Origin of the sequence: Curtobacterium sp. NPDC087082, from assembly GCF_044745045.1 — a bacterium.
Classification (GTDB): domain Bacteria; phylum Actinomycetota; class Actinomycetes; order Actinomycetales; family Microbacteriaceae; genus Curtobacterium.
Map to the genome: position 1 here is coordinate 332,884 of NZ_JBIUZN010000001.1, position 54,671 is coordinate 387,554.

The window sequence follows — 54,671 nt, forward strand, 5'->3', positions numbered from 1 at the left end:
GGGCGCGGGGGCCCGCGGGGCCCCCCCCCCCCGGGGGGGGCCCCCCCGCCGGGCGCCCGGCGGGGGGGGGGGGGGCCCCCGGGGGGGGGGGCCGGCGGGGGGGGGGGGGGGGGCCCCCCCCCGCGCCTCCCGACCCGGCGTGACGGCGACGTCAGTCGCCCTTCACGTTGACGACCTGCCGCAGCGTGTGCCGGATCGACACGAGCTCCGAGGCGTCGGCCATGACCTGGTCGATCGGCTTGTACGCCGCCGGGATCTCGTCGAGGAACGCGTCCGTGTCGCGGTACTCGATGCCGACCATCGCCTCGCGCAGCTGGTCGTGCGTGAACGTCCGCCGGGCGGCGCTCCGCGAGAACAGCCGACCGGCACCGTGCGGCGACGACTCGAGCGACGGCTTGTTGCCGAGGCCCTCGACGACGTACGACGCGGTGCCCATCGACCCCGGGATCAGACCGGGCTGCCCCGCCCTCGCCTGGATCGCACCCTTCCGGGACACCCACACCGACTTCCCCCAGTGCGTCTCGCGCTGTGTGAAGTTGTGGTGGCAGTTGATCCGCTCCCGCTCGTCGACCGGCGTGCCGACGACCTCGGACAGCTGCCGCACGACGCGGTCCATCATCTCCTCGCGGTTGAGGAGCGCGAAGTGCTGCGCCCACCGCAGCTCGGCGATGTACCGGTCGAACTCCGGGGTCCCCTCGACCAGGTACGCCAGGTCGGGGTCGGGCAGCTCGATCCACCAGCGCTGCATGGCCTTCTTGGCGACCGCGATGTGCCGCTGGGCGATCTTGTTGCCGACGCCCCGCGACCCGGAGTGCAGGAACAGCCAGACGCGGTCCGCCTCGTCGAGCGACACCTCGATGAAGTGGTTGCCGGACCCGAGCGTGCCGAGCTGGTTGCGCCAGCCGCCGTGCACTCCTGCGGGGTCGAACCCGGCGCCCTCGGCCATCGTCTCGAGCTCCGCGATCCGAGGCTCGGCCGTGGCGACGATCTTCCGGTTCGACGCACCGGCCGACAGCGGGATCGCCCGCTCGATCTGCTCGCGCAGCTCCTGCAGGTCGTCGGGCAGGTCGGCCTCGGTGAACTGGGTCCGGACCGCGATCATGCCGCAGCCGATGTCCACGCCGACGGCTGCCGGCATGACCGCGCCGAGGGTCGGGATGACCGACCCGACGGTGGCGCCGAGGCCCAGGTGGGCGTCCGGCATGAGGGCCAGGTGCGGGAACACGAACGGCATGCGAGCGGTCGTGCGGGCCTGCTGCTCGGTGTTGTCCTCGAGCATCGAGGCCCAGCTCAGCAGCCGGTCGGTGATCTTCTCCATTGCTTCGTCTCGCTTTCGTGCCGGTCTTCGGTGACGGTCCGGGGCGAGGTCCTGCTGCCGTCCGGCACCACGAGGCGTGGCGTTCGGAGGGCAGCGTCGTGGAGAGGACGCCCCGGGCCGGGTGGGCACGGGGCGTCGGGTGACGTCGCGTGCCTACGCGGGATAGCGGTCGGACTGCTGCGGGTTGCGCTGTTCGGGCAGCACGAGGAGCGTGTCGAGCTGGAGCTCGACTCGCTGTTCGTGGTGCTGCACGGTGCGCACGCGCGGTCCTTCCGGTGGTGCCCGGGACGGGCGGTCCTGCCGATGGGCAGGAGGACGACAGTAGTGCGACACGCCCGGGGTGCACAAGTCACCCCGGGCGTGTCGCCGGTTCTCCACAGCCTGGAGGAACGGCGGGCGTCCTCCACAGCGGGGTACGCCCGCCTGATGGTCGGGCCCAGAGCGCGGGCAGGCTGGGAGCATGACCGAGCGGACCCGAGACACCCCTGACGTGATCGACGACGAGGAGCGCACCGACGGCTACGCACCGCTCCGGTCCTACGGCGCGATCGGCGACGGTCGGACGGTGGCGCTCGTCGCGCGGGACGGCCGGATCGACTGGCTGCCCATCCCCTCGATGGACTCGCCGCCGGTCTTCGCGAGCATCCTCGACGCCGAGCACGGCGGACACATCGCCCTCCGGCCGGTCGACGCCGACGCCGAGGTCTCGCGCGAGTACCTGCCGGGCACGAACGTGCTCGTCACCACCTGGACCACGGCATCGGGCTCCGTGACCGTGACCGACGCGATGGTGACCGGCGTCGCGGGACGCCTGCCCTGGGCCGAGGTCGCCCGGTGCGTGCAGGGTGTCGACGGCACGGTCGAGATGGAGTGGGCGGTGGTGCCGGGGACCCTGCTCAACACGGCCGAACCGAGACGTCTCGACACCGCGAACGGCGCCGTGATCGGCATCGACGGCATCACGATCGCCATCGTCGAGCAGGGCTTCGAGCCCGTGCACGACGACGGCCCCCGGTTCTCCGGCCGCTTCACCACGGCCGAGGGCTCGAAGCACATCCTGACCATCGTCGGGACCCACGACGAGCCGATCTTCATGCCCCGGCCGGAGAGCGCGCTCCAGGCGATGGACCGGACGATCGACAACTGGGCGACCTGGTCGGAGGAGTTCTCGTACGACGGGCCGTGGGCCGAGCCGGTGCAGCGGAGCGCCCTCGCCCTCAAGCTGCTCATCTTCTCGCCGACCGGCGCGATCGCAGCGGCTCCGACGACGAGCCTGCCCGAGGACCGCACCGGCGGCAAGAACTGGGACTACCGGTTCGCCTGGGTACGCGACCTGTCGTACACGGTGCACGCGCTGACCCGCTTCGGGCTGCGCGAGGAGACACACGCCGCGGTGTCCTGGGTGATGCGCACGATCGCCGAGCACGACGAGGACATGCCGATCTTCTACGAGCTCGACGGCTCGAAGAGCGACGGCGTCGAGGAGCGCGACGTCCCCGGCTGGAACGGCATCGGCCCCGTGACCATCGGGAACCGCGCCGGCGACCAGCTGCAGCTCGGGGTGTGGGGTGACGTCTTCGAGATCCTGCGCCAGTACGTCCGCGCCGGCAACGTCCTCGACCGGAAGACCGCCGCCGTCCTGCAGGAGCTCGCCGACGACGCCTGCCACCGGTGGGAGGAGCCGGACTCGGGCATGTGGGAGCTCCAGGACACGCAGCACTACGTCTCGAGCAAGATCGGCTGCTGGCAGGCGCTCGACGCCGCGGCCGAGCTGCACGAGGCCGGGATGATCGACGGGCCGCGCGACAAGTGGATCGAGAACCGCGAGCTCATCGAGCAGTGGGTCGCCGAGCACGGGTGGGACGAGGAACGCGGGTACTACGTGATGTACCCGGGCTCCGACAAGCTCGACACGTCGATCCTGCTGCACGCGATGAGCGCCTTCGACCGGGGCCCCCGCATGGAGTCGACCATCCGGGCGATCGAGGAGCAGCTGCAGCACGGCCCGCTCGTGTACCGGTACTCGGGCATGGAGTCCGAGGAGTCGCCGTTCGTGGCGTGCTCGTTCTGGCTCGCGGCCGCGATGGCCTGCGTCGGACGGGTCGACGACGCCCGCGACCTCATGGACGAGATGGTGGAGCAGGCGAACGACGTCGGCATGTTCAGCGAGATGATCAGCGAGGACGGCACGTTCATGGGCAACATCCCGCAGGGGCTGTCGCACCTGGCGCTCATCCAGGCAGCGCTCACGATCGAGGAGGTCGCTGGCGAGGAGCGCTCCGGGGAGTGATCATGGAGGGGTCATGAACGACGTCGATGCACGAATGGACCGGTTGCGACGGGCCGCCCGCTACCGGTACCAGCAGCTCGTGGACAGCGAGATCGAACGCGGCTCCCTCGACCCCGACGAGGTGCGCGAGGAGCGTCGGCTCCTGAAGGCGGCCGACGTCGCGGCGCACGCTCGGGCCCAGATCGAGGAGGCCGAGCGTCGGGGTGTCTTCGAGGGCAACCCGTACCACGGCAAGCGGCTCCCGGGGAACGACGGACGCCACGACCCCGACTGGTGGATCAAGGCGAAGATCGAGCGCGAGGAGATCACCGGGATCGCCCCGCCCGCCCTGGCGCTGCGGAAGGAGGACGCCGAGCTCGACGAGCACCTCGACGCCCTCTCCGCCGAGCCCGACGTCCGTGACGTGCTCGACGACTTCAACGCCCGCGTGAAGGAGGCCCGCCGGCAGCTCCTCGGTGGGCCGCCGGTGGTGACCCCGCTCCGTGACGTCGAGACCGAGGTCGCCGGCTGGCGAGCGCGTCGGCAGGAGCGACTGGCGACCGAGGCGCAGGCGGCCGCGGACCGGGCCGCTGCCGAGGCGGACCGACCCCGGCGGTGGTGGCGCCGACGTCGGTGAGGTGATCCGCGCCTCCTGGACCGCCCCCGGACACGGGAACGACCGCAGCACCGCGCTCGTGGCGCGGTGCTGCGGTCGTCCCTGGCGTGGAAGCGTTACTTGATCTTGGCGGTGATGGTGGCGGTGCCGACGAGGAGGCCGGACTTCACGGCGTCGGTCTTGAAGGTGCTGTTGAGCAGCTTCGCGGCGTCACCCGAGACGTGCACCGTGGTGCCGGTCAGGATCGCGTTGTCACCCTCGAGCTGCAGGGGCTTGAGCGTGCCACCGTGCAGCGAGAACAGGTACGCGTTGTTCACCGCGACCTTGCCGTTGACCAGCACGTCACCGTAGAGCTTGGACGAGCCCGGGTTCACGACGAAGTTCTCCAGCGTGACCGTCGTCTCACCGGCGGTGAGGGTCAGACCCGAGTCGTCGTGGTTCAGCAGACCCTGCACGTACGGACGGTAGTCACCGTCCGGCGACCAGTACGTCACCGAACCGGACGTGATCGGGAACGACACGGACCCGTCGGCGAGCTTGGCGTCACCGGAGACACCCGGGGTCAGCTTCAGCGCGGTCAGGGCGTCGGTGAAGCCGGAGTCGAGCTTCACTGCGGTGTCGCCACCGAGGACCTCGGGCACCGACGCGACGGGGCCGGGGATCTTCGACGAGGACGACGACACGGTGTGCACCGACGGGGTCGAGGCCTGCGCCGAGGTGATGCCGAACGCGGCACCACCCAGCACGAGCGCACCCGTCGTGGCGAGCGTGATGGAGGTCTTCAGGGACTTGCGCATGGGTTGGGTCCTTTGCTGTCTCGGGGGCTCCGGCCGGTGGCGACGTGCTCCTGTGCACGCGCCGTGCTGTGTGCTTGCTGTGGCCCGGCCGTTCGTGACCGGAGAGCGCCCTGGGCGTTTGCCCTTGTGACATGCATTCGGCACCCCCTGCCGAACGGTTTGGAAGTTTTTCTGGGATTCCCCCGCGACCGCCTCCGTACCGTGGGGGCATGGCCCCCGCATCCCCCTCGAGCACCGACCGGATCCGCGCGATCGACGCCTGGTGGCGCGCCGCGAACTACCTCACCGTCGGGCAGATCTACCTGCTCGACAACCCGCTGCTCGACCGCTCGATCACGCCGGACGACGTGAAGCCCCGGCTGCTCGGACACTGGGGCACCTCGCCGGCGCTCAACCTCGTCTACGCGCACTGCAACGCGCTCATCGCCGAGACGGACCGGCAGCTCCTGTACATCTGCGGGCCCGGTCACGGCGGTCCCGCGATGAACGCGAACGCGCTGCTCGACGGCACGTGGGGCGAGCTCTACCCGGACATCACGCCGGACCCGGACGGGCTGCGGCAGTTCTTCCGGCAGTTCTCCTTCCCCGGTGGGATCCCCTCGCACGCGGCGCCCGAGACCCCGGGGTCGATCAACGAGGGCGGCGAGCTCGGCTACTCCCTCGCGCACGCGTACGGAGCGGCACTCGACAACCCGGACCTCGTCGTCGCGTGCGTCGTCGGCGACGGCGAGGCCGAGACCGGGCCGCTCGCCGGGTCCTGGCAGGCGCACACGTTCCTCGACCCGGTGTCGGACGGCGCCGTGCTGCCGATCCTCAACCTGAACGGGTGGAAGATCGCGAACCCGACGGTCCTCGCACGCATCCCCCACGACGACCTGCACGCTTACTTCCGCGGGCTCGGGTACGAGCCGATCGTGGTCGACTCCGCCCGCGTCGACGACGACCCGTTCGCCGTGCACGCCCTGTTCGACGGTGCGCTCCGGCGTGCACTCGCGACGATCGACGACATCCAGGCCGCGGCCCGCGCCCAGGCGCAGCGAGCGGCCGCCGGGCAGCCGGCCGGTGCTGCGGACCTCCGACCGCGCTGGCCGATGATCATCCTCCGCACGCCCAAGGGCTGGACCGGCCCGAAGGTCGTCGACGGCCAGCAGGTCGAGGGGACCTTCCGCGCCCACCAGGTCCCCCTGCCCGCCGTCCGCGAGGACGACGACCACCGCCGGCAGCTCGAGGAGTGGATGCGGTCCTACCGCCCCGAGGAGCTGTTCGACGACGACGGCCAGCCGATCGGCATCCTCACCACCATCCGACCCACCGGCGACCTGCGGATGAGTGCGACCCCGCACGCGAACGGCGGCCGGCTCCGCACCGCACTCGACCGCCCCGGGCTCGAGGAGTTCGGCGTCCCCGTCGGCGAGGACGCGAGCGCCACCGGCACGCTCGGCCCCTGGCTCGCTGCACTCATCCAGCGGAACCCCTCGTCCTTCCGGCTCTTCGGCCCGGACGAGACGGTGTCGAACAAGCTCGACGCGGTCTTCGACGTCACGTCGCGCGTCTGGCGTGCCCAGCGTGGCGTCGGGGACGAGCACCTCGGCGCACACGGTCGGGTCACCGAAGTGCTGTCCGAGCACCTGCTCGAGGGGATGCTCGAGGGCTACGTGCTGAGCGGCCGCCACGGTGTCCTCAACACCTACGAGGCGTTCGCGCACATCATCGACTCGATGGTCGGCCAGTACGCGAAGTGGCTCGAGTCCTCGACGGACATCGACTGGCGGGCACCCGTCTCGAACCTGTCGATCCTGCTGTCGTCGCACGTCTGGCGCCAGGACCACAACGGCTTCTCGCACCAGGACCCGGGGTTCCTCGACGTCGTCGCGTCGAAGCAGCAGGACCTCGTCCGGATCAAGCTGCCGGCCGACGCGAACACCCTGCTGGCCGTCGCCGCGCACGCACTGGAGACGACCGACCGCATCGAGGTGATCGTCGCCGGCAAGCACCCCGAGCCGGTCTTCCTGTCGCTGCCCGACGCGGTCGAGCACGTCGCCGCGGGACTCGGGGTCTGGGACTGGGCCGGCACCGAGGAGACCGTCGGTCGCGTCGACGTCGTGCTCGCCTGTGCCGGGGACGTCCCCACCGTCGAGGCCGTGGCCGCCGCGGACATCATCCGCCAGCACGCTCCCGAGGTCGGCGTCCGTGTCGTGAACGTCGTCGACCTGCTGTCCATCGGCGACCCCCGGAAGCACGAGCACCCGGTCCCCGACGAGCGCTACGACGAACTGTTCCTCCCCGGTACCCCGACCGTCTTCGCGTTCCACGGGTACCCGTCCCTCGTGCACCAACTGACCTACCGCCGGAACGGGCACGACGACCTGCACGTGCACGGGTTCCTCGAGCAGGGCACGACCACGACCCCGTTCGACATGCTCATGCGCAACGAGATGGACCGGTTCGCGCTCGCGCACGACGCCCTGACCCGGGTGGACGCGTCGGCGCACGACGCGCTGCGCACGCGGCTGTCCGAGGCCCGCACGGCGGCCCGCGAGTACGCGTACACGAAGGGCGAGGACCACCCGAGCGTCGGTGCGTGGCGGTTCTCGGGGTGGCCGCAGGACGAGGCGGCATCGGAGGGCACGGGTGGCGACCCGGGCGAGGGGGAGACCGAGGGGGCTGCGCCCGGCAACTGACGCGCGTCCGCGCACTCCTCCACATCCAGGAGGCGCGGATCACGTTCCACAGGACCGGTCACGCTCGGCGCGTGGCCGGTCCTGTCGCGTCAGGCGGCGGAATACAGAGTTCTTGGGGCATCGGGACCACTGGTGGCAGCGTTGGTCGTGGGTGGTCGAGCGGGCGTTGTCGGCCGATGAGCGGCGCCGTGACGCGGCCGCTCTGATGACCGATGCCCTGATGACCCGGACCTGGGTCACCGACGACGACAAGTGGGTCGAGCGCGCGCTCGACGACCACGAGACGACCGCCGCGCGACGGCTCCGCGGCAGAGAGGAACGACCCGACGATGATCTCGGATGAGGACGACGCGTCCTTCAAGGCCCGACTCGACCGGATGGAACGCCGGACCCCCAGCCTGCTCGCGCACCCGCACTACGGGCCGCTCGTCCGTGCGGCCGGTGACCTCGAACGACTCGCGGAGATGCGGATCGAGTGGCGCGAACGACAGGAACGGGCACGAGCACGGAAGCTCCGGTGGGAGGCCTCGATCAGCGAGGGCTGACCGAGCACCGCGCTGCCGGTGGCACGCTGGACGGGTGAGCGACCTCGTCATCCCGGCCCCGACCCTCCCGACCGTCCCCACCACCACCGGCGGACGCTTCCCCGTCCGGCGGGTGTTCTGCGTGGGCCGCAACTACGCCGCGCACGCACGCGAGATGGGCCACGACCCGGACCGCGAGCCGCCGTTCTTCTTCACGAAGCCGGCGGGCGCGGTGGTGACCGACGACGCGGACACCCCGTACCCGTCCGTCACGGAGCGCCTCGAGTACGAGGTCGAGCTCGTCGTGGCGATCGGTCGCGGCGGAACGGACATCCCGGTCGACACGGCCCTCGACCACGTCTGGGGCTACGCCGTCGGGATCGACCTCACGCGGCGCGACCTGCAGGCCGAGGCGAAGCGGCTCGGCCGCCCGTGGGACACCGCCAAGGGCTTCGATGCCTCGGCCCCGGTCGGCGCGATCGTCCCCGCCGCCGATGTCGACCCGACCTCGGGCACGATCGAGCTGCGGGTGGGCGGCGAGCTCCGACAGTCCGGGGACCTCGCCGACCAGATCTGGTCGGTCGCCGAGACCATCGCGGAGCTCTCGCGGTTCGTGTCCCTCGCGCCGGGCGACCTCCTGTTCACCGGCACCCCGGACGGTGTCGGGGTCCTCGCCCGCGGGGACCTCCTCGAGGGCACGATCGCCGGCGTGGGCTCGGTCCGGACCGTGATCGTGTGACCCCACGCGTTTCCCCCGTGTGTCGGCGGCCTGGGAGGGCACGCAGCACCACCGAGTAGCAATGTCTCGATGCCGCTGCGGGGTGCGCGGTGTCGCCACACTGGGGACACCCGACCGCGACGGGGCGGGGCGGCGTGTCCGGAGAACGGAGGTGCCGCCGTGCAGGAACACGACCTGCTCGCGACGTCCTGGACATGGGCCGGGACCGAACCGATCGGCGAGCGCATCGACGCCGTCGGTGCTGCCGGCTTCGCCGGACTCTCGCTGTCGCTCGGTGACCTGCACGAGGTGCGGGCGACGATCGGGTTCGCCACCCTCCGCCGCATGCTCGACGGTGCGGGGATCGTCTGGGTCCAGCTGGGACCGCTCGAACGCTGGTGGACCTGCTCGAACCACACCACCGACCAGGACGCCGACCGCGGTGTGGTGCTCGAGGCCGCCGCGACCCTGAGCGCCTGGCAGGTCGTCGCGCGTGCGGACGTCACGCTGCCCGGCGTCTCGCCGTCCGCCATGGTCGACGACTGGAACGAACTGGCCGGGCAGGCCGCGAAGGTCGGTGCGCAGCTCGTCCTCGAGCCCGAGCCGTGGTCGAACCTGCCGACGGTGGAGCGCGCGTCCCGGTTCGTCACCGCCGCCGGTCACCCGAACGGCGGGCTCCTGGTCGACGTGATGCACGCACTGCGCGGCGGGTCCACGCTCGCCTCCATCCGCGAGGGCGTCGCGCCGGCGTCGCTCGCCGCGGTCGAGCTGAGCGACGGCCTGCTCCACACGCCAGCGGGCATGACCCTCGCCGAGGAGGCCCGCGAAGCTCGCCACCTGCCCGGCGCCGGCGCCTGGGACGTCCCGGGGTTCGTCCGCACCGTGCGCGACCTCGGGTTCGACGAGCCGTGGGGCGTCGAGGTGCGGACGGCAGCACACCGGGCGATGCCGATCGGGGACGCCCTCCGGACCGCTGCCGCGGCGACCCGGGCGGTGCTCGACGCCGCCGACGCCTTCGGGACGCCCGCCGTCCCCGCGATGCCGACGACCCCGGCGCCGACCTCGGCGGTGGACTTCGAGCCGCCGGCTGCTCCCCCGCCGAGCGACCGTCGCCGCGATGCCGACTCAGGAGCTCCGGCGTAGCGTCGCCGGCATGACCGACCAGCCAGCACACGACGACGACCTGCTCCGCCGCTCCCAGGAGTCCATCGACGAGGCGAAGGCTGCTGCGGCCGAGGTGGTCGAACCGGACGAGGACGACCTCATCGACGAGGACCTCCCGGTCGCCGACGACGCCGAGCCCGCCGACGGTCCCGCGCCCGCTCCCTGAGTTTCCCCGGCCGGTGGTCTCGGGCGCTCAGTCGATCTCGACGACCCGCACGGTGACGTCCGACGGTCGACGTCCCAGCAACGCCGTCCCCTCGGCGACCACCGCGTCGCGGACGCTCCGGACGAGCCCGAGCGTCGGGACCCGCCGGTCCGTCGTCACGACCACGCGGATCCGGGCGCCCTCGCGTCGGTCCTGCACGAGGACCGCGCCACCGTCTCGGGGCAGGTCGAGCACCGAGTGGACGTCGCGGACGAGCGTGGCGAGGTTCGGCCCCGGTGGCAGCACCGAACGGACCCCGGGGACCCCGAGCACGACCGCGGTCAGTCCGCGCGAGACACTGCGCACGTCGTCGGTCACGGTCGTCCTCCCTCGATGAGGTCCGCCACCCGCACCACGAGCGACCGCACCACGAAGGGTGCGTGCGCCGCGAGCGCGTCCTCGATGATCGACCGGAGTGCCTCGGCGCGGAGGTGCACCGGCCCGTCGGCGCTCGCGGCGATCGACACCTCGACGTCGACCGATCCGCCGGCCGTCCCGACGTCGCCCGTGAACCGGGTCCGTCGGACGACCACGCCGGGTACCTCGTCGCCGAGAGCCCGCACGAGTCCGCGGAGTGCGCCTTCGGTCACGACGAGCGTCGACGCGGGGTCGTCGTCCGGGACGGGGATGTCCCGGCCCGCGTGCGCCGTCGTCCGCACCGACGCGAGCACGCTGGCGATCCAACCGGCGTTGGCCCCGGCGGCCTCCGCGGCCTCGGCGTCGAGCAGGTCTCGCGAGGCCGTCCGCAGCGACTCGAGCCGCACCAACGCGGCGGCCGCCTCGGGGTCGCCGTCGATGTCCGGCCGCGCCGGGGTGCGGTCGGTGTCCAGGTAGTCGGAGAGTTCCTCGAGGGTGAACGCGCCGAACCGTTCGTCGTCGGTCATCGCCACCCCTCCATCTGCTCGAGGACACGACGTCGTGCCCGCGCCAGCACCCCGCGCACGGTCGCCTGCGGCATCCCCGTCGCCTCGGCGATCTCGGCGTACGACGCCCCACCGATCTCCCGCATCACCCAGACGGCACGGTGCGCGTCCGGGAGTGCCTGCACGATACGCGCGAGTTCCTGGACCTGCAGCCGCGTGCTGACGACCTCGTCGACGGGGCGGTCGTCGGCCGAGTCGACCACCGCTTCGAGGTCCAGGTGTGGATGCCGCCGACGGAGGCGGTCGAGCGCCTTGTTCGCCGCGATCCGGAACAGCCAGTTCCGCACACGGTCGGGGTCGTCCACCCGGTCGATGCGCTGCCAGGCCTGGAGCGCCGCCTCCTGCACGGCGTCCTCGGCCTCGCCGTCGCCGTGTCCGAGGATCCGAGCGGCGTAGGCGCGCATGTGCGGGCCGTAGCGGCGGATCAGCACCCCGAACGCGACCGTGTCGCCGTCGGCGCTGCGCGCGACGAGGGAGGCGTCCGACAGGGACGCCAGGGCGTCAGCGTCGCTCAGGGTCGGCTCCTCGTCGATTTTCTTCGGTTCTCGCGTGACGATCGCGGTCGTCGTCACGTCTTACGTACGGGTCTACCAGGAGCGCGGTGCGTGCCTGGTGCGAAGCGCGTCGTGACCGGTCATCCCTGAACGACCGGTCACGGCGCCCCGACGGCGGCCCGTGCGTCCCCTGATCCGGCGCACGGGCCGTCTTCTCCCCCAGCCCGCGGCGTCGGGGTCGATCACCACGCGGAGCGAGCACTGCGTGGACCGTCGTCCCCGACCTACTCGTCGACCTCGTCACCGAGGAAGTCCGCGTACGTCACCTCGGACTCGGTCACCGCGACCCCTGGGTCCACGGGTGTGCGCGCCGATCGGTCCCCTGCGATCGTGACTCGTTCCTCCGCGGTGAACGGGGGCAGGTACTTGCTCGCGCTCATGCTCGCGCCCTTTCGTCCCGGCGAACGTAACAGCCCGTACCGGAATCCCGGGGGATCGACCCCGATTCGTCCCCCGGTCGAGGGTGGAACGGGGGACGGAAGTTCGCCCCGGGCTGACCCCATGCGGATGCATGCTCACGATTCCCGGACGACGTCCCCGGGGTCCTTGTCCACCCGCCACCCGCGCCACGAGGGCTGTCGCAACCGGCCGTCCGACGTCCACTCGGCGAACTCGACCTCCCCAACGCGCTTCGGCGTCACCCAGTGCGCGTCGCGGGCATCGGGCCGTGGGACGTCGACGAACGGCGAGGTCTTCCGCTCGAGCGCGGCGAGCGTCGCACCGATCTCGTCGAGGTCGCGATCGCGGAAGCCGGTGCCGACCTTCCCGATGTACTCGAGCCCGTCCGGCCCGGGGACGCCGAGGAGCAGCGAGCCGACCCCACCCGCACGCCGACCACTCCCCGGCTTCCACCCGCCGACCACGACCTCCTGCGTGGCGTGGTGCTTCAGCTTGAGCCACGCCTCTGATCGCCGACCCTCGGCGTACTTCGACGTCCGCTTCTTCGCGACGACCCCTTCGAGTCCCTGCTCCGCCGAGGCCGCCATCGCCCGGGCGAGGTCGCCCTGGTACGCGGGCGGGACGTCGATCGCACCGCCCGGTTCGACCACCGTCTCGAGCGCCTGGCGACGCGCGTCGTACCCGAGGCGGGTGAGCTCGTGCCCGTCCGCCTCGAGCACGTCGAAGAGCAGCAGTCGGACCGGCGTCTCCCGCCGTGCCGCCTCGACCTCGCGCGACTTCGTCAGTCCCATCCGGTTCTGCAGCAGCTGGAACGAGGGCCGCCCCCGATCGTCGAGGGCCACGATCTCGCCGTCGAACACGCCGTCCACCCCGGCGCGGTCGCCGAGTTCCTGGAGCTCGGGGTACTGCACCGTCAGGTCGTTGTCGTTGCGGCTGCGGAGTGTCACCGAACCGTCCCGGACGGTCGCGAGCGCGCGGATGCCGTCCCACTTCATCTCGAACGCCCAGTCGGACTCGTCCAGCGTCGGCTCGCCCTTCGCGAGGGTCGCCTGCATCGTACGGCGGTCAGCCGGAGCGGTGTCCGACGCGGCCGTCCGGTCGATGCGCGAGGTCGGGTCGCCGCCGGCGGGTGCAGGTCGGGAGGCGCGGCTCGTCCCCGCCCCGTCCCCGCCGTCCGCCAGACGGTCCGGCTGGTCCTTCGTGCGGTGGATGAGCCAGTTCTTCTCGTCGCCGTCGCGCCCACGACCCCGCCCGCGGGTGTGCAGCAGCGCCAGTCGGCGAGCGCCCCCGGTCCGGCCGTGCAGGGTGACGATGACCTCTTCGCCCTCGCGCCACTTCTCGAGCTCGTACGTGCCGTCGTCCCAGATCGTGACCGTCCCGCCGCCGTACTCGTCCTTCGGGATCGTGCCCTCGAACGCGCCGTACTCGAGCGGGTGGTCCTCGGTCTGCACCGCCAGGTGGTTCTTCCCCGGGTCGGTGGGTTCACCCTTCGGCAGCGCCCAGCTGACCAGGACCCCGTCGTGCTCGAGCCGGAAGTCGTAGTGGTCGCGTGTGGCGTGGTGTTCCTGGATGACGAACGTCGGGGTGCCGTCCTTCCGCACCGTCGGCGCGTCCTCGGGCACGGGTTCCGGGGTCTTCGACGCGTCGCGCTTGGCGCGGTACGCCGCGAGCCGGTCGCGCGCGGGCTGCTCCGCGTCGTTCGCCTGCTGGGTCCGGTCGCTGTCCCAGTGACCGTGGTCGTCCCGTCCGACCGCCAACGAGGCGGAGGCGACCGGGTGCAGGTGGTCGCCGCGTTCCTCCAGGCGTTCGAGGACCTCGTCCAGGGTGAGCTGCGCGAGCCCGCGTTCGGTGAGTTCCTTCCAGGTGCGCGGCGCGGCGACCGTCGGCCGGTCACGGCCGCGCAGGGAGTACGGCGCGATCGTCGTCTTGTTGCCGTTGTTCTGCGACCAGTCGACGAACACCTTGCCCGTCCGCTCCGCCCGGCTCATCGAGGAGAGCACGAGGTCCGGTAGGTCCTGCTCGAGCGCCTTCGCGAGTTCGTGCGCCACCTCGGAGACGTGTGCGGTGGAAGCCCCGCCGTCGAGCGCGGCGTAGAGGTGGATGCCCTTCGACCCGGACGTGACCGGGTACGGGTCCAGCCCCATGCCGTGCAGGATCTCGCGCGCTGCGAGGGCGACCTCGACGCACTCGGGCAGCCCGACGCCGTCGCCGGGGTCGAGGTCCAGGACGAGCCGGTCCGGGTTCTGCTGCCCGCCGCGGGGGCCGAACCGCCACTGCGGCACGTGCAGCTCCAGCGCGGCCTGCTGCGCCATCCACACGAGGGTCGGCAGGTCGTCGACGATCGGGTACTCGTTGTCGTGCTCGGCGTGGTGGATGGTGTGGTGCCGGACCCAGTCGGGCGCGGAGTCCGGCAGGTTCTTCTCGAAGAACACCTTGCCGTCGACGCCGTTCGCCCAGCGCTTCCGGGTCACGGGGCGGTCCTTCACGTGCGGGATCATCCACGGCGCGACCCGCTCGTAGTACTCGATCACGCGTCCCTTGGTGGTGCCGGTCTCCGGGTAGAGCACCTTGTCGGTGTTCGTCAGGGCGATGCGGCGGTCCCCCACCAGGACCACGGTCTTGCGCGAGGTCGGACTCACAGCGCCACCCCGGTCGCCCCCGCCACCGTGAGGGTCGTCCCCGACGTGTACGACGACTCGGGGCCGGCCAGGTACACGTACGCGCTGCCGAGCTCGACCGGCTGTGCAGGTCGGCCGAAGGGTGTGTCCTGCCCGTAGGCGGCGATCTCGTCGCCCGGGTAGCTGATCGGTTGCAACGGCGTCCACACCGGGCCCGGGACGACGGTGTTCGCCCGGATCCCCTTCGCCGCGAGCTGTCGCGCCAACCCGTTCGTGTACGTGATGATGGCGGCCTTCGTCGCCGCGTAGTCGATCATCCGGTCCTGCGGTTGGTACGCGGACACCGAGCTCGTCGTGACGATCGCGCTGCCGGGCGCCATGTGCGGCACCGCCGCGCGCACCAGCCAGAACAGCGAGTACAGGTTGACCTTCATCGTGCGGTCGAAGTCCTCGGTCGACTGTGCCGTCACGTCGTCGTGCACCTTCTGGTGGCCGGCGACCAGGACCAGGGCGTCGAGTCCGCCGAGCTCGCTGACCGCGTCGCGCACGAGTGTGTCGCAGAACCCCTCGTCGGTCAGGTCGCCGGGGAGCAGCACGGCCTTCCGCCCGAGGCCGCCCACGATGTCCCGCACGGCTTCGAGGTCGTCGCGTTCCTCGGGCAGGGCGTTCAGGGCGACGTCCGCGCCCTCCTTCGCCATCGCGATCGCCGCTGCCCGTCCGATGCCCGAATCGGCCCCGGTGACGAGCACACGGTAACCGGGCATGCGGCCCGTGCCGAGGTAGCTCGTCTCGCCGTGGTCCGGTGCCGGGTCCATCGCGCTCGCCAGTCCGGATCCCTGCTGCGTCTGGGCCGGGAATGGCGGACGGGGGAACTGGTCGCGCGGGTCCTGCTTGTCGAGCTGGCTCATGCGCCCATGGTGCTCGCGCCGCGGCCACCGCGGTTCAGCGAAGCGGGATCTGTGGAGAACCCGTCCGCTCAGGCGCCCTGTGCCATCGCGCGGACCTCGACCCGCCGGACCTTCCCGGTCGACGCACGCGGGAGGTCCCGCACGACGAAGACCTCCACCGGGCGGCGGAACCGGGCGAGCTCTGCCTCGGCACGCTCGAGGAGTGCCGCGTGCAGCACGGCGGCGCCGGTGTCACAGTCCGGCCGGACGACGACGTAGGCGACCGGGACGCTGCCGAGCACCTCGTGCGGGCGGGGGACGACGACCGCCTCGAGCACCCGCGGGTCCCCGAGCAGGACGTCCTCGACCTCGGCCGGGTAGACCTTCTCACCGCCGCGGTTGATGACGTCGTCCGCACGCCCGACGAGCCAGACCCACCCGTCCTCCGAGACGTGGCCGAGGTCGCCCGTGGAGAGCCAGCCGTCGGCGTCGAACCGCTCGGCCGCGCGTCCGCAGAGGTACGACCGGACGATCCCCTCGCCGCGGACCCACAGCGACCCGACGTCGCCCGCGGGCAGCACGTTGCCGTGTTCGTCCCGCACCTGCACCTCGGAGCCGACCGGGACGCCGACGCTGCCCGGTCGGGCCGGCGCACCGAGCGGGGTGGCCGCGATCTGCGACGCGCCCTCGGTCATCCCCCAGCTGACCACCAGCGGGACGTGGCCGAGTGCTGCACGGACGGGTTCCGGGAGTGGAGCGGACGCACTGCGGACGAACCGGAGGCCCGGCGGGAACACGAGCGGTCCGGTCTTGACGAGGACCGCGAGGATCGCCGGCACGGCGTTGAGCCAGGTCACCCGACGCTCGGCGAGGAGTTCCCAGAACCCGGTGCGGTGGAAGCGACGATCGAGCACGAGGGTCGCCCCGGCGACGAGGGTCGCCAGCAGCCCGACGACCTCGGCGTTCACGTGCGAGAGCGGGAGCGAGTTGAAGCCGCGGTCGGACGGCGTGAGGCCGTTGTGCTGTGCGACCTGCCGTGCGACGAAGAGGAGCTGCGACTCGGGCATCTCGACCCCCTTCGGCGTGCCGGTCGAACCCGAGGTGAAGAGCACCGCCGACCCTTCCCCCGGTGCGTCCGGGTCGCTGCCGGGCACGGGACCACGCACCACGTGCACCGGGCCGAAGTCCCTGCCGACCCGCGCCGCCGGGACCCCGTCGAGTGCGGAACGCTCCTCGCGGTCGGACACGACGAGCGACGCCCCGCCGATGAGCGATCCCAACCGGGCCACCTCGGACGCCGGCTGCCCCGGGTCCACCGGGACGGACCGACGCCCGGTCGCAATCGCCGCGAGGTGGACCACGGCGAACGACAGCGGGTCGCCGAGGTCGACCAGGACGGCGCCCGACGGGGCGATGCCCAGGCCGTCGAAGACCCGCTCCCAGGCGCTCACGGCGCGGGCGAGCGTCTCGTGGTCGAGCACCCGGTCGGACCGTGCGTCCTCGAGGTAGGGGTGGGCCGGGGTCGCGCGGGCACGCTCGGCGAGCAGGGCACGGAGGGTCAGCTCGCGGCTCACCGGGACACCGTCTCGGTCGTCGCGGCCGCTGCGCCGCCGACGACGACGGTACCGTCGACCATACGCACGCGCTTCGGGTGCATGAACCAGGCGACGACGATCGCCGCGGCGAGCAGGCCGATCGAGAGCCCGAACGGCGCGACCCAGCCGGAGGCGTCGATGAGGACGCCGAACGCGATCGGCGAGACGACGCCGGCGATGCCGAACCCGGTGTTCATGAGCCCGGACGCGGCACCGGACCACTGGGGCGCGACGTCCATCGGGATGGCCCAGAGGTTGGCGTTGCAGAGCTCGAGGAAGAAGAACGACAGCGTGAGTGCCACGGTCGCGACGAGGAGGCTCTGCGCGAAGAGCAGCGGGGTGAGGCAGAGGAGGGCGCCGCCGAGGCCGATGACGAGGATGACGCGTCGCGCGTGCCGGACGTCCCCACCCCGTGCGACGATCCGGTCGCTGAGCATGCCGCCGACCGTGTCGCCCACGACACCTGCGAGCAGGATGATCGACGTGTACAGCGCGAAGCCGCCGATGCCGAGACCGTACGTGTCGCTGAGGAACGTCGGGAGCCAGGTCAGGAACACCCAGAGCGTCCAGCCGTAGCCGAAGTCGACGAACGTGACGGGGAGGATCTGCGGCACGAGCTGCTTCCACGGGGTCTTCACGCGGTCCGCCACACCGGCGGGGGTGTGCAGCTCCCCGAGCTCCGAGAGCTCCTGGGACGTCATCTTCGGGTGGTCCGCCGGGCGGTCCCGGAACACGACCCACCAGAGCCCGGCCCAGATCACGCTGAGCGCGGCGACGACGAGGAACGAGCTGCGCCAGCCCGCCACGATGATGAGCCCGGCGACGATGAGCGGCGCGAGTGCGTTGCCGAGGCGGGCCGCCGAGTGCGTGATGCCCTGTGCGAAGCCGTTCCGGTCGATCGGGATCCACTTGCTCATCGCCTGGGTGGCGGTGGGGAACGCGGCCGCCTCGGTCAGCCCGAGCAGCAGTCGCGCACCGATCAGCGACATGAGTCCGACGCTGAAGCCGGTCAGCAGGGTCGCGACGCCCCACAGCACCGCGACGATCGCGAGCATCTTGCGCGGTCCGATGCGACCGCCGATCGCACCCCCGAAGATCTGGAGAAACGCGTACGGCAGCGCGAACGCCGCGACGACGTAGCCCGCCATGGTGTCCGTGAGGCCCAGGTCGTCCTTGATGTAGGGCAGGGCGGTCGAGATGTTGGTGCGGTCGATGTAGGCGATCGCGTACATCACGCAGAGCATGAGCAGGACGCGGCCGCGGACGCGACGGCGCATCGGGCTGGGGCGGAGAGCGGTCATGAGGCACCTTTCGCGATCGAACGTCATATTCAGTATTTCACATGACGACGAAGATCGCACACGTGCAGGTCCCGACGGGCATCATGTGCCCATGAGGTCGATCTGGAAGGGCTCCATCGCGTTCGGGCTCGTCAACGTGCCGATCAAGGTCTACGCGGCGACCGAGACGCACGACGTGTCGCTGCACCAGGTCCACGACGAGGACAAGGGCCGCATCCGGTACAAGCGCGTCTGCGAGTTCGGCCACGAGGTCGAGTACGCCGACATCCAGCGCGCCTACGACGACGGCGACAAGACGGTGGTGCTCACCGCCGACGACTTCAAGCAGCTCCCCGAGGAGCAGTCGCACGAGATCGAGGTCCTCGAGTTCGTCCCCGTCGACCAGGTCGACCCGATGATGTTCGAGAAGTCCTACTACCTCGAGCCCGACTCCCGCTCCCCCAAGGCCTACGTGCTCCTGCGCGAGACCCTCGCGAAGACCGACCGGCTGGCGATCGTGCAGTTCACGCTCCGGCAGAAGACTCGGCTCGGCGTCCTGCGGGTGAACGACGACGTGATCCTGCTGCAGGGGCTGCTCTGGGGCGACGAGGTCCGTGCCGCCGACTTCAAGGGCCTGGACGCAGCGGTGAAGGTCAGCGCGAACGAGCTGAAGATGTCGTCGTCGCTCGTCGACAGCATGTCCACGGACTTCGACCCCGACCGCTACACCGACGCCTACCAGGTGGAGCTGCAGCAGCTCATCGACGCGAAGCTGGAGTCCGGCGACGACATCGACACCGAGAAGACCTTCGGTGAGCGCGCCGAGGACGACGACGATGACGAGGGTGGCGACGTCATCGACCTGATGGCCGCCCTGCGCGCGTCGGTGGACAAGAAGCGGTCCGGTTCGGGAGGCACGGGGTCGCGTTCCCGGAGCGGGTCCCGTTCCACGAAGCAGGACTCCACGGCCGACGAGTCACCGGAGAAGGCCCCGGCCGAGAAGGCACCCGCGAAGAAGACCCCGGCGAAGAAGGCACCCGCCAAGAAGCCGGCCGCCAAGAAGCCTGCGGCCAAGAAGCAGGCCAGCTAGCCGGACCGCGCGACACGAGCAGGAAACACGCGTCGGCCAGACTTGACGCATGACTCCAGAAGAGCCTGGGGCCTTGTCGTCGCCACCCGCGACCGATGGCCCGCCCGTCACCGTCTCCATCACCCGACTCGTCGAACCCGAACGGATCCCCGACGTCACCCGCTGGGTGCAGTCCGGCGTGAACCTCGCCAACCGCTACCCGGGCTTCCTCGGCTCGGGCTGGGTCCGCTCGCACGCGACGAGCCGTGAGTGGCACATGCTCTACCGGTTCGCCGACCACGACTCCCTCGCCACGTGGGAGAACTCCGACGACCGGCTGCGGTGGCTCGACCTCGGCCGTGACCTCGTGGTGGAGTCCCGTGTCGAGAAGCGCACCGGGATCGAGGGGTGGTTCGACGCACCGGCCGATGCCCCGGCGTCGAGCGCACCGCCGCGGTGGAAGCAGGCCGTGAGCATCTGGCTCGGGTTCTTCCCGGTCAACCTGGCGTTCACGTACCTCGTCAGCTGGCTCGTCCCCGCGTTCGGCGCACTCCCCGTGCTGCCGCGCGTGCTCGTCACGACGCTCGTGCTCACGCCGATCATGACGTTCTGGGTGCTGCCGTTCGTCACGCGGATGATCCGCCCGTGGCTCCTCGCACCGCCGAGGAACGGCTAGCCGAGCACCGACAGCTGGTCGAGCCGCTCGAGAATCACGCCCTCGCGGAGCGCCCACGGGCAGATCTCGAGCGCCGGCAGGTCGAAGATGTCGAGGCAGGCCTCGGCGACGAGGGCTCCCGGGACCACCTGGTGCGCCCGGCTCGGCGACACCCCGGGGAGCTCGGCCAGCTCGGCGACCGACATCGTCAGGAGCGCCGGCAGCTTCGCGCGGAGCACGTCGCCGTCGAGCGCGCGCGGCACGAGCGGCCCCGCACCCGAGGGCGCCGCGCCGCAGATCCGTGCGATCGACCGGAACGTCTTCGAGGTCGCCACGGCACGGTCCGGCCGCCCGGCGCGCAGCAGCAGCCCGGCGTCGCGGGCGATCTCCACCCGGATCTCGTGGCGGATCCGGCGCACGTCGTCCTCGGTCGGGGTCCCAGCCGCGAAGTACGACCGGGCGAGCCGGGCGGCGCCGATCGGCATCGACCACGCGACGTCGGGCGCTTCGTCCGCTCCGCCGGCGATCTCGAGCGACCCACCGCCGATGTCGAACACGGCCAGGCGACCAGCGGACCACCCGAACCACCGCCGCACGGCGAGGAACGTCAAGCGCGCCTCGTCCCCGCCGGACAGCACGGCGAGCTCGACCCCGGTCGCCCGTTCGACGTGGGCGAGCACCGCGTCGGAGTTCACGGCGTCACGGACGGCCGAGGTCGCGAACGCGAGCATGTCCTCGCACCCGCGGTCCTCGGCGACGCGGACGGCGTCGGCGACGAACGAGGTCAGGGCGTCGACGCCCGCCTCCGTCACCGCGCCGGCGTCGTCGAGGTGCTCGGCGAGGCGCAGCGGTTGCTTGAACGACGACGCCGGCAGCGGGGCGGCACCGCCGTGGGCGTCCACCACGAGCAGGTGGCCGGTGTTGGACCCGATGTCGAGGACTCCCACGCGCATGCCACAACGCTAGTGGCCCCGTCGGACGGGCACGGCCCAGGAGGCGCGGTTCAGCCCCGCAGGAACGCCTCGAGTTCCGCGGTGGTCGGGTACGACGCCTGCGCGCCCGCCTTCGTCGCGGCGTACGCCCCGACACCGACCGCGAACCGCGCGGCCTCGACCAGCGGGTCCCCGGCGGCGAGGCGCAGCGCCACCGCACCCATGAACGCGTCGCCGCAGCCCGTGGTGTCCACCGGGTCGACCCGGACGGCGTCGATCGACACCGGCTCGGCGTCACCGTCGTGCACGACGCAGCCCGAGCCGCCCCGGGTCACGATCGACCGTCGGACGCCGTGCTCCCCGAGCTCGGCGGCCTCGTGCTCGTTGACGAGCAGGACGTCGGTCAGCTCGAGCAGCTCCGCCGGGACGGCACCGAACGGGGACAGGTTCGTGAGCACCGTGACCCCGGCGGCGTGCGCTGCGCGGGCGGCGGCCAGGACGACGTCGATCGAGACCTCGAGGCAGAGACCGAGCACGCCGGCACCGTCGAGGGCATCGGCGGGGACGTCGTCCGGGGTCAGCGTGCCGTTCGCGCCGGCGGAGATCACGATGGTGTTCTCCCCTGCGCGGTCGACGGTGATGACGGCGGTCCCGGTGGCCACGCCCTCCCGGACGGCGACGTGCGTCGTGTCGACACCCGCCGCCGCGACGGAGTCGCGCAGCAGTCGACCGTTCCCGTCGTCCCCGACCGCGCCGATCATGCGCACGGCGCCCCCGAGCCTCCCGGCAGCAACCGCCTGGTTGGCGGACTTGCCGCCTGGCAGGATCGCGAGGTCGGACCCCTGGAGGGTCTCACCGGGCTTCGGGAAGCGCTCCGTGCGGACCACCAGGTCCGCGTTGAGGCTCCCCACGACGACGATGCCGGTCATGCGGCGGCTCCTGTCTCGGCCGAGGCCGGGCGCGGGATGAGGAAGGACGTGGCGAGTGCCGCGCAGGTGATCACGGCACCGAGCAGCATGCCACCGGAGTACCCGGCGGTGCCCGCGGACCCGCCGGTCCCGAGCGCGATCTGCAGGGCCGGCAGGACGGCGAAGCTGATGCCGGCACCGAGGTTGAACGCACCGGCGTTGAGGCCGGGCAGGAAGCCGGGGTTCGACTCCGGCGAGAGCACGATGCCGAGCCCGTTCAGGATGATGTTCGCGATGCCGGCGTACGTGATGCCGATCAGCACGGTCGCGGCGATGAGCACCGGCAGCGAGTGCACGCCGACGAACGCCATGACGAGCGTCGCGACGATGCTCCCGACCAGGCCGACGCGCAGCACGGCGCGGTAGCCGAGGGTCGGCGCGAGCCGGCCGGCGAAGGGTCCGACGATCCAGCCGACCAGCGCGTACGGGGTGAGGAACGCGAGCGAGGCGAGGTCGGCCTCCATCCCGAAGCCCGCGTCCGGGTTCTGCGCGAGGCTCGTGACGAGGCCGTTCACGACCGCGAACACGCCCGTCATGGTGAGCAGGGTCGTGACGAGCAGCGCCCAGGTCGCGCGGCGCTTGAGGAACCGTGTCTCGACGAGGGGCTCGCGCACCCGCGACTCGACCGCCCAGAAGACGCCGAAGGCCACGAGGGCGAGGACGATGCCACCGACCACGAGGCCCCAGTTGGCGGCTGCGAGCTTGCCCGCCTCGTTGAACGCGGTGAGCAGTGCGCCGACGCTGACGACGAGCGGCAGGACACCCCACCAGTCCATGCGGGTGCCGGCGGACGGCTTCGACTCGACGCCCCACGCAGCGACCATCAGCGCCGCGACGACGGTGACGATCGCGATGACCCAGAAGATCCCGCGGAACCCGAAGTGCGTCGCGATCCACCCACCGGCGAGCGCGTCGACGCCCGCGATGCCGCCGTTCACCGCGGTGAGCAGGCCGAGGGCGGCGCCGTAGCGCTTCGGGTCGGCGATCTCGTTGCGGAGGATGAGCAGGCCGATCGGGACGACCGGGCCGGTGACGCCCTGGATCATGCGGCCGACGAACAGCATCGGGACGTTGACCGCGAGCGCCGCCACGATGCTGCCGACGAGCATCACCGCGAGCATGCCGAGCAGGACGCGCTTGCGGCCGACGATGTCGGACAGGCGCGGCAGGAACAGCGAGAACAGCGCCGCCAGGGTGAAGAACAGCGTCTGCGACAGGCCGATCGTGGCGTCGTCGGTGTGCAGCTCGCGGGCCATCGTGACCAGGGCGGGGCTGAGCATGCTCGCGTTCAGCTGGAACGCGATGCAGGCTGCGAGTAGTGCGGCGGTGAGGGCGCCGATCGACTTCTTCGTCGATGTGGTGGTCATGGGGGTCAGTGCTCCGTGGTGGTCGTGGTGGCTGCGGTCCGGGGCGTCCAGCCGGTGTCCGGGGTCTCGCCGATGCGCTCGAGGGCGTCGACGACGAGGTCCCAGAACCGGCCGTGGTCGAGCTCCGTCGCGGCGCTCGTGCGGCAGTCCGCCGGCGCGGGCGCGCGGAAGTCGGCGACGGTCATGCCGAGGGTCAGGGTGCCCTGCGTCTCGACGTGGATCGGGACCTTCACGGCACGGACGACGGTCGGGTCGATGACGTACGCGACGGCGCAGGGGTCGTGTACGGGCGGGGCGTCGAAGCCCTGGGCGTCCTTGTAGGTCTGGCCGAAGAAGTCGAGCAGCTCGCCGACGAACGCCGCCGGGGCGGTGCCGACGGCGGCGATGCGCTCGGCGACCTCGGGCGTCGCGAGCGCCTGGTGCGTCAGGTCGAGGCCGACCATGACCACGTCCCAGCCCGCGTCGAAGACGATCGAGGCGGCCTCGGGGTCGATGACGATGTTGAACTCGGCGACCGGGCTCCAGTTGCCGACGTGCACCCCGCCGCCCATCAGGACGACCTGCTTGACGCGCTCGACGATGCGGGGCTCCTTGCGGGCCGCGAGGGCGATGTTCGTCAGGCCGCCGGTCGGCACCAGGGTGACCGTGCCGGGCTCGTGCGCCATGACGGTCTCGACGATGAGGTCGACCGCGTGCCGCTCGTCCAGCTCGAACGACGGGGTGGGGAGCATCGGCCCGTCGAGACCGCTCTCACCGTGGATGTCACCGGCGACCTCGATCTCGCGGAGCAGCGGACGGTCGGCACCGGCGGCGAACGGGACCCCGGTGATCCCGGCGATGCGGGCGACGGCGAGGGCGTTGCGGGTGACCTTCGGGAGCGTCTGGTTGCCGACGACGGTCGTCACGGCGAGGAGCTCGATGTCCGGGTTGCCGTGGGCCAGCAGGATCGCGACGGCGTCGTCGTGGCCGGGGTCGCAGTCGAGGATGATCTTCTCGGGCACGCGGGGCGCTCCACTTCTTCGGGGATCAGCAGGTCGAGGCTCGACGAGGTGGGGATCCGCGGCGAGGATCAGCTCCCGCGGCACGTCAAGCGTTTGACATGGAAACACGTCAAGCGTTTGACGTCAAGTCATCGGCGGCGGACCCGAACTGCGCGGTCCGCGCTCGGTAGCATCGACGCGTGCCATCCTCCGCCGCCCCCGGCCGTCGTGTGACCGCTGCGATGGTGGCCGAGCGCGCGGGGACGAGCATCGCCACGGTGTCGCTCGTCGTGAACGGCAAGGACCGCGGCCGGGTCTCGGTGCCGATCGCCACGAGGGTGCGCGACGCCGTCGACGAGCTCGGCTACGTCGTCGACCACGCTGCCAGCTCCCTCGCGCGGGGCAGTGGCGACCTCGTCGTCCTGATCGCCCCCGACCTGTCGAACCCCTTCTTCGCCGAGGTGATCCGCGGCGTGCGCGACACCGTCGGCGACCGCTTCCAGCTCGTGCTCTCCGTCACGGAGCGCGGGGCCCAGCCGGTGGCCGCCGACGTCCGGCGGTTCGAGCGGCTCCGCCCGGCCGGCATCCTCGTGGACGCGCCCGCCGCCGACGAGACGATGACCGCCACCGTCCCCGTGGTGCTGCTCGACGCCCCCGGCGGACCCGAGGCCGTGAACTACGACCTCTCCCCCGGTGTCCACGAGCTCGTCGCCCACCTGCACGAGCGCGGCCACCGGCGCGTGGGGTACCTCGACGGGACCTCGCGGGCTGCGACGTTCGGCGTCCGTCGGGAGCTCTTCGAACAGGAGTGCGCGGCCGTCGGCATCGAGGTCTCCGAGGTCACCGCCCGCGCCGACCTCACGGTGGACGCCGCGGCCTCGGCGACCGAACATGTCCTCGAGGCCTGGCAGGACGACGACGTCACGGCGGTCGTCGCGGCCGCCGACACCCTCGCGTACGGGGTGCTGCGGGTCGCCGGGCAGCTCGGCATCGCGGTCCCCGGCGAACTCGCCGTCGCGGGGTTCGACGACCTGCCGTCGTCCTCGGTCACGGCGCCGGCCCTGACGAGCGTCGCACTCCCCGGCGCGGACCTCGGCCGGGCCGCGGCGCTGCGGTTGCTCGCGACGCTCGACGGCACCGCGCCGGAGGCCGCGGCGCTCCCCACGCGCCTGGTGCGCCGCGCGAGCACGGGCGCGTAGCGCGCGCCGCGGCTGCGCGCGGGCGCCGCGCGCGGTCGCGGACCGCGGCGGTTCGTGCCGCGAGAGCGACGATGTGCCGCGACCGCGCGGCGATCACCCCGCGGAAGCGACAGGTGCCCGCCGAGATCCGGCGGCAGCCTGTCGCTTTCGCGAGCGGGGCGCGGTGGGCGCGCGCCGTCGCGGACGGGAGGCGCGGTGCGAGCTGGCACCGCGCCTCCTGGCCGGCGGTGGTCCGGACCACCCCGCCGGAGCGACAGATCGGCGCCGTCGCGGCACGTCCGTGCCGCCGAAAGCGACAGTCCCCCGCAGGGATCCTGCGGGGGACTGTCGCTTTCGTGGATCGCGCGGTCAGCGCTCCGAACGGTCCGGACCGGCATCGGCCGGCTCGGGCTCCGGCTGCGGCTCGGCCGCGCCGGCCGTGTGCCCCGCGCGCTGCGCACGCTCGAGCTCGTCGGCCTCGGCTCCGCCGACGGCCTCGCCACGGGCGACCATGCCGGCCGTGTCGGAGAGCTTGATCTGCGGGAGGAACAGCGCGAGCAGGAAGGCCACCGCGATGAACGGCAGCAGGTACCAGAACACGGGCGCCAGGGAGTCGGCGTACGCGTTCACGATGCCGTCCTGCACCGCCTCCGGCAGCTTCGCCACGGTCGCGGGGTCGATGCTGCCCGCCGACGACGCAGCGTCGGTCGCCGATCCGCCGGCGCCGCGGAACACGTCGGTGAGCGACGTCGTGAGCCGCGCCGTGAAGAGCGCACCGAACACGGCGGTCCCGAGGGAGGCGCCGACCTCGCGGAAGTAGTTGTTCGTCGACGTGGCGGTACCGACCTGCTCGGCGGGCACCGCGTTCTGCGCCACGAGGACGACCACCTGCATGATGAGGCCGAGGCCCGCACCGAAGACGAACAGGTACGCGCAGATGAGCCAGATCGGGGTGTCCGCCGCGAGCTGGGTCATCGCGAGCATCGCCAGGGCGACCAGGATCGTCCCGATGATCGGGAACATCCGGTAGCGACCGGTCTTGGTGATCAGGTTGCCGGACGCGATCGAGGTCCCGATCAGGCCGACCATCATCGGCAGCATCAGGAGACCCGAGACCGCCGCCGAGGTGCCGGACGCCATCTGCAGGAACGTCGGGACGAAGCCGATCGCCGCGAACATGCCGATGCCGAGCACGAGGCCGATGCCGGTCGCGAGCAGGAAGGTGCGGTTCCGGAAGAACGACAGCGGCAGGACGGGGTCCGCCGCACGCGACTCGACGAGCACGAGGAGCGCTGCCGACACGACGAGACCGGCGAACCAGGCCCACGTCTCCGGGGCGTCCCAACCGTGGTCCTTGCTGCCGCCGAACTCCGAGAAGAACACCAGACACGTCGTCGCGGCGGACATGAAGAGCACGCCGAGGACGTCGATGCGCTTCGTCGCCTTCTTGCTCGGCAGGGTCAGCGCGAACCACGCCACGAAGAACGCGGCGATGCCGACCGGGATGTTGATGTAGAACGCCCAGTTCCAGGTGAGGTGGTCGACGAAGAACCCGCCGAGCAGCGGGCCGCCGATCGCCGAGAGGCCGAAGATCGCACCGAGCGGGCCGAGGTACTTGCCGCGCTGGGAGGCCGGCACGATGTCCGCGATGATCGCCTGCGACAGGATCATCAGGCCGCCGCCGCCGAGGCCCTGCATGGCACGGAAGACCACGAGCTGGGTGAAGTCGCCGGCGAACGCACAACCGGCCGACGCGATGGTGAACAGGGCGATCGCGATGAGGAACAGGTTGCGACGGCCGAGGACGTCACCGAACTTGCCGTACACGGGCATCACGATGGTCGAGGCGAGCAGGTACCCGGTCGTCAGCCACGCCTGGTGCGCGACGCCGCCGAGCTCGCCGACGATGGTGGGCATCGCCGTCGAGACGATGGTCTGGTCGAGGCTGGAGAGCAGCATCCCCGCGATGAGCGCGGAGAAGATGATCCAGATCCGGCGCTGCGTGAGGAGCAGCGGTCCGTCGGAGCCTGGGCGGGCACGCTTGGTCGTGCCCGGCGCGGTGGCGCTCATTCGGTGGTGTCCTGTCCGGTCGTGATGGCCGCCCTCATCAGGCGGAGGTTCTGGGTGAGCAGCTCGTCGAACGCGGGGCCGGTGGCTTCGTCGAACGCGTCGTCGAAGTAGGTCTCCGCCGTCACCTTGAGCAGCCCTGCGGCGGCCTCGGTGACGAGCCGCGCACGGCGGTCGGTGGCGTCGCCCCAACCGAACCGCGCTCGTACGGCGTCGGTGATGCGGCCGAGCTGCACGTCGGTGGCCGAGAGGAACCGGGCGACGAGCGCCGGCTCCCGTTCGAAGACCCCGCGGACGAGGACCTCGTCGGCGCGGTCGATGCCGGCCCGGTGGAACTGGTCGATCGCCAGCGCGACGATGGAGTCCAGCGGCTCGAGGTCGGCCGCGACGACACCGCCGGCGGCGTACGCGTCGATGGCTTCGACGTCCGCGTTGATCTCGATGCCGAGCACGGCGTCGTCCTTCGACGCGAAGTGGTTGAAGAACGTCCGCCGGGACACCCCGACCGTCTCGCAGAGCTGCTCGATCGTGAAGCCGTGCAGCCCGTGCTCGATGGTCGCCCGACGTGCCTCGACGATCATGCGTCGGCGCAGCGCGCGGGTGCGCTCGGTGGTGCTCACCGGACAAGAATTGCACTATCGGGCTGAGAGTGCAATGCGGAAGTGGGGTACCGCTAGAGCGCCTTCTCGAAGCAGAACGACCACGGCATCGTCGCGGCGTACGGCTCGTACACCGGGATCGGGGTCCAGCCGGTCTTCTCGTAGAGCGCCACGGCCTCGGGCTGCTTGTCGCCGGTCTGCAGGATGAGCCGCGCGGCGCCCTCCTCACGCCCGACGCGCTCCCCCTCGGTGAGCAGCGCCGTGGCCGCGCCCTTCCCGCGGGCGGCGGCGAGGACGATGAGGCGCTTCAGTTCGACCTCGTCACCGAGGCGCCGGACGGCGATGTGCCCGAGGGCCTCGCCGTCCTCGTCGATCGCGAGGATCGAGGTGATGATCGTCGCCGGGTCCACGGCGAGCGCCCGGCCCCGCTCGGCCGTCACCGCCGGGTCCTCGTCGCCGTTCGCGGCGCCGTAGCGCTCGTGCATCTCCTCGTCCATGCGGGCGCGGAGCGCCACACCACGGGGGTCGTCCCACCGAACGCGTTCGATCGTGATCACGACCGACGATCCTGTCACGGATGCCAGCGTCGGCGCGACGTGTGCTCCTCGTAGGGCTGGGGATCGGGGTAGGTCAGGAGCTCGACGGTGCTGCCCCACGGGGTGCGGACGTACACGAACCGGTTCCGGTCGCCGGCTTCGGGCCCCGGGAGCGGGCGGGGTGCGCCGAGCGCGGTCGCACCGGCGACCACGACCCGGTCGAGCGTGGCGTCGAGGTCGTCGACGTACAGCGCGAGGTGCTGCCACCCGAGGTCGGACGGCACCGCCGGGGTGTCCTGCTCGACGTGGTCGAAGGCGAACAGCTCGATGCCGGGGCCGTCGGGCAGCGCGAGCATCCGGATCCGCACCTCACGGGCGTCTCCTGGGACACCGAGGCGTGACGTCGTCGCCGCGCCGCCCTTCGGAGGCTGGTCCGCGGGGAGCGTGTCGTAGAGCACCTCGGCGCCGAACGCGTCGACCAGGAACGCGCTGGCCGCGTCGACGTCGGGCACGGTCAGTCCGATGTGGTCGACGCCGCGGACGCTCACGCGCCCGCCCCGCTGCCGGCGACTCCCCCGGGGCCGCTCGCCAGGTCCGCGATGGGGCCCCGGCCCGCCCGCAGGTCGGCGAGGACCGCTGCCGCGTCGTCGTACACCCGGGCCGCCCCGGCCCGGCGCAGCTCGTCGCCGCCGATCCCGCCCGTCATCACGGCGACGCAGGGCACACCGACCCGTCCGGCGGACTCGACGTCCCACATCGCGTCGCCGACCATCACCGCAGCATCGGCGGACACGCCGACCTTCCGGAGAGCGACCTCGATGATCCCGGGGTCCGGCTTGGCCTGTTCGACGTCCTCCGAGCTCGTGACGGCGGTGATCCACGCCTCGGCGTCGAGCAGTTCGCGCAGGCGCACGAGTTCGTCCTCGGGCGCGCTCGTGGCCAGCACGACGGCGTGACCGGCCTCGGCGACGGACCGGAGCAGCTCACGGGCACCCGGGAGGAGCCGCAACCGCGGCATCTGCTCGGCGTAGTACGCGGTGTGGAACTGCTTGACGGTGTCGCGCTGCTCGTCGGTAGCGTCCGGCAGCAGCTCCTCGAGCAGCTTCGCCGAGTCCATGCCGATCGCGCGGTGGATCCGCCAGGCGTCGACGGACTCTCCGGCTGCCGTGCACGCCCGCCACCAGGCGTCGATGTGCGGGTAGTTCGAGTCGACGAGGGTCCCGTCGATGTCGAAGAGGACGGCGGTGGAGGGTGCGTCGGGCATCCCTCCACCCTGCCCTGGAGGCGCGGATCACCTCTCAGGGGCGCGTCACGTCCGTCAGACGGTGATCGACTCGCCGGCGGGCAGGATCTGCACCGGCACCGGTCCGAGACCGTCCGGGCCGAGGAACCGCGCGGCGGACTGCTGCCCGAGTTCGCTGAGCATCGCCTCGTGGATCTGCACGGCGTGCTCCGGGGAGACCGCGCGGACGTAGTCGACGGCCTCGGCGGTGCTCGTCCACGGGCCGCTGGTCGGCAGCAGCAGGGTCTGCACCGGGACGCCGGGCACGAGGTAGGCGTCGCCGGGGTGGAACACGGCGCCGTTCACGAGGTAGCCGACGTTCGCGATCGTCGGGATGTCGCCGTGGATGACGGCGTGCTCCTCACCGAAGACCTGCACCGAGAACGGGCCGACCTCGAACGCGTCACCGGCGGAGACCGCGGCGACGCGGCCGTCGTGCGCGCCGAGCTGGTCGACGATCGCGGCGGGCCCACGCACCACGAGGGCGTCGTTCGTGGCGAGGGCGGCACGGACGGCGTCGACGTCGAAGTGGTCGAAGTGCTCGTGGGTGACGAGGACGGCGACGGCGGCCGTCGCGAGGTCGGCGCCCTCCGGCGTGAACGTGCCCGGGTCGATGACGAGGGTGGCGCCGTCCTGCTCGAGGACGACGGTGGCGTGGTTGTACTTCGTCAGCTCCATGTCGACGAGTCTACAACAGTGTTGTACATCGACGTGGTCGATCCGGATGAGAGGGCGTTCACCGTTCGAGTCTCGCCGCGATGCGGTCGAACAGTTCCGGCACCCTGGCGAGTGCCGCACGCTCGGCCTCGGACAGCTCGGAGCCGATCACCGACGCGAACGCCCCGGCTCGGGCGCTCCGTTCCCGGAGCATGACCGTGCGGCCCGAGTCCGTCAGCCGGATCACCGAGACCCGCCGGTCCCCGTCGGACACGCCTCGCTCCACGAAGCCGCGCTCCTCGAGCTCCGCGACGGTCCGCGACTGTCCCTGGTGCTTCACGCCGCGGGCCCGCGCGAGCTCGGCGATGGTCTGCGGCCCCTGCCGGTCGAGCAGGCCCAGGCTCGCGCTCTGCGCCTGCGGCAGCTCGTCGGTGAGTGCCCGGGTGGCCCGCACGATCCGGCCGATCGACTCGCGGAGCTCCTCGGCGAGGTCGTCCGGGGTCGTCGTCATGCCCTCGACCGTACCGCCGGAGTCCTGCGACGGCGGTCTACCGGAGTCCTGCGACGGCGGCCTACCGGAGCGCCACCCAGACGGGGAAGGCGGCGGCGGCACTCCAGGCCTGCGGGCGGCAGGCGGCCGGGTACGGGGCCGGACGTGTGACGGCGGACGCGTCGTCGCCGGCGTGCAGCTCGGGCATCCGGAAGTCGAACGCCACCGCCGCGGCGAGCAGCTGCTCGGACAGGATCCGGGCCTCGTCGTGGTGTCCGGACCGGACGAGGCCCGTGATCACCACGGCGGTGTCGTGCGCCCAGACGGTGCCCCCGTGGTAGCTGAGCGGCCAGTACCCGGCGGCGGTCGTGGAGAGCGTCCGGAGGCCGAAGCCGCTCGCCAGGTCCGGGCTCACGACGCGTGCTGCGACGACGGCTTCCTCGTCCGGGGTGAGCAGGCCGGTGCCGAGCAGGTGGCCGATGTTGCTCGTGGCGGAGTCGACGGGGCGCTTGCGGGCGTCGAGGGCGATCGCCGGGTACCGACCGATGTCGTCGGCCACCCAGAAGGCGTCGCGGAAGCGATCGGCCAGGCGAGCGGCCCAGGCACGCCACTCGTCGCCGCCGGGACGGCCGAACGCATCGAGCAGGTCGGCACCGTGCACCGCGGCCTCGTGCGCGTAGCCCTGCACTTCGCACAGCGCGATCGGGCCGTCGGCGAGGGTGCCGTCCCGCCACTGCACGCTGTCCCCGGAGTCCTTCCAGCCCTGGTTCGCCAGCCCTCGGCCGGACTCGTCGACGTACTCGAGCAGCCCGTCGCCGTCGGCGTCGCCGTGGTCGCGCATCCACGCCAGGGCGCGTTCGAGCGTCGGCAGGAGCGCCTCGACCTCGGCGTCGGGGAGCCCCGCACGCCAGGCGTCGTGGAGCAGGCACGCCCAGAGCGCCGTCGCGTCGACGGTCCCGTAGTAGAGCGGTGGCAGGGAGATCTCGTCGTTGTCGACCGGCAGGGACGCCTGGCGCAGCTCGTGCATGATCTTGCCGGGCTGCTCGGCGGTCGCGGGGTCGTCCGCGGTGCCCTGCAGCGCGGCGAGGACCCGGAGGGTGCCCCCGGCGGTGCTGGTGTCGACGGGCAGCAGGAAGCGGGCGGCCCAGATCGCGTCGCGGCCGAACAGGGTGAAGAACCAGGGGGCGCCGGCCGCGATGAACTCGCCCTCGGGCCGCGCCAGCCGGAGTGCGTCGAGATCGTCGGTGGCACGCTCCAGCCAGCGCCGGAGCCGGTCGTCCTGCACGCCGGCCGGGACGTCGAACGGGCGCGGGGTCGTCACGCCGGTGACGACGGCGTCGGGCGTCTCCACGGAGCAGTCCCACGCGAGGTCGACCTGGTGCGCGCGCTCCGTCCGCCAGCGCAGCACGACGTCACCGTCCTCGACGCGGACGGATGCTCCGGGGGCGTCGAGCCGGACCCGTACGGAGCCCGAGGTCCACGATGCGGTCTGCTCCGAGGCGTCGGCGGGGACCGGCTGGGGGCCGTGACCGGCCTTCACCGCGTCCATCCCGGCGGCGTCCGGGGTCAGCCTGACGGTCACGACGAGCTCCGCGGTGCTCGCGCCGGGCCCCTGGAGCCGATCGGTGACGCGCAGGCGTTCCGCCACCCCGTCGATGCGCACCGTCCGACGCCGGTCGAGGCGGACGTCCGGATCGGCGCCGGTACCGTCGAGGCCGCGCAGGAGTCCGGTGAAGACGACCTCGCGGGCACCGGCGGGCACGACGGCGACCGGTTCCACCGCGGAGTGCTCGACGCTGACGCGCACGGCGGAGACGAACCGCTGGTCGCCGGTCCAGTAGCCGTGCACGGGGTTCGCGCCGATGGCACCGTCCCGACCGGACCATGCCTGCGTCGGTGCCGCGATGACGGCGACCTCGTCGTGGAGCAGGGGCTGCAGCGTGGCGGTCGTGGCAGCAGCGGTGGTGGTGTTCGTGGTGGTGGAGGTCATGGGGCTTCCTCGTCGACGGGTTCGGGGGACGGGGTCCAGGCGCTGGGTGTCCAGCTCGGTACGGATCGGGGTGCGTCCGGCAGACGACGCACGGGCAGGGGCTCGGCACGGATGCCGGTCGGGTCGCCGGGGGCACGGGCGATGCGCACCGCGCCGCCTCCGTCGTGGTCGGTGACGGCTTCGACGAACGTGGCCGAGCGCCCACGGTGGACGACGCCGACGCCCTCGTCGAGCTCGATGCCCGCCGGGAGGTCCCCCGCCGCGACGGCCGCGCGGAAGACCGGCGACCGGTCCGGGTCCGAGTCGGTGTGGACACCGAGCGAGCCGGACACCAAGCCGAGTCCGTCGGCGAGGACCGACGGCTGCGGGCCGTGGCTCTGCGTGACGCCCCCGGTGTGCCAGCAGAGCGCGCCGGCCGAACCACCGGCGAGCACCACCCCGGCTCCCCAGGCCTCACGCAGGACCTCGTCGAGACCGTGGGCACGCCACACGGCGAGGAGGTTGACCACGGAGCCGCCCGAGACCCAGACGACGTCCGCACCGAGGACGGCGTCGCGCAGGGACGGCACGTTCCGTCTCGGGAAGAACCGCAGGTGCGACGCCTCGACACCGGCCGTACGGGCCGCTGAGAGCTCTGCCCCCTCGACGGTCCGCTGGTCGCCGCCGGCGGTGTTCACGTGCAACACGCGTGGCGGCCGACCGGCGGGGACGCGGGCGAGCCGGACGGCCTCGAACAGGAGCGGACCGTAGGCCGAGTCGTCCCACTCGCCGCCGACCAGACCGCCGCAGGTGGCCAGGATCGTGGGTTCGGTGGCGGTCACGTCGGGGTGCTCATTCCTTGACCGCCCCGTCGCTGCCGTTCATGATGCGCTTCTGGAACACGAAGAACGCGACCGCCACGGGGATGGTCATGACGAAGGCCGCCGCGAGCTTGACCGGGAACTGGTTCCCGGCGCTCAGCGCGCCCGACGCCAGTGATGCGACGCCCTTCGTGAGCGTGGTGAGGTCGGGCGACGAGGTCGACACGATGAAGTGCGCGAGCTCGTTCCACGAGCCCTGGAACGACAGGATGGTGATCGTCACGACGGCCGGACGCGCCATCGGGAGCACGACCGACCAGAAGGTCCGGAACGTGCCGGCACCGTCGATCTTCGCCTGCTCCTCGACGCTCACCGGGATCGATTCGAAGAAGTTCTTCATGATGAACACCCCGGCGGCGTCCACGAGCAACGGCACGATCATGCCCGAGTACGAGTCGTACATGCCGAGCTGGTTGATCACGAGGAACTTCGGGATGAGCAGGACCACGCCCGGCACCGCCATGACGGCGATGAGCAGGGCGAAGACGGTCTGGCGACCCGGGAACCGCAATCGCGCCAACGCGTACCCGGCGAGGGAGTCGAAGAAGATCCGGCCGAGCGTGACGAAGACCGCGACGATGATCGAGTTCATCGCCCAGATCCCGAAGTCGGAGTTCTCGAAGAGGGTCTGGAACGCCGCGCCGGTCCAGGTGACGGGGAGCGCCAGCGGGTGCAGGGAGGCGTCCTGGTCGGTCTTGAACGCGTTCACGATCGCGACGTAGAACGGCAGCAGGTAGACGACGGCGATCAGGACGCCGAACACCAGCAGCACCACGCTCCGCGGCGTGAGCCGACGTGGCCGCCGGCCCGGGCCGGGTGCCTGCGTGACGGTGGTGGCGCCGAGGTCCGGCACCGCGCCTCCTGGCACTGCCGCCCTGGAGGCGCGGGTCGGCTCGGTCCCGCCGCCTGCGGTCGCCGGGGTGGGTGCGCTGGTCATCGTGTGCTCCCCTTCTCGATCCACCGCATCCGCCGGCGGGACACCAGGCGGTCGCGCAGCGCCCACCGCTGCAGCAGCGTGAAGACGACGATGATGCCGAACAGGATGAAGGCGATCGCTGCGCCGACGCCCCACTGCTGGCTCTGGAACGCGGACGTGTACGACAGGAACGCCGGCGTGAGCGTCGTGTTCGCCGGGGCGCCCTTCGTGCCCGTGTAGATCTGGTCGAAGACCTGCCACGTCCCGATCAGCCCGAGCGTCAGCACCGTGAAGAGCGTCGGGCGAAGCTGCGGCAGGGTGACCCGCCAGAACCGCGTCCAGGACCCGGCGCCGTCGATCATCGCTGCCTCGTCGACCTCCGGCGAGAGGTTCTGCAGCGCCGCGATGAACAGCAGCATGAAGGTGCCGCTCGTCGTGAACACCGCGAGCAGGATGAACGCGGTCATCGCGACCGACGGACCGGCGAGCCACTCCCACCACGAGATGCCGAGCATCGTGTGGTCGGCGAGGAAGGCCGGTGGTGTGCCTGCGCCGAGGTGGAACAGGCCGGTGGGCTCGTTGAACCAGTTCGGTCCGTTGATCCCCGCCCAGCTGATGATCTTGTTGACGGCTCCCGTCGACGAGAAGAGGAACAGCCAGAGGACGGTGATGGCGACCGAGCTCGTCACCGAGGGGAAGTAGAACGCGGTCCGGAAGAACCCGCGCCCGCGCAGTGCCCGACCGCTGACGAGCAGGGCGAGCCCGAGCGCCACGGCGGTCTGCAGCGGGACGACGAACACGACGTACCAGAGGTTGTTCCGCAGCGCGGTGCCGAAGTTCTGCTCGTCGAGGCCTCCGCCGCCGAGGATCTTGGCGTAGTTCTGCCCGCCGACGAAGGAGACGTCGGACGAGAACGGGCTGCCGACACCCCGCCAGTCGGACACGCTGACCCAGGCCGCCATGACCACCGGCACGGCGAGGAACAGGCCGAGGACGATGATCGTCGGCGCGGTGAACAGCCAGCCCGAGACGGCTTCGGCACGGTTCTTCCGGGACACGTCCGTCAGCCCTTCAGCGCGGCGGCCATGTTCTTCTGGACGCCCTCGAGCAGGGTCTTGGTGTCGGTCGTCCTGAGGCTGCCGAGCTTCGAGTCGAAGTCGGCGATCACGTCGGCGGTCCCGGACGCGTTCGGCAGGCCCTGGGCGGCGTCCGCCTGGTCGAGGAACGCGGCGTACTGCGGGTACTCCTGCTTCCAGGTGCCGGCGGCCGACTCGACCGAGGGCATCACACCGAACGCCTTCGCGAACGCGAGCTGCTGGTCGGTGCTCGTCATCTTCTCGACGAAGGACAGCGCTGCCTTCTGGTTCGGGGAGTCCTTCGCGATGCCCCAGCAGTTCGTGAACTGCAGCGTGCCGGCACCCTTCGGGCCCTTCGGCAGGGCGACGACCTTGTAGTCCACGCTCGGGTAGCTCGACGACATCGCCCCGGTGAGCCAGTTGCCCTCGATGGTCATCGCGGCCTTGTCCTTGCCGAACGCGTCACCTCCCCAGCTCTCGCCGAGGTCGCTCGAGAACTTCATCGAGCCGTCGTCGAGCAGGCCCTTCACGTAGTCGAGGGCCTCGACGTTCGCGGCCGAGTCGACCGTCGCCTTCGTCTGGTCGCTGTTCGTCAGGGCACCGCCGGCCTGGGTCATGAACGCCCCGAGACGCTCGATCTGCGGGCTGGTCGTGAGTCCGACCCGTCCGTCGCGGGTGAGCTTCTCGGAGACCGTCCGCAACTGGTCCCAGGTGGTCGGGACGTCGCTGTCGGTCAGCCCGGCGGCCTTCCAGTCCTTCGTGTTGATGAACAGCGCGAGGGTGGAGAAGTCCTTCGGCGCGCAGTACAGCTGGTCGTCCACGGTGAACGACTTCGTGAGCGTCGGGTAGAAGTCGCTCGTGTCCTCGAGCTGGTCGCCGTAGGCCAACAGCGAGCCGTTCGCGGCGTACCCGGCGAGGGACGACGTGCTGACGTAGAACACGTCGGCGGGCTTGCCGGCCGCGAAGCCCTGGGCGAGCTGCTGGTCGAGGTTGTTCGCCGGCTGCACCGTCGCGCCGGTGCCCGAGGACTTCGACCACGCGGCGGCGGCGCTCTTCACGGCGGCGGTCTCGGCGTCGCCCGACGAGCCGATGAGGACGGTGAGGGGGTCGTCGCTCGAGGTGAGCTTCGCGGCGCCACCGCCGGAACCGTTGCCGCCCGAGCCCGAGAAGCCGGAGCCACAGGCGGAGAGGGTCAGAGCTGCGGTGAGCGCCATCGCTCCCGCGGTCAGCATGCGTGCTGTGCGTCGTTGCATCAGGGGGACTCCTCGTCGAGTGCAGTACTTCGATCGTTCAAATTTGATCGATCAAACGAGTCGACCATACACCTGCGAGGCGCTACGGTGAACCCCATGTCGCATCCCGCCACCGTCGCCGACGTCGCCCTCGCCGCGGGCGTCTCACGGCAGACGGTGTCGAACGCGTTGAACCGGCCCGAGGTCGTCCGCCCCGCGACGCTCACCAGGGTCCGGGCCGCCATCGACGACCTCGGGTACCGGCCGCACGCATCCGCCCGTCGGCTCCGCACCCGCCAGAGCTCCACGCTCGGCGTCCGGCTGGAACCGGTGCACGGCATCTCCGGCGCTGTGCTCGACCGCTTCCTGCACGCGCTCGTCGAGTGTGCCGACCTGCGCGGGATGCGCATCCTGCTCTTCACCGCCACCGACGTCGACGACGAACTCGCCCACATCGAACGCCTGGTCGAGGGTTCGGACGTCGACGGGTTCGTCCTCACCTCGACGTTCCACGGCGATCCCCGCGCGGCGTGGCTCGGCGCCCGGGACATCCCCTTCGTGACCTTCGGCCGGCCGTGGGGTCTGCCGGACATGGACGCCGCGCCGCACCCCTGGGTCGACGTCGACGGGTACGCGGGCGTGCACGTCGCGACCGAGCACCTGGTGGCTCAGGGGCACCGCCGGATCGGGTTCCTGGGCTGGCCGAGCCCGTCCGGACAGGGTGACGAGCGCCGACGGGGCTGGCGGGACGCGATGCGCGCGGCCAGGCTGCCCGACGATCCCGGGCTCACGTGCGAGGACGACGTCACCGCGGCCACCGGCACGGTCGCGGCGGCGGTCGAGGACGGCGCCGGGTTCGACGCGCTCGTCTGTGCGTCGGACACCCTCGCGCTCGGAGCCCGGTTCGCGCTCGGGGCGGCGGTGCCGGTGGTGGGCTACGACGACACCCCGGTGGCCGAGGCGGTGGGCATCTCCAGCGTGGAGCAGCCCCTGGTCGAGGTCGCCGCGGCCGCGATCGAGCTGCTCATGGGCGCCGGTCGGACCGTCCTGCCCGCGTCGACCGGACACCGCCTGCTGGCTCCGCGGGTGGTCTGGCGGAGCTGAGACCGCGCGACCACGGCGTGCCGCTGCGCTACCGACCGACGCCGTCGCGCCCGACCGACCCGCTCGACACCGTGCCGATGTGGAGGATGCGCTCGCGGATGACGTCCGCCGCACGGTCGTCGGCCGTCACCACGACACGGACCGCCGGCCCGTCCGCAGCGGGGACCGTCCGGCCGTGCTCGGCCCCACCGACCACCACGTCGAGCGGCGTCGTCCGGACCGTGGGCTCGACCTCGCCCGCCGCGACTGCCGCCGCCAGCGGGTCGTGGAGCGGTGCGCGACGGACGTGGTCGACCGACTCGTAGAAGTCGACGTAGCTGCGCAGCATGGTGCCGAGCGCGACCCGGAGCGGATCGCCGGCCGCCGTGAACCGGTCGGCGTCGGCGTCGTCGAAGCGGTGCTGCCGGGTGACGTCGAGCGGCACGAGCACGAGGTCGAATCCGGCGCGGAGGACCCGCCTGGCGGCCTCGGCGTCGTTGTGGACGTTCGCCTCGGCGGTGGGCGACACGTTGCCCGCGTCCCACACGGCGCCGCCCATGATCGTCAGCGTGCCGACGAGCTCCGGCAGACGCGGCTCGGCCTCGAGCGCGACGGCGAGGTTCGTGAGCGGCCCGATGGCCAGGACGTCGAGCTTCCGGTCACCGGCTGCGTGGTCACGGGCCAGCCGGACGAGGAGCTCGGCGGCGGGGTCCTCCGCGGCCGCGACACCCGGCGGGAGGTCGACCCCGCCGATGCCGTTCGCCCCGTGCACGTGCGGTGCGCCGCCGCCGTACGAGCCGCCGATCGGGTCGTGCGCGCCGACCGCGACGGGCACGGTCCGGCCGCACAGGGCCAGCAGCGCCGCGGTGTTGACGGCCGCGGTCGCCGCGTCGGTGTTGCCGGAGACCGTACCGATGCCGACGAGGTCGACGTGCGGGACGTCGAGCAGGTAGGTGAGGGCGAGGGCGTCGTCGACGCCGGTGTCGCAGTCGAGGAAGAGCGGGACGGTGGGCGTGGTCACCCGGTCATCCTCCCATCGCCGGCGGGAACCGCCCCGGACACGATCCGATGACGATCGGATCGGTCCGCGGACGCCGACGACTACGGTCGGCTGCGGGGCCGCCGACCGGCCCGTGATCGCGGCACCAGGGGGAGTACATGCGACGGATGACGACCACGGGGACCACGGCGATCGCGATCGCAGCACTGGCCCTCACCGGCTGCGCCCAGGGCTCGACCGGCGCCGACCCTGCCCCGACCGGGACGACGTCCGCCGAGGCTCCGAGCGCCTCGCCGACCACGCCGGGCTCGACCCCGCGTCCGACCTCGACGATCACCCCCGTGCCCGGGGTCGACGACGACGCCGGCCGGATCCCGGACTCGTGCGCGGCGCTCATCACGGCGGGCAAGTGGGACTCCTCGTTCGCGGGTTCGCCCCTGAACGACCCCACGGTGGTCGGCGACCCGGTGGTGGTGCCGAAGGACGACCTCACCCCGGTGCTCCAGCCGGACGGCAAGCAGCTCTCCTGCGTCTGGAAGGACCCGCGGGCGGACATCTCGTTCCTGTCGATCCGGGTCGCGACCGTCGACTCGACGAAGGCGTACGAGCACCTGAAGACGGCACTGGACGGGTACGACTGCTCCCTCGACGGCTACGGGTACCGCTGCCAGAAGATCACGCAGAACGCCGAGTACCCGGTCACCGACGGCGACACGTACTACACCCGCGGCGACGTCGGCATCCACGTCCAGCAGTCGAACACGCCGACGTCGGGCCTCCTCGACGACGTCATCGCACACGTCTTCTAGCGGTCGGCGGGCCGCGACCGGATGTGCGCCCGCTCGCCCTGCGGCCCGTACAGGCACAGCACCTCGGTGACCGCGTCCGTGGTGTTCCCGACCCAGTGCGGCGTGTGCGTGTCGAACTCGACGACCTCGCCCGGCCCGAGGTCGAAGTCACGGTCGCCGAGGAGCAGCCGGAGCCGTCCGGACAGCACGTAGAGCCACTCGTAGCCCTCGTGCGTCCGGAGGGACCGATCGGTGTTCGCGGGCTCCGGCGGGATCAGCTGCTTGAAGGAGCGCACGCCGCCGGTCCGTCGGGTGAGCGGCACCACCACCCGGCCGCCGTGCAGCTCCGGCGCGAGGTGCACCCGCGGATCACCGGTCCGAGGCGCCCCGACCAGGTCGTCGAGGGGCACCTGGTACGCCCGCGCGAGCGGCAGCAGGAGCTCGAGCGTGGGCTTCCGCTGGCCCGACTCGAGCCGCGACAGCGTCGACACCGAGATACCGGTCTCGGCGGCGAGCGCCGCGAGCGTGACGGCACGGCGCGTCCGCAGCGCGCGCAGTCGTGGGCCGACCCCGTCGACGACCTCGGCCGTCGTGCGCGAGGTGATCCGTTCCTCCCGATCCGTCGCCATGCCGACCATGTTGCCAGACCGGCAAGGATGTTTGCCGTCTGGGCGCGTGGGTCCGCAGGATGCAGGCATGCGTGATCACTACGACGTCATCGTGGTCGGCGGAGCAGCCGCCGGCCTGTCAGCAGCACTCGTCCTCGGCCGGTCGCGACGGTCCGTGCTCGTCGTCGACTCCGGCGAGCCGCGGAATGCCCGCGCCGAGGGGGTCCACAACTACCTGGGGCGCGAGGGCGCCTCGCCAGCGGAGCTCGGCTCGGTCGGCCGCGACGAGGTGGCCGCCTACGGCGTCGAGATGACGACCGGGAGGATCGTGGCCGCGGCCGCCACGGACGGTGACGGTGTCGACCCGGTCGGCTTCTCGGTCACGCTGGAGTCGGGCGCGGTCGTCGCGACACGCAGGGTGGTCGTCGCCTCGGGCGCCGTGGACGTCCTGCCGGAGGTCCCGGGCCTCGCCGAGCAGTGGGGGCGCGGTGTGGTGCACTGCCCGTTCTGCCACGGGTGGGAGATCCGCGACCAGCGCATCGGCGTGCTCGTGACGTCGCCGATCGGGGCGCACCAGGTGCTCATGTTCCGCGCGCTGAGCGAGGACGTGACGGCCTTCGTCACGGACCCGGCGCTCGTCGACGACACCACCCTGGCCGGTTTTGCCGCCCGCGGTGTCCGGGTCGTGACGGGACCGGTGCGCGACGTGGTGTCCGACGGTGATCGGCTCACCGGCGTCTCGCTGGGGTCCGGCGAGTTCGTGGCGCTCGACGCCCTGGCCGCCGCGAGCACGGCGGAGGCGCGCATCGGGTTCCTCGAGGGACTCGGGCTCGAGGCCACCGATCAGTTCATGGGAGACCACCGGTACGCGAGTGCCCTGACGGTGGACGCCGCCGGGCAGACGAGCGTGCGGGGCGTGTACGCGGCCGGGAACGTGGCGGCGCCGATGGCGACCGTCATCGCGTCGGCGGCGGCCGGGACGCAGGCGGGCGCGGCGGTGCACGGCGACCTCGTGCAGGCGGACCTGGCGCGCGCGCTGGCGACCGCGTCCGCGCCGGCGGGTCAGTCGACGCGGTAGCCCGCCTGGGCAGCGAGGAGCGGCGCGAGCGTGTACAGCTGGTCGGCGGCGATCGTCGCGCCGCGGAACCCCTCGAGCCGCTCCACCCGGTCGAGGTCGGCGGCGCGGAGGTCGACGTGCTCGATCCGGGTGTTCGAGCCCTCGGCCGCGCGGATCCTCGTCCCCTCGAACGACACCCGCAGCAGTCGGGCATCGGCGATGTCCAGCTCGTCGACGACGCAGTCGCGGAACACCACGTCGGTGAGCGTCGACCCGCGGAGGTTCACGAACCCGAGCTTCATCCCGACGAACTCGACGCCGTTCAGCCCCGCGTCGTACAGCTCGGCGGAACCGATGCGGCCGCCGGCGATCCGGACCTCGCGCCAGGAGCTGCTCGACGCCCGGAGCACCGGCGCGTCGAGCGTCTCGACGACCGAGTCACGCACCCGCAGTCCCCGGAGGTCGGCGCCGTCGGCCCGGAGGGTGCCGATCACCGACTCCTCGATCTCGAGGTCCGGCAGCCGCTCCCCCGCGAGGTCGAACACGTCGATGCGCTTCCCCTCGATCCGGTCGCCCGTGAGGACGTCGCCGGGGCCGGGCGTCCAGTCGTCGAGGTCCGTCGGTTCGGTCAGGGTGATGCGCGGGGCGTCGGTACCGGAGCTGCGGGGCATGCGCTCAGTCTGCCGCGTTGGACCGACGTCGCAGCGTGCTGTCGAGGACGTAGTCCTTCGCGGGACCGTGCGCCTCCCACCGGACCGTCCACCGATCGGCGTCCCCGGCGAGCACCCCGGAGTAGTCGTCGGGCGCGCACGCGTGCGACACCGCCGATCCCCAGACCCAGTCGTGGAACACCCGGCCGTCGGCGAAGTGCACGGTCCAGCGGTCGTCCGGGCCCCGGCGCACCCGGAGCGTCCGTGCCACGGGGACGGTCCGCCCGTCGAAGGCCATCGTGCCGGTCTCGTCCCAGCGGACCTCGTCCGGGGCCGCGCGTGTCAACGTGGTCGTCCCGGTCACGAGGCCGTCGACCCCGGCACGCCGGTCGTGGACCGTGCGGCGCAGGGTCCACTCCCCGAGCAGGTCGATGGGCTGCAGCACCCGCCCAGGCTAGCCGCGGAGGGCCTCGGTGCGCGCGGTGCGGTGCTCCTCGTCCGAGATGACGCCGCGGGCGCGCAGGTCGTCGAGCTCGGCGAGCCGCTGCTCGAGCGACTTCTCGGGCGCGAGCGTCCGGCTCTGCATGGCCTGGTACGCCAGGTCCTCCTCCATCGTGAACGGGTTCTGGCCCCGCTTCGCCATCCGGGCGCTGCGGAGGATGATCGTCACGACGATCGCGACGAACCCGAGGCCGATCACGGCCGAGCCCACGCCGAACAGGACCCCGAACGCGCCGAAGTCGCCGAGCCCGCCGAAACCCCCGAACCCGCCGCTGCCGTCACTGCCGAACTGCGAGACGTCCGGCCCCTCGAACTCGCCGGAGGCCATCGGGCTGGACAGCATCGCGAACATCATCGGGCCCCCTCGTGGACTGGTGGTGCGATCGTAGCCCGCGCCAGCCACCGCACGCTGCCCCGCGAAGGGGCCACCCTCACCCGCTCAACGGCCCCGACCCCGGCACCCGCGCCCCGTCCGCGAACCCGGCCACGAGCTCCCGCAAGGCCTCCTCGGAAGTGTGCCGCGCCTCCCATCCGAGTACCGACCGCGCCCGGTCGGTCCGCATGATCGGCACCTGGGCCGCAATGTCCACCCACCCCGCGTCCGTCGGCTGCAACCGCAGCCGCCACGTGAGCGTGACGAGCCCGCGGATCAGCCACATCGGCGCCCGGATCGCCCCGAGCATCCCGAACGCCCGCGCCATCCTCGGCGGGTTGAGCACGGGTGTGGCAGCGATGTTGAACGCCCCGCCGGCACGTCGGTCGATCGCGCGCCAGAAGGCATCGGCGACGTCGTCGGCGTGCACGGCCTGGAACACGAACGGCAGCGGCAACGGCAGGACCGCCCAGCGGATCCACCGGACGATCGACATCGGCACGAGTCGTCCGAGGAACAGTCCGCGGAGCTCGGCGGCGGCGCTGCGCTGGAAGACAAGTCCGGGGCGGAGCCGGGTCACCACGACGTCCGGGTGGCGAGCGGCGAAGGCGTCCATCGCCGCCTCGTTCTCGGCCTTGTGGATCGAGTACGTGGCGGTCGGGATGCCGGTGACGGGGAACTCCTCGTCGACGGGCGTCCGCTTGCCGTCCACGTCGACCCCGCGGTACGCCCCCACGGACGAGGCGACGACGACCTGGGGGACGCCGACGCGCGCCACGGCCTCGAGGACGTTGGCGGTCCCGGTCACGTTCGTCCGGTACTGCGCCGGGATGTCGTGCGTCGGTTGCAGGGCCCAGCCGAGGTGGATCACCGCGTCGGCACTCCGGAACACGGCGGCCAACTGACCGACCGCGTCCGGGGCGCCGATGTCGACGGCGTGCCAGACGGCCGTCTCGTACGGCTCGGCACGGAGGTCCGGCAGCCGCCGAGCGATCCCGACGACCTCGACGGAAGTGCCCTCGGCACGGACCGCTGCCAACCGCCGCAGCACGGCGGTCCCCAGGTTGCCGGTCGCGCCGACGACGACGATCCGCATCAGGCGGCGGCCAGTGCGGGGTCGAGCACGACCTTCACGCAGCCGTCCTCCTTCTTCTGGAACACCTCGTACATGTGCGGGGCGTCCTCGAGCGAGACCCGGTGGGTCGTCAGGTCGAGCGTGCCGAGCGGGTCCGACGGGTCCTGCACGAGCGGCATGATGTCGTCGATCCAGCGCTTCACGTTGCACTGTCCCTCGCGGACGGTGATCTGCTTGTCGAACAGCGTGAACATCGGCATCGGGTCCGCTCGACCGCCGTAGACACCGCTCAGCGAGACCGTGCCGCCACGGCGGACCAGGTCGATCGCCGCGTGCACGGCGGCGAGCCGGTCGACACCGGCGACCTCGATGGCCTTCTGCGCGATCGCGTCGGGCAGGAGTCCGGCGGCGCGCTGCGCGAACCCGGCGACCGGGTTGCCGTGCGCCTCCATGCCGACCGCGTCGACGACACCGTCGGGACCGCGACCGTCGGTCAGGTCGATGAGCTGCGGCACGACGTCCTTCGTCAGGTCGAACACCTCGGCACCGTGCTTCGCTCCGAGGTCGCGGCGGACCTGCTCGGGGTCGACGGCGAGCACCCGGTAGCCGAGGTGCGCACCGATCCGGGCCGCGAACTGTCCGACCGGACCGAGGCCGAGCACCGCGAGCGTCCCACCCTCGGGCACGTCGGCGTACTGCACGGCCTGCCAGGCGGTCGGCAGGATGTCGCTGAGGAACAGCCAGCGGTCGTCGGGCGTGCCGTCATCCGGGATGACGATGGGTCCGTAGTCGGCGTGCGGCACGCGGAGGTACTCGGCCTGTCCGCCGGGGACCTGGCCGTACATCTTCGTGTAGCCGAACAGCGAGGCGCCCGTCCCGTACTCGGCGGTCTGGGTGGTCTCGCACTGCGACTGCAGGCCGTTGCGGCACATCCAGCAGTGGCCGCAGGAGATGTTGAACGGGACGACGACACGGTCGCCCACCTTGAGGTTGGTGACGGCGGAACCGACCTCCTCGACGATGCCCATCGGCTCGTGGCCGAGGACGTCGCCCTTGTCGATGTAGGCGCCGAGCACCCGGTAGAGGTGCAGGTCGGAGCCGCAGATCGCGGTCGAGGTGATCCGCACGATCGCGTCGGTCGGCTCCTGGATGGTCGGGTCGGGGACGGTCTCGACGGACACCTTCTCGGTGCCCTGCCAGGTCAGTGCGCGCACGTCGCGTTCCTCTCGTGGTCGCTTCGGGCCGGCCAGGAGGCGCGGCTCGTCTCCCCACGTCGGTACCCGCCCGCCCCGTGGTGCGTTCCCAGCCCCGTCCGGTCAGCGCGTTCCGTGGCGGACGCGACCCGCGCCTCCTGGCCCGCCCGCGGCGACCCCGGGTCCCGCGTCAGCCGCCTGCCGGAGGTGCGCATCGGAACGACGTCTGCGCGCCGTGCACCGTGCGCACTCGTCGTCGCCGTGCGCAGTCCCGTGCTCGCGCCCGGTGGCCGACCGGCCAACCGGATCGTCCCGCCAGCCGATGCGCCCGACCGGCCGGTCGACCGAAGCTGGTGCCGATGGACCACCGCACCACCCGCCGCTCCCTGCTCGCCGGAGCGGGCGCCCTGCTCGCCGCCGGGGCGCTCTCCGCCTGCTCGCCGACCGGACCACGACGGGAGGCCGTCGCGACGCACCCACCGACCCCGACGCGTTCCCCGACGCCGACGCCCACTCCGACGCCGACACCGACGTGGGTGCAGCCGACGATCTCGAGGACGCCGCTCCCGGCGGGCACCGTGACCGGACTACCGGCGGGGACGCCCGGGATCGCGTGGACCGTCGACGACGGAGCGTCCTCCGACGTCGTCGGTGCCTACGCCCGCTTCGCCGCCGCGACCGGCACCCGGTTGACGTTCTTCGTGAACGGGGCGCGGCCCTCCTGGACGGAGCACGCCGACGCGCTCCGGCCCCTCGTCGAGTCGGGGCAGGTGCAGATCGGCAACCACACCTGGGACCACCCGGCGCTGACGAAGCTCGGCGACCAGGCCGTCGAGGACGAACTCACGCGCAACCACGAGTTCATCGAGCGCACGTTCGGCGTCGACGCGCGCCCGTACTTCCGGCCGCCGTTCGGGTACCACGACGCCCGGGTCGACGCGGTGGCCGCACGCGTCGGCTACACCACGCCGTTGCTCTGGTACGGCACCCTCGCGGACTCCGGCGACATCGGTGCCGGGCAGATCGTCGGGTTCGCGGACCAGTGGTTCACGCCGGGCCGGATCGTGATCGGGCACGCGAACTTCCCGGGGACGATCGACGCGCTCCCCCGGCTGGGCGCGCTCGTCCGGCAGCGTCGGCTCGGGACGTACACGTTGGACGACGTGTTCTCACGCTGAGGTGTGGACCGGATCGGCGAGGACCGCCCGCAGCACCGCCTCGTGCTCACTCCGGTCCCCCGGCCCGGCGCTCCCCGCGAGCATGATGAGCGCCTTCCAGAGCGCCCAGCCCCGAGCACGCGCCCACGTGTCGCCGTCGAGACCCACCGCGTCACGGAAGTCCCGGCGGGCATCGCCGTCGAGGAACGTCCACGCGAGGACGAGGTCGCACGCCGGGTCGCCGACGCCGCACGTGCCGAAGTCGATCACCGCGGAGAGCCGGCCGTCCGCGCCGACGAGCAGGTTGCCCGGGGCGACGTCACCGTGGAACCACACGGCGGGCCCGTCCCAGACCGAGGCGGTTGCAGCGTCCCAGACCGCATCGCAGGCACGGCGGTCGACGGCGTCCCCGAGCGCGTCGAGCGCCGCGACCACCTCGGCCGCGTAGTGCGACGGGTGCGCTCCCCGGTGGAACGAGTGCGCCCCGGCGACCGGCCCGTCCCCAGCCGGCACGGCCCGGAGCTGCCGGAGCACCGCGCCGACGTCGGCGGCGAGGACCCGTCGGTCGAGGTCCGTCGCCCGGAGCGCGACCGTGCCGTCGATCCAGCGCCGGACCGACCACGGGAACGGGTACCCGTCAGCCGGGACACCGAGGCCGACCGGCTCCGGCACCGGGACGTCGAGCCGAGACGCGAGGTACGGCAGCACCCGCTGCTCCTTCTCGACCGCCGCCACGTACCCGGCGGCGCTCGGCAGCCGGACCGCGAGCTCGCCGCCGAGCCGGTAGGTGCGGTTGTCCCACCCCTGCGGATCGACCTCGCGCACGGGCAGCCCGGACCACTGCGGGAACTGCGCGGCCACGAGCCGTTCCACGAGTGCGGGATCGATGCGGGGTCGGGGCACCTCGGTGTGCATGCCCCCAGGCTAGGCTCCGGGCATGGCCACCGTGTCCGAGCTGCTGACCGCGAACCTCCACGACGTCTTCGGGAACCGCGACGCCGCCTCCCGCCGTGCCGCGATCGAGCGGACGTACTCCCCCGACGTGACCTTCACCGACCCGGAGGGCACCGCCGTCGGCTGGGACGCCCTCGAGCAGAAGGCCGCCGAACTCCTCGAGACCGTGCCCGGCGCCTTCCAGTTCGTCGAGGAGGGGCGTCGCTACGTGTCGGAGACGCACGGCGCACTCGCGTGGGGCTTCGGCCCGGTCGGGGCGCCCGCCGTGCGCGGGATCGACGTCGTCGAGGTCCGCGACGGTGTCGTCGTGTCGCTCACGACGTTCTTCGCGGAGCCCACCGAGTCCGACTGAGGACACTCGCCGCGTCCGACTGAGGGCACTCGCCGCGTCCGACGGACGGCCGGCGGTCGCCTCAGCCGCGCAACCGGTCGCGTCAGCCGCGCAACCGGTCGCGTTCGGCAGTCGGCAGGTGCTCCGTCGCCGTCGACCGCGCCGCTGGGCTGAGGAACCGCCCCTGCCGCTCGAGGAACGCCACGAGCGCGTCCTCCGACGCCCGCTTGCCGGTCTCGCGCAGCACCCACCCGAGTGCCGACTGCACCGTGTCGCTCCGCTCCCGCACGAGTCGCCCCGCGATGGCGAGCGGCACCTCGGCGTCGCCCTGCTTCACGAACGCCAGGGTCGCGACCAGAGCGATCCGCCGGACCATCGCCACGTCGGACTTCACGAGCGCGAACAGCGGTCCGGTCGAGCCGCCGACGAGCGGGGCGCCCACGAGCTCCTCCGCCCCGAGGTCGACCAGCACCGTGTCGTCGAAGCGCTCCGCCTTCGCCGCCGACAGGTACTCGTCGGTCAGCTCCGGGTCCGGGTGCTCCCGCATCGCCTGCACCATCAGGAGGACCGCGACGAGCCGTGCCCCCGCGTCCTCGCTCCAGAGCAGCGCGGACCGCTCGCCCTCGTCGAGGTCGGCGAACTGCCGCGCGACGCGTCGCGCCGCCGGCACGTCACCGGTCGTCCGTGCGAACGCCGCGAGCACGGCCTCCGCATCCGCCGGGTTCCGTCCACCACCGGCCTGGAGGCGCGTCACGCGACCTCCCCGTCCGTCGCCTCGTTCCGCGGCACGGCCCGGCGCCCACGGCGCAGGACGATCACCGCGACCACCACGAGGAACGCGGCGAAGAGCCAGGTGCCCACCTGCGGATCGACGAGGCGGGCGATCCACGCGCCTCCTGGAGAGCAGATCGCGGCCGTGATGCCGATCGTGAGGCCGACGCGCAGCTCCACCGCACGGCGGCGGAGGTTCGCCACCGTGCCGGAGACCGACGTCGGCACCATCGTGAGCAGCGAGGTGCCCTTCGCCAGCAGGTCGCCCGCGCCGAGGACGACCTCGAGCCCCGGCACGATGACGACCCCGCCACCCACCCCGACGAGCCCCGACAGCACGCCCGAGAGCAGCCCGAGCAGCAGGAGCACGATCGCCTCGACGACCCCGAAGTGCACGTCGCCGCCACGCGTCGGCACCGTCGTGAACAGGGAGACGAGCACAACCGCGATGAACCCGACGAAGATCCACGGCAGGACCCGCAGCGGGAGCGCACGGAGGAGCCGCGCACCGATCGGGGCCCCGACGACGCTGCCGACCGCCAGGGTCAGGGCCGCGAACCAGTGCACCTCGCCCTGCACGGCGTAGGTGATCGCACCGACGACGGCCGCGGGGGCGATCGCCACGAGGGACGTCGCCGATGCCCGACGTTGGTCGAGGTGGAGGAACGCCATCAGTGCCGGCACGACGATGACCCCACCGCCGACGCCGAACAGGCCGGAGAGCACCCCCGCGACCACCCCGATCGCCACCAACACGAGCACCCGGCCGCCGCGCTTCTCCATCCCGACAACCCTACGGCGCTGGAGGAACGGCTCGGCCGTCAGGAGGCGACCGCCACCGCAGAGTCGTCCTCGTGCACCAGCTGGTGCACGCGCTGGTACGAGACGCCGAGCACGACCGCGATGTCGCGCAAGGTCATCCCGTCACCCTGCAACGCCACGGCGATCGCCCGGCGGAGGGAGAGCGCACGCGCTTCCTTGGCTTCGGCCTCTGCCCGGAGCGCGGTCGCTTCTTCGAGGGATCGGGCGAGGGCCGGCTCGAGCTCAGCGCGGATGACGACCACGACGTCCGTCTGGTCGACGTCCGCCACGAACGCGATCGCCTCGCGCTGCGCTGCGGCGGCGAGGTCGAGTCGCTTGACCTGCGAGATGGCGCCCGGATGCTGGTCGTTCTGCACGACCCACCAACCGCCGTCTCGGTGCGCGTGTGACGTGTAGGTCATCGCCACCACCCCTTTCCGAGCTCCTGCTCGAACTGCTTGAAGAACGCTCGCGCAGTGCCGTCTGCGATCTCGGTGTGCCGCCCGATCGTGCTCCGAGTACTCCCGACGATCACACCCGTGTGGTTGGTCAACTCGACCTCACGATGATCCAGGCCTGCTCTGCGCGCGGCGATCTTGATTCGTTTGAGGACCGCCTGACGCTTCACAGCATATGTCTAACGCCCTTGACGCATCAAGTCAAGCGCGTTAGACGACACCAGCGGCTTGCGTCAGCGGAAGTGCAGCAGCGTCAACGGATCGAAGAGCGACCCCGCCCGCCGCGTCTCCACGTGCACGTGCGGCCCCGTCGACTGCCCGGTGTTCCCGGACCGCCCGATCTCGCTGCGCACGGACACGATCTGCCCCTGCTTGACCTCGATCTTGCTGAGGTGCGCCGTGAGCACGGTGACGTTCCCGTAGGTCACGACGATGTAGTTGCCGTACGAGGCGTTGTTCGCGACGGTGCTCGTCACGGTGCCGGTCCCGGAGGCGTACACGGGCGTGCCCACCGCGACCGGGGCATCGGCACCCTGGTGGTAGCGCGGGACGTGTCCGGCCCCGCGATCGTCGCCGTAGCGCCCGGAGATCTTCGTGCTCGCGACCGGCCACATCATGCCGGTGACGGGCTTCGTCGACCACACCCGGGTGTCCTTGCCGCCGTAGAGCACGACGTTGCCGTCCACCTGCACCATGAGCGTGCCGGCGCCGGCCGTTCCGGTCCGCGAGTTCCAGAGCGTGACCTTCTTCTGGGCGGCGTCGCGGCCGACGACGGCGAAGTTGCCGTCCTTGCGCAGCTCGGCCCACGCGCCCTTGTGGCCGGCGGTGCCGGACTGCCAGACGACCTTGCGGTTCACGGTCTGCACGAGGTTGCCGTCGGCCTGCATGGAGAGGCGACGGGCACCGCTGGTGTCGGAGCTGAGCACGGTGCCGGAGTAGATCGAGTTGCCGGCGGGGACGGTGCCCTGCTGGCTCGTCCAGTTCACGATCGCGGTCTTGCCGGAGTAGAGCCCCATCGTGCCGTCGGCGCGGACGGCGAACGACGTGGACTGCGCGGTGCCGGCCGAGGCCCAGCGGACGATCCGCTTCCCGCCCCGCAGCAGGTCGACGGCCCGGTTGCGGCCGATCGTCACGATCGCGCCGGGCTGGTTCGAGGTGTTCGATGCCCAGAGCACCTGGTTCCCGACGCCGTACTCGACGAGGTTGCCGTCGCCCTGCAGGATCAGCCGGAACTGCCCGTTCGGCGAGGTCACCGAATCGCCGGGCTGGAGCGTCGTGCCGGCCGGGACGGAGCCCTTGTGGACGACGGCGGCGGACGCCGGTTCGGCGATCCCGACGACACCGCCGGCGACGACGGCGATGGCCACGACCGCGGCGGCGAGTCGAGGGAGTCGGCGTGCGTGCGCGACGGAGGACGGTGTGCTGGTCATGGAACCCCTGATCTGGAACCGGCCGAGCCCCTGCGCGGCCGTTCGGCGACGTGCTCTCGACACGCCGCCGAACGATGGTCACCTTTTCGTGACGAGTCCACAACCCCGTTGCCCGGACCGGACAACCCCAGTTCCGGGGGCAACGGCCGTCGTCACGGGGCCTGGAGGAACTCCTTCGGCGACCCCAGCAGCGCCTCGAGCTTGTGGAACGACTGCGTCCAACCGGCGATGTTCATGTCGCGCATGACCTCGGGGAAGGGGCCCTGGGTGAGCGTGACGATCGTGCCGTCGCCGTCCTCGGCGAACTCGAGCGTGAGGGACAGCGGCGTCCCGTCCTCGATCCCGGGGATCCCCTGGGCGGTCGAGGTGCCGACGATGATCCGGTTCTCCTCGATCTGCTCGAGCACCGAGGTCACGGGCGACGTCCACTCGGGGTTGTCGTTGCTCACCATCGTCAGGTTCCACGCCCCGCCGGCCCGGGCGTCCACCTCGACGGTGGCTGCCGGGACGTGGAAGCCGAGCGGCCCGAACCACAGCGCGAGCAGGGTGGGGTCGACGAAGGCGCGGTAGACGTCCGCGACGGGGTACGCGAACCGGTGCGTGGCGTGGGCGGTGAACTGTTCGGTCATGACTGCTCCTGGTGGTCGACGGACGTGACGGTCGGTGCGGTGGACGCGCCACCCACCGGGGCGGGCGGTCGCTGGGAGGCGAGCAGCGCCTCCAGGCTGTCGAACCGGCGGTCCCAGTCGGGCCGCAACCGGCCCACCCAGGTGCCGAGCTCGTCGACGGCTTCCTGCCGGAGGCGGCACGTGCGCCAGGTGCCGTGCCGTTCGCGGGTGATGAGGCCGGCGCGTTCGAGGATGCCGAGGTGCCGGGAGATCGCCGGCGCACTGACGTCGAACGGTGCCGAGAGGTCGGTGACGGTGGCTTCGCCCCTGCCGAGTCGTTCGACGATGCGGCGACGGATGGGGTCGGCGAGCGCCGACAGGACGGCGTCGGTGCGATCGGTCTCCATCGTCGCCTCCTCGGTGAACGGTGCAGTTAATTAACCGCTGGGTTCAGTATGAACACACGCCGACATCGGCGCAAGGGGAAGATGGGAGCATGCCGAACCCCGCGTTCACGCCGCCCACCGCACACCCCACCCGCCCGGACATCCGCGGCACGTTCGGCACGGCGGCGGCCACGCACTGGATCGCGACCGCCACGGCGCAGTCCGTCCTCGAGCGCGGCGGGAACGCCTTCGACGCAGCGGTCGCGGGGGCGTTCGTCCTGCAGGTCGTCGAACCGCACCTGAACGGCCCCGGAGGCGACCTCACCGCGGTGTTCGCCACCGCCACGGACCGGACGCCGACGGTGCTCGTCGGGCAGGGTCCGGCCCCGGCCGGCGCGACGCCGGAGCACTACCGCGCCGAGGGCCTCGACCTCGTCCCCGGTTCCGGTGCCCTCGCCGCAACCGTCCCCGGCGCCGTCGACGCCTGGCTCCTGCTGCTCCGCGACCACGGCACGTGGGAACTCGCGGACGTGCTCGCACCGGCGGTCGGCTACGCACGCGACGGCCACCCCGTCACGCCCGCGGTGGTCCGGACGATCACCGCCGTGCGGGACCTGTTCCGGCAGCACTGGCCCACCTCCGCAGCGCAGTGGCTGCCAGGAGGCGCGGTGCCCGTCCCCGGGGAACTGGTGCGCAACGAGGCGCTCGCCTCGGTGTTCGAGCGGCTCGTCGCCGCCGGTGCCGACGCCGACACCCGGACCGCCCGCATCGACGCCGCCCGCGGCGAGTGGGCCGAGGGCTTCGTCGCCGAGGCGATCGACCGGTTCGTCCGCGAACCGCACCGGCACGCGTCCGGGACCGACCACGCCGGGGTGATCCGGGCGTCGGACCTCGCCGCGTTCCGGGCGTCCTACGAACCCGCGACGACGGCGGAGTTCCGCGGCTGCACGATCGCGAAGACCGGCCCGTGGGGTCAGGGCCCGGCGCTCCTGCAGACCCTCCGGCTGCTCGAACCGCTCGACGACGCCCGGCTCGACCCCTCGACCGAGCTCGGCGCGCACACGATCGCCGAGGCCCTGAAGCTCGCGCTGGCCGACCGGGAGGCGTTCTACGGCGACGGTGACGTCCCCCTCGACGTGCTGCTCTCGGACGCGTACACCGACGCGCGCCGGGCACTGATCGGCGAGCGTGCGTCGGCCGAACTGCGTCCGGGGACGGTCGACGGGGTCGTGCACGCCATGCCGCCGGTCCGGACGTCGTACGCGACCGGTGCCGCGGCGGGGCTCGGCGAACCGACCGTGCAGGTCGCTCGGGACCGCGCACCCGGCGCAGCTGCCGCACCCGCCGCGCCTGCTGCTCCCGCCGCTCCCGTCGAGGACCGCGGCGAGCCGTTCGTCGCCCCGGACGGCGAGACCCGCGGCGACACCTGCCACATCGACGTCGTCGACCGCTGGGGCAACATCGTCAGCGCGACCCCGTCCGGCGGCTGGCTGCAGTCGTCCCCGACGATCCCCGAGCTCGGCTTCTGCCTCGGCACCCGGTTGCAGATGACCTGGCTCGAACCGGGCACGGCGTCGACGCTGCGCCCCGGCGAGCGCCCGCGCACCACACTCACCCCGACGCTGGTGCTCCGCGACGGCGAACCCGTCGCCGCGCTCGGCTCACCCGGCGGTGACCAGCAGGACCAGTGGCAGCTGCTGTTCCTGCTGCGGTGGATCGTCGGCGGGTACTCCCCGCAGCAGGCGATCGACGCCCCCGCGCTGCACACGACGTCGTTCCCGGGGTCGTTCTGGCCGCGCACGTGGGAGCCGGCGGGGCTCGTGGTCGAGGACCGCCTCGGGGACGACGTGATCGCCGGCCTCGAGGCCCGCGGGCACGTCGTCACCCGGGCGGGCGACTGGGCGCTCGGTCGACTGTCCTGCGTGACGCGGGACCCCGCGACCGGCGTGCTCGGCGCTGCGGCGAACTCGCGGGGCGCGCAGGGCTACGCCGCCGGACGCTGACCGCCCCGAGGTGAGTGGGTCAGAGCGTCGGAACGACCACCG

59 protein-coding genes (1 of these 59 running past the window's edge) are annotated in these 54,671 nt (G+C 72.2%); 17 read left to right on the plus strand and 42 right to left on the minus strand.

The genetic code is table 11. From position 1 onward, the window contains the following. Positions 1-151: 151 nt before the first annotated feature. Positions 152-1,318 (minus strand): RtcB family protein, encoded by a 1,167-nt coding sequence (locus tag ACIPEP_RS01510; RefSeq protein ID WP_402716274.1) that lies wholly within the window; start codon positions 1,316-1,318, stop codon positions 152-154. 460 nt (positions 1,319-1,778) lie between these two features. Here ACIPEP_RS01510 and ACIPEP_RS01515 point away from each other — a divergent pair, with 460 nt between their 5' ends. Both ACIPEP_RS01515 and ACIPEP_RS01520 read left to right on the plus strand, forming a co-directional pair. Further along, positions 1,779-3,608 (plus strand): glycoside hydrolase family 15 protein, encoded by a 1,830-nt coding sequence (locus ACIPEP_RS01515; RefSeq protein ID WP_402716275.1) that lies wholly within the window; start codon positions 1,779-1,781, stop codon positions 3,606-3,608. A gap of 13 nt (positions 3,609-3,621) precedes the next feature. Next, positions 3,622-4,224, plus strand: a complete 603-nt coding sequence (locus ACIPEP_RS01520; RefSeq protein ID WP_261646957.1) for a DUF1992 domain-containing protein — start codon at positions 3,622-3,624, stop codon at positions 4,222-4,224. A gap of 95 nt (positions 4,225-4,319) precedes the next feature. Here ACIPEP_RS01520 and ACIPEP_RS01525 read toward each other — a convergent pair whose 3' ends face one another. Then, on the minus strand, positions 4,320-5,000 hold the full coding sequence (locus ACIPEP_RS01525; protein WP_070417182.1) for a hypothetical protein: 681 nt from the start codon (positions 4,998-5,000) through the stop codon (positions 4,320-4,322). A 209-nt stretch (positions 5,001-5,209) separates the two neighbouring features. Here ACIPEP_RS01525 and ACIPEP_RS01530 point away from each other — a divergent pair, with 209 nt between their 5' ends. From ACIPEP_RS01530 to ACIPEP_RS01555, 6 genes are all read left to right on the plus strand, one after another. Then, the gene (locus ACIPEP_RS01530; RefSeq protein ID WP_402716276.1) at positions 5,210-7,681 is read left to right on the plus strand and encodes a phosphoketolase; all 2,472 of its coding nucleotides are present in this window, start codon (positions 5,210-5,212) and stop codon (positions 7,679-7,681) included. Between the two features lie 220 nt (positions 7,682-7,901). Further along, positions 7,902-8,024: a hypothetical protein gene (locus tag ACIPEP_RS01535; RefSeq protein WP_402716277.1), complete on the plus strand. Its 123-nt coding sequence runs from the start codon at positions 7,902-7,904 to the stop codon at positions 8,022-8,024. Next, entirely contained in the window at positions 8,011-8,226 is a 216-nt protein-coding gene (locus ACIPEP_RS01540; protein ID WP_229086518.1) for a hypothetical protein, read from the plus strand. Before ACIPEP_RS01535 ends, ACIPEP_RS01540 begins: the two co-directional genes overlap by 14 nt. A gap of 34 nt (positions 8,227-8,260) precedes the next feature. Next, positions 8,261-8,944 carry a fumarylacetoacetate hydrolase family protein gene (locus ACIPEP_RS01545; protein ID WP_402716278.1) on the plus strand — a complete coding sequence of 228 codons (684 nt, stop codon included), beginning with the start codon at positions 8,261-8,263 and terminating at the stop codon, positions 8,942-8,944. Positions 8,945-9,103: 159 nt separating this feature from the next. Then, positions 9,104-10,066, plus strand: a complete 963-nt coding sequence (locus tag ACIPEP_RS01550; RefSeq protein ID WP_402716279.1) for a sugar phosphate isomerase/epimerase family protein — start codon at positions 9,104-9,106, stop codon at positions 10,064-10,066. A gap of 10 nt (positions 10,067-10,076) precedes the next feature. Then, positions 10,077-10,253 carry a hypothetical protein gene (locus tag ACIPEP_RS01555; protein WP_156794789.1) on the plus strand — a complete coding sequence of 59 codons (177 nt, stop codon included), beginning with the start codon at positions 10,077-10,079 and terminating at the stop codon, positions 10,251-10,253. A gap of 27 nt (positions 10,254-10,280) precedes the next feature. Here the strand turns inward: ACIPEP_RS01555 and ACIPEP_RS01560 are convergent, their stop codons facing one another. From ACIPEP_RS01560 to ACIPEP_RS01595, 8 genes are all read right to left on the minus strand, one after another. After that, complete coding sequence (locus ACIPEP_RS01560; protein ID WP_336696953.1) at positions 10,281-10,610, minus strand: hypothetical protein; 330 nt, start codon at positions 10,608-10,610, stop codon at positions 10,281-10,283. Continuing rightward, a complete protein-coding gene (locus ACIPEP_RS01565; protein WP_402716280.1) occupies positions 10,607-11,176 on the minus strand; it encodes a hypothetical protein in 570 nt (189 codons plus the stop codon). The genes ACIPEP_RS01560 and ACIPEP_RS01565 overlap by 4 nt, the downstream gene beginning before the upstream one ends. Beyond that, positions 11,173-11,787: an RNA polymerase sigma factor gene (locus ACIPEP_RS01570; protein ID WP_229086513.1), complete on the minus strand. Its 615-nt coding sequence runs from the start codon at positions 11,785-11,787 to the stop codon at positions 11,173-11,175. The genes ACIPEP_RS01565 and ACIPEP_RS01570 overlap by 4 nt, the downstream gene beginning before the upstream one ends. 206 nt (positions 11,788-11,993) lie before the next feature. Beyond that, positions 11,994-12,149, minus strand: coding sequence for a hypothetical protein (locus ACIPEP_RS01575; RefSeq protein WP_175473746.1), 156 nt, complete (start codon positions 12,147-12,149; stop codon positions 11,994-11,996). A 135-nt stretch (positions 12,150-12,284) separates the two neighbouring features. Further along, on the minus strand, positions 12,285-14,807 hold the full coding sequence (locus tag ACIPEP_RS01580) for an ATP-dependent DNA ligase (protein ID WP_402716281.1): 2,523 nt from the start codon (positions 14,805-14,807) through the stop codon (positions 12,285-12,287). Beyond that, a complete protein-coding gene (locus tag ACIPEP_RS01585; RefSeq protein ID WP_071303361.1) occupies positions 14,804-15,694 on the minus strand; it encodes an SDR family oxidoreductase in 891 nt (296 codons plus the stop codon). The genes ACIPEP_RS01580 and ACIPEP_RS01585 overlap by 4 nt, the downstream gene beginning before the upstream one ends. A 68-nt stretch (positions 15,695-15,762) precedes the next feature. Beyond that, positions 15,763-17,247 (minus strand): class I adenylate-forming enzyme family protein, encoded by a 1,485-nt coding sequence (locus ACIPEP_RS01590; protein WP_402716282.1) that lies wholly within the window; start codon positions 17,245-17,247, stop codon positions 15,763-15,765. Then, positions 17,244-18,569 carry an MFS transporter gene (locus ACIPEP_RS01595; protein ID WP_402716283.1) on the minus strand — a complete coding sequence of 442 codons (1,326 nt, stop codon included), beginning with the start codon at positions 18,567-18,569 and terminating at the stop codon, positions 17,244-17,246. The genes ACIPEP_RS01590 and ACIPEP_RS01595 overlap by 4 nt, the downstream gene beginning before the upstream one ends. 91 nt (positions 18,570-18,660) lie before the next feature. On the opposite strand from ACIPEP_RS01595, the gene ACIPEP_RS01600 reads away from it, so the two are divergent. After that, entirely contained in the window at positions 18,661-19,638 is a 978-nt protein-coding gene (locus ACIPEP_RS01600) for a Ku protein (RefSeq protein WP_402716284.1), read from the plus strand. Between the two features lie 49 nt (positions 19,639-19,687). Next, positions 19,688-20,293 (plus strand): antibiotic biosynthesis monooxygenase, encoded by a 606-nt coding sequence (locus ACIPEP_RS01605; protein ID WP_374115162.1) that lies wholly within the window; start codon positions 19,688-19,690, stop codon positions 20,291-20,293. Here the strand turns inward: ACIPEP_RS01605 and ACIPEP_RS01610 are convergent. Genes ACIPEP_RS01610 through ACIPEP_RS01625 form a run of 4 tightly spaced genes read right to left on the minus strand, consistent with a single transcriptional unit; the run spans position 20,290 to position 24,540 of the window. After that, the gene (locus tag ACIPEP_RS01610) at positions 20,290-21,225 is read right to left on the minus strand and encodes a Ppx/GppA phosphatase family protein (RefSeq protein ID WP_071296586.1); all 936 of its coding nucleotides are present in this window, start codon (positions 21,223-21,225) and stop codon (positions 20,290-20,292) included. The genes ACIPEP_RS01605 and ACIPEP_RS01610 overlap by 4 nt on opposite strands. A gap of 50 nt (positions 21,226-21,275) precedes the next feature. Next, the gene (locus ACIPEP_RS01615) at positions 21,276-22,133 is read right to left on the minus strand and encodes a ribokinase (RefSeq protein WP_402716285.1); all 858 of its coding nucleotides are present in this window, start codon (positions 22,131-22,133) and stop codon (positions 21,276-21,278) included. After that, positions 22,130-23,539, minus strand: coding sequence for an MFS transporter (locus tag ACIPEP_RS01620; protein ID WP_092388224.1), 1,410 nt, complete (start codon positions 23,537-23,539; stop codon positions 22,130-22,132). The genes ACIPEP_RS01615 and ACIPEP_RS01620 overlap by 4 nt, the downstream gene beginning before the upstream one ends. A 5-nt stretch (positions 23,540-23,544) precedes the next feature. Beyond that, positions 23,545-24,540 carry a nucleoside hydrolase gene (locus tag ACIPEP_RS01625; protein WP_402716286.1) on the minus strand — a complete coding sequence of 332 codons (996 nt, stop codon included), beginning with the start codon at positions 24,538-24,540 and terminating at the stop codon, positions 23,545-23,547. 179 nt (positions 24,541-24,719) lie between these two features. Between ACIPEP_RS01625 and ACIPEP_RS01630 the strand changes: the two genes are divergently transcribed. Further along, positions 24,720-25,718, plus strand: a complete 999-nt coding sequence (locus tag ACIPEP_RS01630) for a LacI family DNA-binding transcriptional regulator (protein ID WP_254791849.1) — start codon at positions 24,720-24,722, stop codon at positions 25,716-25,718. 348 nt (positions 25,719-26,066) lie between these two features. Here ACIPEP_RS01630 and ACIPEP_RS01635 read toward each other — a convergent pair whose 3' ends face one another. The 12 genes from ACIPEP_RS01635 to ACIPEP_RS01690 form a co-directional block, all read right to left on the minus strand. After that, positions 26,067-27,767, minus strand: coding sequence for an MDR family MFS transporter (locus tag ACIPEP_RS01635; protein WP_092388221.1), 1,701 nt, complete (start codon positions 27,765-27,767; stop codon positions 26,067-26,069). After that, complete coding sequence (locus tag ACIPEP_RS01640) at positions 27,764-28,384, minus strand: TetR/AcrR family transcriptional regulator (protein WP_070417197.1); 621 nt, start codon at positions 28,382-28,384, stop codon at positions 27,764-27,766. The genes ACIPEP_RS01635 and ACIPEP_RS01640 overlap by 4 nt, the downstream gene beginning before the upstream one ends. 53 nt (positions 28,385-28,437) lie before the next feature. Further along, positions 28,438-28,920, minus strand: a complete 483-nt coding sequence (locus tag ACIPEP_RS01645; RefSeq protein WP_229086503.1) for a GNAT family N-acetyltransferase — start codon at positions 28,918-28,920, stop codon at positions 28,438-28,440. 14 nt (positions 28,921-28,934) lie between these two features. Beyond that, positions 28,935-29,447: a VOC family protein gene (locus tag ACIPEP_RS01650; protein ID WP_402716287.1), complete on the minus strand. Its 513-nt coding sequence runs from the start codon at positions 29,445-29,447 to the stop codon at positions 28,935-28,937. Continuing rightward, entirely contained in the window at positions 29,444-30,163 is a 720-nt protein-coding gene (locus ACIPEP_RS01655) for an HAD family hydrolase (protein WP_402716288.1), read from the minus strand. The genes ACIPEP_RS01650 and ACIPEP_RS01655 overlap by 4 nt, the downstream gene beginning before the upstream one ends. A 54-nt stretch (positions 30,164-30,217) precedes the next feature. Beyond that, positions 30,218-30,859: an MBL fold metallo-hydrolase gene (locus ACIPEP_RS01660; RefSeq protein ID WP_071303353.1), complete on the minus strand. Its 642-nt coding sequence runs from the start codon at positions 30,857-30,859 to the stop codon at positions 30,218-30,220. Between the two features lie 58 nt (positions 30,860-30,917). Beyond that, positions 30,918-31,349 carry a MarR family winged helix-turn-helix transcriptional regulator gene (locus tag ACIPEP_RS01665; RefSeq protein ID WP_071296579.1) on the minus strand — a complete coding sequence of 144 codons (432 nt, stop codon included), beginning with the start codon at positions 31,347-31,349 and terminating at the stop codon, positions 30,918-30,920. Between the two features lie 61 nt (positions 31,350-31,410). Further along, on the minus strand, positions 31,411-33,318 hold the full coding sequence (locus tag ACIPEP_RS01670; protein ID WP_402716289.1) for an amylo-alpha-1,6-glucosidase: 1,908 nt from the start codon (positions 33,316-33,318) through the stop codon (positions 31,411-31,413). Next, positions 33,315-34,139: a Type 1 glutamine amidotransferase-like domain-containing protein gene (locus ACIPEP_RS01675; protein WP_402716290.1), complete on the minus strand. Its 825-nt coding sequence runs from the start codon at positions 34,137-34,139 to the stop codon at positions 33,315-33,317. The genes ACIPEP_RS01670 and ACIPEP_RS01675 overlap by 4 nt, the downstream gene beginning before the upstream one ends. A 10-nt stretch (positions 34,140-34,149) precedes the next feature. Next, positions 34,150-35,115, minus strand: a complete 966-nt coding sequence (locus ACIPEP_RS01680) for a carbohydrate ABC transporter permease (RefSeq protein ID WP_083295110.1) — start codon at positions 35,113-35,115, stop codon at positions 34,150-34,152. Beyond that, positions 35,112-36,152 (minus strand): carbohydrate ABC transporter permease, encoded by a 1,041-nt coding sequence (locus tag ACIPEP_RS01685; RefSeq protein ID WP_402716291.1) that lies wholly within the window; start codon positions 36,150-36,152, stop codon positions 35,112-35,114. The genes ACIPEP_RS01680 and ACIPEP_RS01685 overlap by 4 nt, the downstream gene beginning before the upstream one ends. 5 nt (positions 36,153-36,157) lie before the next feature. Then, entirely contained in the window at positions 36,158-37,423 is a 1,266-nt protein-coding gene (locus ACIPEP_RS01690) for an extracellular solute-binding protein (protein WP_402716292.1), read from the minus strand. Between the two features lie 96 nt (positions 37,424-37,519). Between ACIPEP_RS01690 and ACIPEP_RS01695 the strand changes: the two genes are divergently transcribed. After that, positions 37,520-38,506, plus strand: coding sequence for a LacI family DNA-binding transcriptional regulator (locus ACIPEP_RS01695; RefSeq protein WP_402716293.1), 987 nt, complete (start codon positions 37,520-37,522; stop codon positions 38,504-38,506). A 28-nt stretch (positions 38,507-38,534) separates the two neighbouring features. Here ACIPEP_RS01695 and ACIPEP_RS01700 read toward each other — a convergent pair whose 3' ends face one another. Further along, positions 38,535-39,506, minus strand: coding sequence for a nucleoside hydrolase (locus ACIPEP_RS01700; RefSeq protein WP_402716294.1), 972 nt, complete (start codon positions 39,504-39,506; stop codon positions 38,535-38,537). 146 nt (positions 39,507-39,652) lie between these two features. On the opposite strand from ACIPEP_RS01700, the gene ACIPEP_RS01705 reads away from it, so the two are divergent. Then, positions 39,653-40,294 (plus strand): hypothetical protein, encoded by a 642-nt coding sequence (locus ACIPEP_RS01705; RefSeq protein ID WP_402716295.1) that lies wholly within the window; start codon positions 39,653-39,655, stop codon positions 40,292-40,294. Here the strand turns inward: ACIPEP_RS01705 and ACIPEP_RS01710 are convergent. Continuing rightward, positions 40,291-40,902, minus strand: a complete 612-nt coding sequence (locus tag ACIPEP_RS01710; protein WP_402716296.1) for a helix-turn-helix domain-containing protein — start codon at positions 40,900-40,902, stop codon at positions 40,291-40,293. The two genes, ACIPEP_RS01705 and ACIPEP_RS01710, sit on opposite strands and share 4 nt — an antisense overlap. A 67-nt stretch (positions 40,903-40,969) precedes the next feature. Here ACIPEP_RS01710 and ACIPEP_RS01715 point away from each other — a divergent pair, with 67 nt between their 5' ends. Continuing rightward, the gene (locus ACIPEP_RS01715; RefSeq protein ID WP_402716297.1) at positions 40,970-41,959 is read left to right on the plus strand and encodes an NAD(P)/FAD-dependent oxidoreductase; all 990 of its coding nucleotides are present in this window, start codon (positions 40,970-40,972) and stop codon (positions 41,957-41,959) included. On the opposite strand, the gene ACIPEP_RS01720 is transcribed toward ACIPEP_RS01715, so the two are convergent. From ACIPEP_RS01720 to ACIPEP_RS01740, 5 genes are all read right to left on the minus strand, one after another. After that, positions 41,944-42,609, minus strand: a complete 666-nt coding sequence (locus ACIPEP_RS01720) for a pentapeptide repeat-containing protein (RefSeq protein WP_402716298.1) — start codon at positions 42,607-42,609, stop codon at positions 41,944-41,946. The two genes, ACIPEP_RS01715 and ACIPEP_RS01720, sit on opposite strands and share 16 nt — an antisense overlap. A 4-nt stretch (positions 42,610-42,613) precedes the next feature. Beyond that, positions 42,614-43,033: a DUF6314 family protein gene (locus ACIPEP_RS01725; RefSeq protein ID WP_402716299.1), complete on the minus strand. Its 420-nt coding sequence runs from the start codon at positions 43,031-43,033 to the stop codon at positions 42,614-42,616. A 9-nt stretch (positions 43,034-43,042) separates the two neighbouring features. Then, positions 43,043-43,444, minus strand: coding sequence for an SHOCT domain-containing protein (locus tag ACIPEP_RS01730; protein ID WP_402716300.1), 402 nt, complete (start codon positions 43,442-43,444; stop codon positions 43,043-43,045). 76 nt (positions 43,445-43,520) lie between these two features. Continuing rightward, complete coding sequence (locus tag ACIPEP_RS01735; protein WP_402716301.1) at positions 43,521-44,558, minus strand: NAD-dependent epimerase/dehydratase family protein; 1,038 nt, start codon at positions 44,556-44,558, stop codon at positions 43,521-43,523. After that, positions 44,558-45,751 (minus strand): zinc-dependent alcohol dehydrogenase, encoded by a 1,194-nt coding sequence (locus tag ACIPEP_RS01740; RefSeq protein ID WP_261646566.1) that lies wholly within the window; start codon positions 45,749-45,751, stop codon positions 44,558-44,560. The genes ACIPEP_RS01735 and ACIPEP_RS01740 overlap by 1 nt, the downstream gene beginning before the upstream one ends. A gap of 338 nt (positions 45,752-46,089) precedes the next feature. Between ACIPEP_RS01740 and ACIPEP_RS01745 the strand changes: the two genes are divergently transcribed. Next, positions 46,090-46,908, plus strand: a complete 819-nt coding sequence (locus ACIPEP_RS01745) for a polysaccharide deacetylase family protein (RefSeq protein ID WP_071296566.1) — start codon at positions 46,090-46,092, stop codon at positions 46,906-46,908. Here the strand turns inward: ACIPEP_RS01745 and ACIPEP_RS01750 are convergent. Next, positions 46,900-47,802: an aminoglycoside phosphotransferase family protein gene (locus ACIPEP_RS01750; RefSeq protein ID WP_402716302.1), complete on the minus strand. Its 903-nt coding sequence runs from the start codon at positions 47,800-47,802 to the stop codon at positions 46,900-46,902. The genes ACIPEP_RS01745 and ACIPEP_RS01750 overlap by 9 nt on opposite strands. Before the next feature lie 22 nt (positions 47,803-47,824). Here ACIPEP_RS01750 and ACIPEP_RS01755 point away from each other — a divergent pair, with 22 nt between their 5' ends. Next, positions 47,825-48,193, plus strand: a complete 369-nt coding sequence (locus ACIPEP_RS01755; RefSeq protein WP_070417224.1) for a nuclear transport factor 2 family protein — start codon at positions 47,825-47,827, stop codon at positions 48,191-48,193. An 82-nt stretch (positions 48,194-48,275) separates the two neighbouring features. On the opposite strand, the gene ACIPEP_RS01760 is transcribed toward ACIPEP_RS01755, so the two are convergent. The 7 genes from ACIPEP_RS01760 to ACIPEP_RS01790 form a co-directional block, all read right to left on the minus strand. Then, complete coding sequence (locus tag ACIPEP_RS01760) at positions 48,276-48,926, minus strand: DNA alkylation repair protein (protein ID WP_402716303.1); 651 nt, start codon at positions 48,924-48,926, stop codon at positions 48,276-48,278. Further along, positions 48,923-49,726 carry a sulfite exporter TauE/SafE family protein gene (locus ACIPEP_RS01765; RefSeq protein WP_402716304.1) on the minus strand — a complete coding sequence of 268 codons (804 nt, stop codon included), beginning with the start codon at positions 49,724-49,726 and terminating at the stop codon, positions 48,923-48,925. Before ACIPEP_RS01765 ends, ACIPEP_RS01760 begins: the two co-directional genes overlap by 4 nt. A 38-nt stretch (positions 49,727-49,764) precedes the next feature. Then, positions 49,765-50,166, minus strand: a complete 402-nt coding sequence (locus ACIPEP_RS01770; RefSeq protein WP_070419286.1) for a sigma factor-like helix-turn-helix DNA-binding protein — start codon at positions 50,164-50,166, stop codon at positions 49,765-49,767. Beyond that, positions 50,163-50,372, minus strand: a complete 210-nt coding sequence (locus ACIPEP_RS01775; protein ID WP_092388151.1) for a ribonuclease PH — start codon at positions 50,370-50,372, stop codon at positions 50,163-50,165. The genes ACIPEP_RS01770 and ACIPEP_RS01775 overlap by 4 nt, the downstream gene beginning before the upstream one ends. 63 nt (positions 50,373-50,435) lie before the next feature. Next, positions 50,436-51,632 (minus strand): peptidoglycan DD-metalloendopeptidase family protein, encoded by a 1,197-nt coding sequence (locus tag ACIPEP_RS01780; RefSeq protein WP_071303330.1) that lies wholly within the window; start codon positions 51,630-51,632, stop codon positions 50,436-50,438. A gap of 152 nt (positions 51,633-51,784) precedes the next feature. Then, entirely contained in the window at positions 51,785-52,261 is a 477-nt protein-coding gene (locus ACIPEP_RS01785; RefSeq protein WP_070417228.1) for an SRPBCC domain-containing protein, read from the minus strand. Beyond that, entirely contained in the window at positions 52,258-52,647 is a 390-nt protein-coding gene (locus ACIPEP_RS01790) for a helix-turn-helix transcriptional regulator (protein ID WP_071303328.1), read from the minus strand. The genes ACIPEP_RS01785 and ACIPEP_RS01790 overlap by 4 nt, the downstream gene beginning before the upstream one ends. A gap of 89 nt (positions 52,648-52,736) precedes the next feature. Between ACIPEP_RS01790 and ACIPEP_RS01795 the strand changes: the two genes are divergently transcribed. Next, positions 52,737-54,629 (plus strand): gamma-glutamyltransferase family protein, encoded by a 1,893-nt coding sequence (locus tag ACIPEP_RS01795; RefSeq protein WP_402716305.1) that lies wholly within the window; start codon positions 52,737-52,739, stop codon positions 54,627-54,629. A gap of 19 nt (positions 54,630-54,648) precedes the next feature. Here ACIPEP_RS01795 and ACIPEP_RS01800 read toward each other — a convergent pair whose 3' ends face one another. Beyond that, positions 54,649-54,671: the final stretch of an NAD(P)-dependent alcohol dehydrogenase gene (locus tag ACIPEP_RS01800; RefSeq protein WP_402716306.1), read on the minus strand. Its footprint extends 1,021 nt past the window's final position; 23 of the gene's 1,044 nt are visible here — the last part of the coding sequence; its start codon lies off the right edge, out of view; its stop codon occupies positions 54,649-54,651.

Bases quoted from the DNA above. Each gene is read 5' to 3' on its own strand.
- ACIPEP_RS01510 (WP_402716274.1), bottom strand. From the start codon at position 1,318: ATGGAGAAGATCACCGACCGGCTGCTGAGCTGGGCCTCGATGCTCGAG.
- ACIPEP_RS01515 (WP_402716275.1), top strand. From the start codon at position 1,779: ATGACCGAGCGGACCCGAGACACCCCTGACGTGATCGACGACGAGGAG.
- ACIPEP_RS01520 (WP_261646957.1), top strand. From the start codon at position 3,622: ATGAACGACGTCGATGCACGAATGGACCGGTTGCGACGGGCCGCCCGC.
- ACIPEP_RS01525 (WP_070417182.1), bottom strand. From the start codon at position 5,000: ATGCGCAAGTCCCTGAAGACCTCCATCACGCTCGCCACGACGGGTGCG.
- ACIPEP_RS01530 (WP_402716276.1), top strand. From the start codon at position 5,210: ATGGCCCCCGCATCCCCCTCGAGCACCGACCGGATCCGCGCGATCGAC.
- ACIPEP_RS01535 (WP_402716277.1), top strand. From the start codon at position 7,902: ATGACCCGGACCTGGGTCACCGACGACGACAAGTGGGTCGAGCGCGCG.
- ACIPEP_RS01540 (WP_229086518.1), top strand. From the start codon at position 8,011: ATGATCTCGGATGAGGACGACGCGTCCTTCAAGGCCCGACTCGACCGG.
- ACIPEP_RS01555 (WP_156794789.1), top strand. From the start codon at position 10,077: ATGACCGACCAGCCAGCACACGACGACGACCTGCTCCGCCGCTCCCAG.
- ACIPEP_RS01565 (WP_402716280.1), bottom strand. From the start codon at position 11,176: ATGACCGACGACGAACGGTTCGGCGCGTTCACCCTCGAGGAACTCTCC.
- ACIPEP_RS01575 (WP_175473746.1), bottom strand. From the start codon at position 12,149: ATGAGCGCGAGCAAGTACCTGCCCCCGTTCACCGCGGAGGAACGAGTC.
- ACIPEP_RS01585 (WP_071303361.1), bottom strand. From the start codon at position 15,694: ATGAGCCAGCTCGACAAGCAGGACCCGCGCGACCAGTTCCCCCGTCCG.
- ACIPEP_RS01595 (WP_402716283.1), bottom strand. From the start codon at position 18,569: ATGACCGCTCTCCGCCCCAGCCCGATGCGCCGTCGCGTCCGCGGCCGC.
- ACIPEP_RS01600 (WP_402716284.1), top strand. From the start codon at position 18,661: ATGAGGTCGATCTGGAAGGGCTCCATCGCGTTCGGGCTCGTCAACGTG.
- ACIPEP_RS01605 (WP_374115162.1), top strand. From the start codon at position 19,688: ATGACTCCAGAAGAGCCTGGGGCCTTGTCGTCGCCACCCGCGACCGAT.
- ACIPEP_RS01610 (WP_071296586.1), bottom strand. From the start codon at position 21,225: ATGCGCGTGGGAGTCCTCGACATCGGGTCCAACACCGGCCACCTGCTC.
- ACIPEP_RS01615 (WP_402716285.1), bottom strand. From the start codon at position 22,133: ATGACCGGCATCGTCGTCGTGGGGAGCCTCAACGCGGACCTGGTGGTC.
- ACIPEP_RS01620 (WP_092388224.1), bottom strand. From the start codon at position 23,539: ATGACCACCACATCGACGAAGAAGTCGATCGGCGCCCTCACCGCCGCA.
- ACIPEP_RS01635 (WP_092388221.1), bottom strand. From the start codon at position 27,767: ATGAGCGCCACCGCGCCGGGCACGACCAAGCGTGCCCGCCCAGGCTCC.
- ACIPEP_RS01655 (WP_402716288.1), bottom strand. From the start codon at position 30,163: ATGCCCGACGCACCCTCCACCGCCGTCCTCTTCGACATCGACGGGACC.
- ACIPEP_RS01660 (WP_071303353.1), bottom strand. From the start codon at position 30,859: ATGGAGCTGACGAAGTACAACCACGCCACCGTCGTCCTCGAGCAGGAC.
- ACIPEP_RS01665 (WP_071296579.1), bottom strand. From the start codon at position 31,349: ATGACGACGACCCCGGACGACCTCGCCGAGGAGCTCCGCGAGTCGATC.
- ACIPEP_RS01670 (WP_402716289.1), bottom strand. From the start codon at position 33,318: ATGACCTCCACCACCACGAACACCACCACCGCTGCTGCCACGACCGCC.
- ACIPEP_RS01680 (WP_083295110.1), bottom strand. From the start codon at position 35,115: ATGACCAGCGCACCCACCCCGGCGACCGCAGGCGGCGGGACCGAGCCG.
- ACIPEP_RS01690 (WP_402716292.1), bottom strand. From the start codon at position 37,423: ATGCAACGACGCACAGCACGCATGCTGACCGCGGGAGCGATGGCGCTC.
- ACIPEP_RS01695 (WP_402716293.1), top strand. From the start codon at position 37,520: ATGTCGCATCCCGCCACCGTCGCCGACGTCGCCCTCGCCGCGGGCGTC.
- ACIPEP_RS01705 (WP_402716295.1), top strand. From the start codon at position 39,653: ATGACGACCACGGGGACCACGGCGATCGCGATCGCAGCACTGGCCCTC.
- ACIPEP_RS01710 (WP_402716296.1), bottom strand. From the start codon at position 40,902: ATGGCGACGGATCGGGAGGAACGGATCACCTCGCGCACGACGGCCGAG.
- ACIPEP_RS01715 (WP_402716297.1), top strand. From the start codon at position 40,970: ATGCGTGATCACTACGACGTCATCGTGGTCGGCGGAGCAGCCGCCGGC.
- ACIPEP_RS01720 (WP_402716298.1), bottom strand. From the start codon at position 42,609: ATGCCCCGCAGCTCCGGTACCGACGCCCCGCGCATCACCCTGACCGAA.
- ACIPEP_RS01730 (WP_402716300.1), bottom strand. From the start codon at position 43,444: ATGATGTTCGCGATGCTGTCCAGCCCGATGGCCTCCGGCGAGTTCGAG.
- ACIPEP_RS01735 (WP_402716301.1), bottom strand. From the start codon at position 44,558: ATGCGGATCGTCGTCGTCGGCGCGACCGGCAACCTGGGGACCGCCGTG.
- ACIPEP_RS01745 (WP_071296566.1), top strand. From the start codon at position 46,090: ATGGACCACCGCACCACCCGCCGCTCCCTGCTCGCCGGAGCGGGCGCC.
- ACIPEP_RS01750 (WP_402716302.1), bottom strand. From the start codon at position 47,802: ATGCACACCGAGGTGCCCCGACCCCGCATCGATCCCGCACTCGTGGAA.
- ACIPEP_RS01755 (WP_070417224.1), top strand. From the start codon at position 47,825: ATGGCCACCGTGTCCGAGCTGCTGACCGCGAACCTCCACGACGTCTTC.
- ACIPEP_RS01765 (WP_402716304.1), bottom strand. From the start codon at position 49,726: ATGGAGAAGCGCGGCGGCCGGGTGCTCGTGTTGGTGGCGATCGGGGTG.
- ACIPEP_RS01770 (WP_070419286.1), bottom strand. From the start codon at position 50,166: ATGACCTACACGTCACACGCGCACCGAGACGGCGGTTGGTGGGTCGTG.
- ACIPEP_RS01780 (WP_071303330.1), bottom strand. From the start codon at position 51,632: ATGACCAGCACACCGTCCTCCGTCGCGCACGCACGCCGACTCCCTCGA.
- ACIPEP_RS01785 (WP_070417228.1), bottom strand. From the start codon at position 52,261: ATGACCGAACAGTTCACCGCCCACGCCACGCACCGGTTCGCGTACCCC.
- ACIPEP_RS01790 (WP_071303328.1), bottom strand. From the start codon at position 52,647: ATGGAGACCGATCGCACCGACGCCGTCCTGTCGGCGCTCGCCGACCCC.
- ACIPEP_RS01795 (WP_402716305.1), top strand. From the start codon at position 52,737: ATGCCGAACCCCGCGTTCACGCCGCCCACCGCACACCCCACCCGCCCG.